Source organism: Streptomyces sp. NPDC107538 (assembly GCF_055657445.1).
The window spans coordinates 113,975-171,133 of the sequence record NZ_JBVKAY010000010.1; the positions used below are offsets into that span (position 1 = coordinate 113,975).

Consider the following 57,159-nt stretch of genomic DNA (forward strand, 5'->3'; position numbering starts at 1 on the left):
CGCTGGCCGGTGATCCGCCGCGGCTGCGCGAGGACCGGCTGACCCTGGAAGACCGCTCCCCGGCGGAGCGCCGCACGGTCGACGTCGAACTGCGCGAGGAGGAGATCGGAGACCTCGGGCCCGCCCCCGTGCTCGGCCTGCCCGGGGTGGACGACGGCGGCGAGGCGCGGGTGCTGAGGTCCCCCGCACCGGTCTCCGTCCCCGGGGACGGCCGCGCCCACCGGGTGCCCCTCTCGGTGTCCACCACGGCCGCGAGCAGCGAGTACGCCTGCTCGCCCGAGGTGTCGCCGCTGGTCACCCAGGTGGTGCGGTTCGACAACCGGTCCGGCCACGCGCTGCTCGCCGGGCCCGTGGATCTGGTCCGCGGCAGCGGGTTCAGCGGTCGCGGCACGCTGGACTTCACCGCCCCCGGCGCCCCCGTCGAGCTGGCTTTCGGCAGCCGCGACGACTTCCGGGTGGCCCGGCACGCCGAGGAGTCCCGCGAAACCGCGGGCCTCACCCAGCGGACCGTGGTCACCCGCACGGTCCGGCTCCACCTGTCCCGCTTCTCCGCCCCCGGGGAAGACGACGAGCGGCTCGTCGTCCTCCGGGAACGCATCCCGGTCTCCGAGGTCTCGGCGGTCGAGGTACGCCTCCGCAAGGACGCGTGCTCCCCGCCCCCCGCCGCGGTCGACGCCGAGGGCATCGTCCACTGGGAGCTCCCCCTCCCACCCGACGGCCACCGCACGGTCACCCTGACCTACGAACTCTCGGCGAACGCCAAGGTCACCGGGCTCTGAGCGGCTCGGGCCGTTCATCCTTCCGAGGCACGAGGTCACCCCAGAAAACTCAGACGCACCTGCCGGTTCGGGTTGTCGCGGTTCGTGTCCACCAGGCACACCGACTGCCAGGTCCCCAGTTCCAACTGCCCGGAGATGACGGGGAGGGTGGCGTGGGGTGGGACGAGGGCGGGCAGGACGTGGTCGCGGCCATGGCCGGGGGTGCCGTGGCGGTGGTGCCAGCGGTCGTCGGCGGGGAGGAGGGTCCGCAGGGCGGCGAGGAGGTCGTCGTCACTGCCGGCCCCGGTTTCGATGATCGCGATCCCGGCCGTGGCGTGCGGGACGAAGACATGGAGGAGACCGTCCCGGCCGGCCGCCGCCTCGCGGAGGAACGTCTCGCAGTCGCGGGTGAGGTCGACGACCCGCTCACGGGAGCCGGAAGCGACGTTCAGGACACGGGTGGTGAAGGCATCGGACATGCCCCCATCCTCGCGCAGCCACACGTGCTTCGGCGGAGGGGAAGATCCGTGCCCCCTCCACGGTTGGTAGAAGCGTGAACCAAACGGGTGAGGTCGAGGTGGTCGTCATCGGCGCGGGCCAGGCGGGTCTGGCCGGCGCCTATCACCTGCGCCGCAGCGGTTTCGAGCCGGAGCGCGACTTCGTGGTGCTGGACCACTCCCCCGGTCCGGGCGGCGCCTGGCAGTTCCGCTGGCCGTCGTTGACGTACGGCAAGGTGCACGGGATGCACGCGCTGCCGGGCATGGAACTGACGGGGGCCGATCCCGCGCGGCCGTCCTCCGAGGTCGTGAAGGAGTACTTCGACGCGTACGAGCGCGCCTTCGACCTGCGGGTACGGCGTCCGGTGGACGTCCACGCGGTGCGCGAGGGCGACGGCGGGCGACTGCTGGTGGAGACCTCGGACGGTACGTGGTCGGCGCGGGCGCTGATCAACGCGACGGGCACCTGGGACCGGCCGTTCTGGCCGCGCTATCCCGGTCAGGAGACCTTCCGGGGGCGGCAGTTGCACACCGCCCGGTACCCGGGGCCCGAGGAGTTCGCGGGGCTGCGGGTGGTCGTGGTGGGCGGGGGCGCGTCCGGGACGCAGCATCTGCTGGAGATCGCGCCGTACGCCGCCGCGACGACATGGGTGACGCGGCGACCGCCCGTGTTCCGCGAGGGGCCCTTCGACGAGGGCGCCGGACGGGCGGCCGTGGCCCTGGTGGAGGAGCGGGTGCGGCAGGGGCTGCCGCCGAGGAGTGTCGTGTCGGTGACCGGGCTGCCGCTCAACGACGCGATCCGGCAGGGCCTCGCGGACGGTGTCCTGGACCGGCTGCCCATGTTCGACCGGATCACGCCCGACGGCGTGGGGTGGGACGACGGCCGCCGGGTGGACGCCGATGTCATCCTCTGGGCGACCGGCTTCCGCGCCGCCGTCGACCATCTCGCCCCGCTACGGCTGCGGGAGCCGGGCGGCGGCATCCGGATCGACGGCACCCGCGCGGTGGCCGACCCGCGCGTCCATCTGGTCGGCTACGGCCCCTCGGCGAGCACCATCGGCGCCAACCGCGCCGGCCGCGCGGCGGTACGGGACATCCGACGGCTGCTGGCGAGCGAGCCGGCGGCCGCCGCCGCCTGACATTCCGGCCCGACCCGGCCCGACCTGGACCGACCTGGACCGGTTGAGAACGACCTGACCCGGCCCGGCCCGGCCCGAGGACCGGATGCGGTCGACGGCCCTGCGCCGAGGGCGGCTCAACCGGCCGTCGAGGGTGGCGCCGCGCTCGCCGACGCCTTCTTCCGGTGCTCGTTGAACTCGGCGACATTGCCCAGGTGTTCCTGGTAGTTCGCCGTGAAGCGGGTGTCGCCCGGCTTGACGGTGACGAAGTACAGCCAGTCGCCCTCCGCCGGATTGACGGCGGCCCGCATCGCCGGCTCGCCCGGGTTGGCGATCGGCGTGGGCGGCAGGCCCATGCGCCGGTACGAGTTGTAGGGGCTGTCGATCTTCGTGTCGTGGACGGTGGTGTCCAGCGTCGAGCGGTTCAGCGCGTAGTTGATGGTGGAGTCCATCTGCAGGGGCATCCCGCGCTCCAGGCGGTTGAAGACGACCCGGGACACCTTGCCCATGTCCTCCTCGGTGGCCGCCTCGGCCTGGATGATGCTGGCGATGGTGACCGCCTGATAGACGTTCATCGCGTTGCGCTGGGCCCCGGCCGTGACCTGACCGCCGTTGAACTTCTTGTTCGCGGTCTCGACCATGAACGTCAGCAGGGACTCGGGGGTCGACTTCTCCCGCAGCGGATACGTCGCCGGGAAGAGATAGCCCTCGGGGTTGCCCTCGGCGTCGTCCGGCAGCATCAGCTCGGCCTTGGCCAGGGACTTCTTGGTGGTTCCCCCGGGCAGGGCGAGGGCCTTGTCGACGGCTTCGTAGACCTGGCCGGCGCGCCAGCCCTCCGGGATCACCAGGGACGTCGGGCGCTCGGCCGCGCCGCCACCGCCCTCCACGCTCAGCAGCGGCACCGCCACGGCGGTGGCCGCCACGACGGCCCCGGCCGCGATGAGGGCGGCCCGGCCCCGACGCGTCAGTCGAATCGTGCTCCGTGGCGGAGTGTTCATCTGCATGCGGGCACGGTAACCCGCATATCACCTCAAACCCGGCATATCTTCATCTTGTCGGCTCCAGTTTCGGCGCCGCGACCACTTCACGGTCGGGCTTCACGCCGTCCGACTTCACGCCGTCCGGTTTCAGCCGGGCGTCCCGCCGCACCAGCGCCGCGTACCGGCCGCCGCGCTCCAGCAGTTCCTCGTGCGTACCGCGTTCCACCGCGCGTCCGGAGTCGAGGACGACGATCTGGTCGGCGTCCCGGACGGTGGAGAGCCGGTGGGCGATGGTGACCGTGGTGCAGTTGGCGGAGAGCGCGTCGATGGCCTGCTGCACCGCGTGCTCGGTGCGGGTGTCGAGGGCGCTGGTGGCCTCGTCGAGGATGAGGACCGGCGGGTCGCGCAGGATGGTGCGGGCGATGGCGAGCCGCTGCTTCTCACCGCCGGAGAAGCGGTGGCCGCGTTCGCCGACGACCGTGTCGTAGCCGTCCGGCAGCGCCGCGATGTGGTCGTGGATCTGCGCCGCCCGCGCCGCCTCGTGCAGTTCCTCGTCGGTGGCGTCCGGCTTGGCGAAACGCAGGTTGTCGGCGACCGAGGCGTGGAAGAGGTACGTCTCCTGGGAGACGACGCCGATGCCCCGGGCCAGGGTGTCGAAGTCCAGGTCGCGCACGTCGACGCCGTCGAGGGTGACCCGGCCGCCCGTGACGTCGTACAGCCTCGGCACCAGACTGCCGAGCGTGGACTTGCCGGCGCCGGTCGGCCCGACGACGGCGAGGCTGCCGCCGGCCGGGACGGTGAGGTCGATGCCGTCGAGGATCGGGCGTGCCGCGCCCTCGACACCTGGGCCACCGGCGTCGACGGGCCCACCGGGGGCGACGGGCCCAACGTGGTCGTCGCCGTCGTAGCGGAACTCGACGTTCTCGAAGCGGACTTCGCCCTTGATCCGGTCGAGGTGGACCGGACGCTCGGGCTCGGTGATGTCGATCGGCAGGTCGAGGTACTCGAAGATGCGCTGGAACAGGGCGAGCGAGGCCTGGATCTGCACGCCGGTGGAGAGCAGGCTCACGGTCGGCCGGAACAGGTTCTGCTGGAGCGAGACGAACGCGACCAGCGTGCCGACGGAGACCGAGGGGCCGCCGAGTTGCAGCGCGATACCGGCGGTCCAGTAGATGACGGCGGGCATGGCGGCCATGACGACGGTGATGATGGCCATGCGCCAGCGCCCGGCCATGTTGGCGCGGACCTCCAGGTCGACGAGCCCTTCGGACTCCTCGGCGAAGGACTTGGTGAGCGAGTCGGCGCGGCCCATCGTGCGGCCGAGCAGGATGCCGCTGACGGAGAGCGACTCGGTGACCGTCGCGGCCATCGCCGCCATCTGGTTCTGGCGCTGGGTGGTGATCTTCTTGCGCTCGTCGCCGACCCGGCGGCTTATCCACACGAACAGCGGCAGCAGAAGCAGGGTGACCACGGTGAGCCGCCAGTCCAGGGCGACCATGGCGACGACGGTGGCGACCACACTGGTGGTGTTGGAGACCAGCGAGGTGGCCGTCGAGGTGACGGTCGCCTGCATCCCGCCGATGTCGTTGGCGATGCGGGACTGGACCTCGCCGGTGCGGGTCCGGGTGAAGAAGGCGAGCGACATGCGCTGCAGCCGGCCGTAGACGGCGGTGCGCAGATCGTGCATGACGCGCTGGCCGACGGTCGTGGAGATCAGGGTCTGCAGGACACCGAAGATGCTGGTGAGCACCGCGCTCACGATCATGCCGAGCGCGAGCAGGCTCAGCAGACCGGTGCGTCCCTCGGGGATCGCGGTGTCGAGGATCTCCTTGAGGAGGAAGGGCGTGGCGACCGACGCGAGCGACGCGGCGCCGACGAGCAGGCCGACGATCGCGAGCCGGCCGCGATAGGGGCGGAAGAGCTTCAGGATGCGGCGGACCTGGCGGGGCTGTTCCGGCGAGACGGCGAACGACCCCCGGGCGGGTTCGTGGTCGGGATGCATGGGCTCCTACGGGAGGTGAGGCGGATGGGAATGGGCTTCGACGAGGCTTACGGAGCCTAGCTCATTGTTACCTATACTCACAATGAACATGGTCCTGATATTGTTCCCGGTATGACCACCCCCGACGCCGACGGGCTGCTCGCCGAGCAGTTGCTGCGCCTCACCCGCCGTGTGCACCGCATCCAGAAGCGCCACCTCCAGCAGAGCGGGCTGGAGATCACCCCGGCGCAGTCACGACTGCTGCGCGCCCTCGCGCACTACGAGACACCCCCGCGCATGGCCGATCTGGCGGAGCGGCTGGAGGTCGTGCCCCGGGCCGTGACGACCCTGGTCGACGCGCTGGAGGAGAGCGGGCGGGTGCGCCGGGTGCCCGACCCGACCAATCGGCGGGTGATCCGGATAGAGGTCACGGACGAGGGCCTCAAGGTCCTGCGCGAACTGCACCACGCACGCCGGTCGGCCGCCGAGGAGATCCTGGCACCACTGTCCGACGATCAGCGGGGGGTGCTCGGCGGGTTGCTGGACACGTTGATCGACGGGGCACCGGTGACGGGGCGGGGCTGCTGAGCGGCGCCGCCGAGCCGGAGGGCGTACCGCCGGGCACATGAAAGGGGCCCGACGCAGATCGCTGCGCCGGACCCCTCTCGGCTCCGGAACACCGGAGAACGAACTACGGAACGGTCAACTCACTTCAGGCACGGGCTGCTTCGACTCGTCCTTGGCGAGCACGGGAACCTCCGCCTTCGCGGGAGTCCCGGCAGGCTCGCCCGCTTCCTGGCCCGCTTCCTGGCCCGCTTCCTCGTCCTCCTCCACGAACTGGATCTCCCCGTCGAGCATCTTCTTCGCCCGTTCGGTGTCCAGCGCACCCTCCCACTTCGACACCGCGAAGACGGCGACGCAGTTGCCGAGAAGGTTGGTGGCGACGCGCATCGAGTCCATGATGCGGTCGACGCCGAGGAGGAGGGCGACCGCGCCGGCGGGGATGGCGCCGAGCGAGGCGGCGGTCGCCGACAGGGCCAGGAAGGCCGAGCCGGGGATACCGGCCATGCCCTTGCTGGTCAGCATCAGGACCAGGATGACGGTGACCTGCTGGCTGAGGCTCAGGTCCACGCCCACGGCCTGCGCGATGAACAGCGTGCCGATGGAGAGGTAGATGGACGCGCCGTCGAGGTTGAAGGAGTACCCGGTGGGCAGCACCAGCCCCACGGCGTCGTCACGGGCGCCGGCCTGCCGCAGCTTCTGCATCATGCGCGGCATGACGGACTCGCTGGAGGCGGTGCCCAGCGCGAGCAGCATCTCGGCCCGGGTGTAGCGGACGAACTTCCACAGGCTCAGGCCGGTCATCAGCTTCAGCGCGACGCCCAGCAGCACCAGGAAGACGAGGGCGACGGCGTAGCAGAGGATGATCAGCTTGGCGTAGGTCTTCATCACGCCGAGGCCGTACTCGCCGACCAGGTGGACCATCGCGCCGAACACGGCGAGGGGGGCCAGCTTCATGACGAAGCCGACGATCGCGAAGATGACCTCCTGCGCCTGCTCGATGGCGGGCAGGATCTTCGGCACCTTGGTGTGACCGAGGTGCAGCAGCGCGGCACCGACGAGGCAGGCGAGCACGAGCACCTGGAGCAGCGAGTTCTCGGCGAACGCGCCGATCGCGCTCTGCGGCAGCGCGTTCAGGATGAACTCGCCCGTCGTCGGCAGCTCACCGCCGGCGGTCTTCGCGTCGACCGCCGAGGTGTCGAGCTTCGAGGGGTCGACGTTCATGCCCGAGCCGGGGCCGAAGACGTTGGCGGCGACGAGGCCGATGAGCAGCGCGGCCGTCGAGGCGATCTCGAACCAGATCAGGGCCTTGAGCCCGATCCGCCCGAAGGCCTTGAGATTGCCGGCCTTGGCGATACCGACGACGACCACGCAGAACACCAGCGGCGAGATGACGGTCTTGATGAGGCGGATGAAACCGTCGCCGAGCGGCTGGAAGGTCGTGGCCGTGTCCGGCCACAACCTTCCGACGACGATTCCGAGCACAAGCGCGACTCCGACTTGTGCGAACAGTGAGGTACGCAGCATGCGTGCGACGCGTCGCGGCAGGGACGGTACGGACTGCGGCACGGGGCACTCCTCCGAAGGAACTTTCTGTCATGCGGAAAAGCGCTTCCGCGCCGATCACTATCGGGGAGTTGTCGCTCGCGGGGAAGACCGTCGTGTTTCGTCGCGGTAAATCATCGAACAGACGTCACATCACACGCATTCGACGTCAACAGCCCATTCGGTTCTCCGTCAGCACTCCCTGTACGGAGACGAGCGACCGGTCGTAGCACCGGCCCGAACCGTCGTACGTCCGGTAGCGCTCGCTCGTCGTGCCGACCGCGTGCCGCTGGTCACGCGGCACGTTCGCCGTGTACGTGGCGTCGCCCGTGTACGTGTCGTCGAGCCGGGACCACGCCGTGTGCCGTCCGCCGCGCGTCTCGGTGACCGTCGCCCGGTCGCCGAGCGTGAGCACGGTCCGCAGCCGGTCGCCCGCCCCGAGCGTCGTCGTTCCGTCCATCGTGTACGACCGCTGGACACGCGCCGTCCGGGCCGGTCCGCTCCCGCCGCCCCGGACGGTGACCGTCTCGTCGTCGCTCCACCGCGCGTCGAGCGCGTCGGGGTTCTCGCCGTCCGACCAGGTGTGCGTGGAGGTGTGGGCGAGGCTCCGGCGCACGGTGGTCGTCACCCGGCCGTGCGAGGTGTCGACGTAACCGGCGACCGTCAGCGCGTGGCCGCCCTCGGTGTCGAGCCGGTGTTCCGCACCCGGCGTGTACGCCGACGAGTTGGCGAGGTCGCCCGCCTGGACCTTGGTCAGCGCGCCGGTGACGTGTTCCCGTTTCGCGTCCTGCCAGACGAGGACGTTGACCGGGGCGCTCCAGCCCGTCTGCCCCTCGGGCACACCGACCACGGAGACCTCGATCCGGTGCGGGCGGCCGTCGTTGAGGAGGCCCGCGAAGGGGGTGAGGTCGTAGCGCAGGGGCTGGATGTCGAAGGCGCGGGGCCCGGGGACGACGTACCAGAGAAAGGGATTGGACCAGCCGCCGGTCCACACGTTCGGGAACGGCGCGGCGATTCCGGCCAGTTGTCCGTCCACCGAGATCTGCACCTCGCGGTACGGCCCCTTGTCCGCCTTGCAGGAGTACGGCGCCTCCTCGGGCACCGTCAGATACCAGTACTCCTCGCAGCCGCCGCCGGACCCGGTCGCGTACACCTCGGCGATGACGCGTTCGCTGTTGCGCGGGGTGGTGAGGGTGGTGCCGTCCTGGAGGGTGAGGACGCGGTCGGGGACGGTTCCGGCCGTCTTCGCGTCGGTCCTGCCCGCGTAGAAGGTGAGCGTGACCTTGACGTCGAGGACGCCGGTGTAGGTGTCGTCGACGACATTGCCGATGAGCATCTCGACCGGCTGGGCGCTGCGCAGGATGTCGCTGTAGCGCGTGACGTCCTTCTCCACGGACCACTCGATACCGTCGGGCGACGGCTGCGGGGTGGACGTCCGGAACACTTCCACACCGCCGATGTGGAGGTGGCCGAGGCGGTCGAACTGGCGGCCCTTCACCTTGCCGTCGAGCCGCAGGACGACCTTGCTCCACCCCTTCTTCCCGCACTCCGCCGGAGGTGCGTAGGTCCCCCGGTACGGCGTGAAGTCCCTGAACTGCGCCTCGGCGACCGTCACTTCGCACGATTTGGTGTTCTCGGGTCTACTGACGGGCGGGGCGGCGGTGATGGGATCGTGCCAGTCGCTGCCGAACTCGGCGGGGACGGTCGGGGGTTCGGCGGACGCGGTGGACGCGGTGGACGCGGTAGGCGCGGTGGCTGTCGTGTCGCGTGCGGGGGTGGCGCTCTGGGCGGGGATGGCGCTCTGGGCGGGGGTGGCTCCGAGGAGGGTGCTCGCCAGGAGGGTCGCCCCGGTGAGCATGGACATGATGATCCGGCTTCTCATGGCCGGAGTTCTACGGGGAGTCGGCGCCCCGCCGCAATGGGATCTCCGGCCACAAGCGGCCACATCCGTACCGGGTTCTCAGGACCGGGTGTCTCAGGCCTTCAACTCCGCCTTGTCCCCCATCACTATCACCGGGTGCTGCGCCGGGTCGAGGGTGCGCAGCAGGTACTCCATACCGGACTTGGAGAGGCTGACGCAGGCAGAGGTGCCGCTGCCGTGGTCCATGTGCAGCCAGATGCTGCCGCCCTTCGACTGCCCTTCGGGTCGCGTCGGGTCGATCGGGGACGTGCCCTTGACGCGGTTGTAGTCGATGGCGATGACATAGTCGAAGTCGTGCCAGTGCGACTTGGCCCAGTAGTGCGGCGCCTGGAACGACGCCGACGCGCTGTACGGCAGCTTGGCGCCCGGATCGGCGAGGACCCCGCCCGCGTCGCTGAGCGTGAACACACCGACGGGACTGCGCTTGTCGCCCTCCCGATGGTCGGTGGTCCACCCCTTCTTGCCGTTGTGCCCCTCCCAGCTGCGGGTCTTCTTCCAGGCCGAGCCGCTCTTCGTGTAGAGGACCACCGTGGCGTCGGCGTCGTCCTTCCCCTCGCCGTAGACGGCCACCACCTGGCGGGACGCGGCGGGGATCTGCTGCTGCAGACGATCGCCGACATCCGGGATGCGGGTCGGATCCACCGCCCCCGCCTCGGCACGGTCGGCCGTCCCTCCGGCCTTCGTGGCGTTCGGGTCGGCCTTGCCGGCGTCGCTCGTGTCACCCGAACCGCCGCACGCCGCCAGGGACATCACCAGCGCACCACTGACCACCGCCGCGAGTCCGACGCGCACCCCGCCTCTCGTCCGGTGCGTGCCGCTCACGCCGCTGGTTCGTCCCCGCATCGTCCCGCCTATTCGCATGCGGTCCATCGTCGCACCGCGCACCGGGCCCGGGCGCCCGCCGTCCCGCCCACCGGGCCTCCCAACGGTGGTCCAGGCCGAAACTTTGCCCGGCGCCGGAAAACCGTTTGCCTCCGACCACGCCGCGACGCGAACCTTTCACGGGCGGCCATCGGCCCTCCCCGCCCCTTTTCTCCCCACTTCTCCCCCCCCATCTCCCCCACCCTGACACGAGCCTCTGGGACGTCATGCAGATTCAAGACCTTCCGTATCAAGACCCGGGTGTGCCGGACGCCCGCTCGGGTCCCCGATTCCTGTGGTGGCTCGGCCGGAATCAGCTCGGCGGACAGTTCAAGGCGTTGGCCTGGGGGTTGTTGCACTTCACCTCCGTGGCCGGGCTGCCGTTCTGCGTCGGCTTCGCCATCCAGGCCGTGGTGGACCGCTCCGGCTCCCGGCTCGCCCTCGCGGGCGTGGTGCTGATGCTGTGCGGGTTCACCATCGCGCTGGGCGACACCTTCCTGCACCGCTCGGCGGTCACCAACTGGATCACGGCCGCCGCGCGCGTCCAGCAACTGCTGGCCCGCAAGACGGCCCAGCTCGGCTCGGCGCTGACCCGCCGGGTCGCGGCCGGTGAGGTCGTCGCGGTCTCCACGGGCGACGTCGAGAAGATCGGCTGGTTCGTCGAGGCCGTCTCCCGCTTCACCGCCGCCGCCCTGACCGTGGTGCTGGTCTGCGTCTCCCTCGTCGTCTACCAGCCCGCGCTCGGCATCGTCGTCGCCGTCGGTGTCCCCGTCCTCGCCCTGACCGTCCTGCCGCTGCTGCCGCGCGCGACCCGCCGGGCCGACCATCAGCGCGAGAAGGCGGGACGCGCGACCGAGCTGGCCTCCGACACCGTCGCCGGCCTGCGCGTGCTGCGCGGCATCGGCGGCGAGGACCTCTTCCTCGACCGCTACCGCCGGGCCTCCCAGGAGGTCCGTCACGCCGCCGTCCGCAGCGCCCGTATGTGGGCCCTCATCTCCGGTATCCAGGTCCTGCTGCCCGGACTGCTGATGATCGCGGTCGTCTGGCACGGCGTGGGTCTCGCCCGCGAGGGCCGGATCACCGTCGGTGAACTGGTCACCGTGTACAGCGCGGTCATGCTGCTGACGTATCCGCTCAGGCACTTCGAGGAGATCGCGATGGCGTACTCCTTCTCCCGGCCGTCCGCCAAGCGGGCCGCCCGGGTGCTGTCGCTGGAGCGGGCCACGGACATCGAGGGTTCCCGCGAGGCCGCCGTGCCCACCGGGGACGTGTACGACCCGGCGACCGGGCTGCTCGCGCCCGCCGGCTGTCTCACCGCCGTGGTGTGCGGCGACCCGGACGCCGCCGGACGCCTGGCGGAGCGGCTGGGCGGCCACGCCTCGGAGGAGGGCACTCCCGTGCTCCTCGACGGCGTACCGCTCGACGAACTGCCCCTCGACTCCGCCCGCACCGCCGTCCTCGTCCAGGACAAGGACCCGGTCCTGCTCTCCGGCACCCTGCGCGAACTCCTCGACGTCCCCGCCTCGGGCACGGTCACCGCCGAGCAGGCGTTGGCCGCCGCCCAGTGCGGCGACGTCCTGGAAGCCCTGGTCCAGGGGTCGCTGGACGCCGACGACCCGATGGACGCGCGGATCACCGAGCGCGGCCGGTCCCTGTCCGGTGGCCAGCGCCAGCGGCTCGCGCTCGCCCGGTCTCTGGTCACGGACCCGGGCGTCCTGGTCCTGGACGAGCCGACCTCCGCCGTGGACTCCCACACCGAGGCCCGGGTCGCCGACGGCATCCGGTCGCTGCGGGCGGGCCGTACGACCGTCGTGTTCACCTCCTCCCCCCTCCTCCTCGACCTCGCCGAACGCGTCGTCCTGGTGCACGAGGGCGAGGTCGCCGCGGTCGGCCTGCACCGCGACCTGCTGCACAAGGAACCCCGGTACCGGGCCGTCGTCACCCGCGAGACCGACGACGAGACCGACGACGAGACCGGCCCGACCGACGGGCCCGCCGAGAAGGGCGCCTTCACGGGCCGGCCGCAGGAACGCAGGACCACCCTCAGCGACGTGCTGGACGAACTGGAAGAGATCGAGGAGACCGCATGATCGGCGTGGCGCCACCGGCCTACGACCCGGCCGCTCCGAAGACGGCGAACACCCTGCCCGTCGGTGCCCCGGCGACCGTCCGTGCCTACGTGGCCGAGCTGTTCCGCAGGCACCGGCGGGCCTTCCTCCTGCTCATCACCGTCAACACGATCGCCGTCGTGGCCTCCATGGCGGGCCCCTACCTGCTCGGCGCCCTCGTCGAACGCGTCTCCGATGGGGCCCGCGAACTCCATCTGGAACTCACGGCGACCGTGTTCGTCGTCGCCCTCGTCATCCAGGCCGCGTTCGTCCGGGAGGTGCGACTGCGCGGCGCCATGCTCGGTGAGCGGATGCTGGCCGACCTCAGGGAGGACTTCCTCGTCCGGTCGGTCGGCCTGCCGCCTGGCGTCCTGGAGCGTGCCGGTACGGGTGACCTGCTGTCCCGCATCACCACGGACATCGACCGGCTCGCCAACGCCATGCGCGAGGCGGTGCCCCAGCTCGCCATCGGCGTGGTGTGGGTCGCGCTGCTCATCGGCGGACTCGCCGTGACCGCGCCCCCGCTCGCCCTCGCCGTGCTGCTGGCCCTGCCGCTGCTGGTGGTCGGCTGCCGCTGGTACTTCAAGCGCGCCCCCTCCGCCTACCGCTCGGAGTCCGCCGGGTACGCCGCCGTCGCCGCCGTGCTCGCGGAGACCGTGGACGCCGGCCGCACCGTCGAGGCCCACCGCCTCGGCGCACGCCGTATCGACCTCTCCGACCAGCGGGTCCGCGAATGGACCGCGTGGGAGCGGTACACCCTGTGGCTGCGCTCGGTGCTCTTCCCGGTCCTCAACCTCACCCACACCATGGTTCTCGGCTCGGTCCTGATCATCGGCGGGGTGTTCGTCCTCCAGGGCTGGCTCGGACTCGGCCAGCTGACCACGGGCGCGCTCATCGCCCAGATGCTCGTCGACCCGATCAACCTGATCCTGCGCTGGTACGACGAGCTGCAGGTCGCCGAGGTGTCGCTGGCCCGCCTCGTCGGTGTCCGGGACATCGAGCCGGACGCCGGCGACCCCGGCGTGGCCCCCGAGGGCCGCCATGTCCACGCCGACCAGGTGCGCTTCGGGTACCGCGAGGGCGTCGACGTCCTGCGCAAGGTGTCCCTGGAGGTCGCGCCCGGCACCCGGCTCGCCCTCGTCGGCCCGTCCGGCGCCGGCAAGTCCACCCTGGGCCGGCTCCTCGCCGGGATCTACGCGCCCCGCGACGGCCGCATCACCCTCGGTGGCGCCGAGCTGTCCCGGATGCCCGCCGAGGACGTCCGTTCCCATGTGGCGCTGGTCAACCAGGAACACCATGTGTTCGTCGGCTCCCTGCGCGACAACCTCCTCCTCGCCCGCACGGATGCCGAGGACGCCGAGCTGTGGGCGGCGCTGGGCGCGGTCGACGCCGACGTCTGGGCACGGGCGCTGGACGAGGGGCTGGACACCGAGGTGGGCTCCGGCGGGCTCGCGCTCACCCCGGCGCAGGCCCAGCAGATCGCACTGGCCCGGCTGGTCCTCGCCGACCCGCACACCCTGGTCCTGGACGAGGCGACCTCGCTCCTCGACCCGCGCGCGGCCCGTCATCTGGAACGCTCCCTCGCCCGTGTTCTCGACGGCCGCACCGTCGTCGCCATCGCCCACCGGCTGCACACCGCCCACGACGCCGACGTCATCGCCGTCGTCGAGAACGGCCGCATCAGCGAACTGGGCAGCCACGACCACCTGGTCGAGGCGGACGGCGCGTACGCGGCGCTGTGGAGGTCGTGGCACGGCTGACCGGGAAGGGCCGGCCCCCGGCCCGTGCCCGGCGGTCCTCGGACCTCTGCCGTTGCGCGGTGCCGAACGCGAGTGGAAGGCTGGTGGTGGGCACTGATTCGGGGGACGCCCGTGAGCCGCCTGGTTCACGGGGTTCGGGCCGTCGCCCAGCGGCCCGCGCGTCCACCCTCGCCGAGCGGTGGCACCGGGCCCGTCCCACCACTGGAGGTACCCGTGGACACAGTCGGCGGCTGGGGAGACGACGTCTACCAGCCAGACGGATCCGAGATCCAGGACGACGCGGGGCTGCTGGACGCCGAGGACACCCTGATCGCCGACGGCGTGGCCGACCCCCTCGACCGGGGCTGGTCCCCGCCGGAGCGCCCCTGGGCGGTGGAGCACTCCGGGGTGACCGCCGCGGAGCGGTTGCGCGGCGAGACCCTGGATCAGCGCCTCGCCGAAGAGATTCCGGACCTCGCCTACCCCGACGGGGACGGCATCGGCGACTCCCCGGACAGCGACGGCGAGCCCCTGGACAACGAGGTGGGTGATCTCCGCTCCGGCCGCCTCGTCGCCCCCGACGAGGGCGCGCACGAGGATGAGGAGAGCGGATTGATCGCCACCGACGTGGGCATCGACGGGGCCGCCGCCTCCGCCGAGGAGGCCGCCATGCACATCGTGGACGAGGACACCGCGTAGGGCCGGCCCGGTCCGGGGCCCGGGGCCGGTCACGTGCCTGGGGTAGGTCACGTGCCCGGGGCAGGTCAGACGGCCGCGGTGTGTCAGGTGCCCGCGACGTGCCAGGTGCCCGCAGCGCGTCAGGTGCCCGCGACGCGCCAGGCGCCCGCAGCGCGTCAGATGACGTTCAGCGCCGCCGCCGCGCCCACTCCGCCGAGCACCATGAACACCGGCATCAGCACCCGCAACTCCACCCAGCTGCCCGCCCGGAACCGCATCGCCTTCGGCGGCCCCAGCGGGTACCAGCGCTTGCGCCCGATCGGTATCGGCCACAGGATCGGGCAGCCCGACACGGTCAGCGAGTCCCCGATGTCGTGCACGAGCGCGCCGAGCACGATCGGCAGCCCCAGCCAGAGATACTCCTGGCCCGGCTGCGTGAACAGCCAGTCCGCCCCGTTGCCCGGCTTGTCCAGGACCCCCGCGAGGATCCAGGCGCTGGTCGCCGCCAGCAGCCACACCAGCACATCGCTGCTGGAACCCCGGGCCGCCCGCCACAGCAGACCCTCGATGGCCAGCACCATGTGCACGAAGAGGATGGCCAGCACCGCCCAGCGGCCCCCCGTGATGGCGAGGGCGGAGGCACCGGCACCGAGCAGGGCCGCCCACAGCCAGGTGTGGGTCAGTGTGCGGTGCCCGCCCGAGCGGCGCGGGTCGCCCTGCTTCTTCGTCGCCTTGTAGACGGCGTACGAGAGCTTGTCGACGATCTCGCAGACCCAGCGCGACAGCGGGCCAAAGGAGCGGGAGATCGTGGCGGCCTTGTGGTCCAGGTCGGGGGCGAGCGCGGCGCCCGCGCAGATCAGCGCACCGACCAGGAGGACCGGCCAGGGCATCGTGTGTCCGGCGGCGGCCGCCGCCGCTCCTACGCCGAGCCAGGCCGCGGCTCCCGACAGTGAGTGTGCTGGTCCCATCATGGCCGTGCCCCGTCCCATTCCGTCCGTGCCGCTGTCCAGGTGCCTTGTGCCGCTGTCCAGTTGTCCAGGTGCGCTGACGTTCCGTCGGCGCCACAGCGTAGCGTTCGCGATCTTCGGTCCGGCAGCCGATTCCCCCATCGGGTGCGCGGGCAGGCAAGATGGGGGCGTGACCCTCATCGATCAGCTGCCGCGGACCGCCGACCCCGACGCCCTCTACGAAGCCTTCGAGTCGTGGGCCCAGGAACGCGGTCTCACCCTCTATCCCCACCAGGAGGAGGCGCTCATCGAGGTGGTCTCCGGCGCGAACGTGATCGTGTCGACGCCCACCGGCTCCGGCAAGAGCATGATCGCGGCGGGCGCCCACTTCGCGGCCCTCGCCCGTGACGAGGTCACCTTCTACACCGCCCCGATCAAGGCGCTGGTCTCGGAGAAGTTCTTCGAGCTGTGCAAGATCTTCGGCACCGAGAACGTCGGCATGCTCACCGGCGACGCCTCGGTGAACGCCGACGCCCCCGTCATCTGCTGCACCGCCGAGGTCCTGGCCTCCATCGCGCTGCGCGACGGCAAGCACGCCGACGTCGGCCAGGTCGTGATGGACGAGTTCCACTTCTACGCGGAGGCCGACCGCGGCTGGGCGTGGCAGATCCCGATCCTGGAGCTGCCGCAGGCCCAGTTCATCCTGATGTCGGCGACCCTCGGCGACGTCTCGATGTTCGAGCAGGACCTCACCCGGCGCACCGGCCGCCCCACCTCGGTGGTCCGCTCGGCGACCCGTCCGGTGCCGCTCTCCTACGAGTACGTGCTGACCCCGCTGACGGAGACGCTCACCGAGCTGCTCGCCACCAAGCAGGCTCCCGTCTACATCGTGCACTTCACCCAGGCGCAGGCCGTGGAGCGGGCGCAGGCGCTGATGAGCATCAACATGTGCACGCGGGAGGAGAAGGACCAGATCGCCGAGCTGATCGGCAACTTCCGCTTCACCACCAAGTTCGGCCGCAACCTCTCCCGTTACGTGCGGCACGGCATCGGTGTCCACCACGCCGGCATGCTGCCCAAGTACCGGCGGCTGGTGGAGAAGCTGGCCCAGGCCGGTCTGCTGAAGGTCATCTGCGGCACGGACACCCTCGGTGTCGGTGTCAACGTCCCCATCCGTACGGTGCTGTTCACCGCGCTCACCAAGTACGACGGCAGCCGGGTGCGGACGCTGCGGGCCCGTGAGTTCCACCAGATCGCGGGCCGCGCCGGGCGGGCCGGTTTCGACACGGCGGGCTACGTGGTGGGGCAGGCGCCCGAGCACGTCATCGAGAACGAGAAGGCGCTCGCCAAGGCCGGTGACGACCCGAAGAAGCGCCGCAAGGTGGTCCGCAAGAAGGCGCCCGAGGGGTTCGTCGGCTGGACCGACAACACCTTCGAAAAGCTCATCGCCTCCGACCCGGAACCGCTGACCTCCCGTTTCCGGGTCACCCACACGATGCTGCTGTCGGTGATCGCCCGGCCGGGCAACGCGTTCGAGGCGATGCGTCATCTGCTGGAGGACAACCACGAGCCGCGTAAACAGCAGCTGCGGCACATCCGCCGTGCGATCGCGATCTACCGTTCGCTCCTCGACGGCGGCATCGTCGAGAAGCTCGACGAGCCCGACGCCGAGGGCCGTATCGTCCGCCTGACGGTCGACCTCCAGCAGGACTTCGCGCTCAACCAGCCGCTGTCCACGTTCGCGCTGGCCGCGTTCGAACTGCTGGACCCGGAGTCCCCGTCGTACGCCCTCGACATGGTGTCCGTGGTCGAGTCGACGCTGGACGATCCGCGGCAGATCCTCGCCGCCCAGCAGAACAAGGCGCGCGGTGAGGCCGTGGCCGCGATGAAGGCGGACGGGGTCGAGTACGAGGAGCGCATGGAACGGCTCCAGGACGTCAGCTACCCCAAGCCGCTGGAGGAGCTGCTCTTCCACGCGTACAACACCTACCGCAAGAGCCATCCGTGGGTCGGCGACCATCCGCTGTCGCCCAAGTCCGTGATCCGGGACATGTACGAACGGGCCATGTCCTTCACGGAGTTGACCTCGTACTACGAGCTGGCCCGCACCGAGGGCATCGTGCTGCGCTACCTGGCCGGTGCCTTCAAGGCCCTCGATCACACCGTCCCCGACGACCTGAAGTCGGACGATCTGGAGGATCTGATCGCCTGGCTCGGCGAGATGGTGCGCCAGGTGGACTCCAGCCTCCTCGACGAGTGGGAGCAGTTGGCCAACCCCGAGGAGATGACGGCCGAGGAGGCCCAGGAGCGGGCCGACCAGGTCAAGCCGGTCACCGCCAACGCGCGTGCCTTCCGGGTCCTCGTCCGCAACGCCCTGTTCCGCCGTGTCGAACTCGCCGCCCTCGACCAGATCGGCGAGCTGGGCGAGATGGACGCCGAGTCCGGCTGGGACGCCGAGCGGTGGGGCGAGGCGATGGACAAGTACTGGGACGAGTACGAGGACCTCGGTACCGGCCCCGACGCTCGTGGCCCCCGGTTGCTGATGATCGAGGAGGAGCCGCAGAACGGGCTGTGGCGCGTCCGGCAGACCTTCGCCGACCCGAACGGCGATCATGACTGGGGCATCAGCGCGGAGATCGACCTGGCGGCCTCCGACGCCGAGGGACGCGCCGTCGTCAAGGTCACCGACGTCGGCCAGCTGTGAGCACAGGAGAGGCCAGCACATGACGACCAACCCCGCCGAGCGGCTCGTCGACCTGCTCGACCTGGAGCAGATCGAGGTCAACATCTTCCGCGGCCGCAGCCCGCAGGAGTCCCTGCAGCGGGTCTTCGGCGGCCAGGTCGCCGGCCAGGCGCTGGTCGCCGCCGGGCGCACCACGGAGGGCGACCGGCCGGTGCACTCGCTGCACGCGTACTTCCTGCGCCCGGGCCGTCCGGGCGTGCCGATCGTGTACCAGGTCGAACGGGTCCGCGACGGGCGGTCGTTCACCACGCGCCGGGTCACCGCCGTGCAGCAGGGCCGCACGATCTTCAATCTGACCGCCTCCTTTCACAAGCCTGAAGAGGGGAGCTTCGAGCATCAGCTGCCGCCGACCCGGAAGGTGCCGGACCCCGAGTCGCTGCCGACGGTGTCGCAGGAGATCATCGAGCATCTGGGCGCGCTTCCCGAGCAGTTGGAGCGCATGGCCCGGCGTCAGCCCTTCGACATCCGGTATGTCGACCGGCTGCGCTGGACCCCCGAGGAGGTCGAGCACGCCGAGCCACGCAGCGCGGTGTGGATGCGGGCCGTGGGACCGCTGGGGGACGACCCGCTCGTGCACACCTGCGCGTTGACGTACGCCAGCGACATGACGCTGCTGGACGCCGTCCGTATCCCGGTCGAGCCCCTGTGGGGACCGCGTGGCTTCGACATGGCGTCGCTGGACCACGCCATGTGGTTCCACCGGCCGTTCCGCGCGGACGAGTGGTTCCTGTACGACCAGGAGTCCCCGATCGCGGTGGGCGGTCGCGGACTGGCCCGCGGTCGCATCTACGACCTGGAGGGGCGTCTGCTCGTGTCGGTCGTCCAGGAGGGGCTGTTCCGCAAGCTCGGGGCCTGACCGTCGGTCAGGGGTTTTCGCGCCGGAGCCAGCCCAGCAGGCCGCGTCGTCCCTCGGGTGCCGTGCCGGCCGCCGGCGGTGCCTTCTTGGGGCGCCGTCGGCCCGGGGGTGAGGGCGGCGCCGGTCGCGCCGCCTCGGCTCGGGTCCCCGGCCGCTCGACGGCGGTCGCTGTCGGCAGGGTGCGCCGGGGCCGCGGGGCGAGCCGGTGGGCGCGGGCCTCGGCGAGGGACTGCCGGAGGTTCGTCCGCAGCCATTCGATCTCATCGGGGTCGTCCGCCGTCATGATCCGCGCGGTGATCCGTGCGGCGGGGGCGTCGGGCGGGCCGTGGTCGGCCCGCACGGGCAGGTGGCGGTTCAGGTGGGCGCGCTCGTAGGGGTCCTGGACGATCTCGGCGACCTGGATCGGGTCGAGCAGCGAGGCCGGGGCGGCGACCCGCTGCCAGGGGTCGTCGGCCTGTCGCAGCAGGAGTCCGAGTCGGCGTCCCCGCCAGTTCCGGGGGCGCAGGTCCAGCCCGGCTTCCAGTCGGCGCCTCAGCTCTGCCGGAGCACGGCCGGTCAGCCAGGGTGCGTTCTGCTCGTCGGCGGCGAACTGCCGTAGCTCGGCGGCCAGATAGAGCCAGACCACGGCGCGATAGCGGTTCAGGTAGAACGTGACGGGCGTGACCACGCCCAGCCGTGCGAGCCGCATGAACCGTGAGACCGGCACGCCCAGGATCTCGGCGCTGTCCGCGGAGCCCAAGGCCTCGACGCGTTCGCGCAGTGCCTCCGGGAAGCGCTCCTCGGCGCGGAGCCGGTCGATCTCCGCCTGGGCGACCCGACGGCCTCCTCCGCCGTCGTCGACCACTGTCCGCAGGCAGCCCAGTTGGACGGCGAGGTCGAGTTCGCTTCGTTTCAGGCCCAGTTCCCGGGCGGCACGGCCGAGTGCGAGCGTGCGGCCGGTCACCCCGGCGGGCACCGGGGCCGCGCCGCTCGGGGTGGTGAGCGTGCCGGGACGGGTGGTCGTACGGCGGGTGGCGGATCGTGTGACGGTGTTGCCGGACATGGTGGTTCTCCCCCGTGTGGTGCGGTGCTCGCGCCGGACTCGCGCTCGCCTCGGGAAAAACCGTAGCCCGTTCGCCGGAAATCGTGGCGGGCCTGTGGATAACTCTGCCCGCGACCGGAAGAACAGCAGGTCAGCGGTCCATCGCTGCCGAGCGTTCGGGCCGGCGGACATCGACCCCGAGGTGTTCGCCGACGCGATTCACCAGCAGCGTCATCTCGTAGGCGATCTGACCGATGTCCGCCTCCGCGGCGCTGAGCACACACAGACAGCTGCCCGGTCCGGCCGCGGTGACGAAGAGCACCGCGTCGTCGAACTCGATCATCGTCTGCCGTACGTCACCGGCGCCGAAGTGGCGGCCCGAGCCCTTGGCCAGGCTGTGCAGTCCCGACGAGACCGCGGCGAGGTGTTCGGAGTCCTCGCGCCGCAGACCCGTACTCGCCGCGGTGACGAGTCCGTCGTTGGACAGCACCAAGGCGTGCCGTATGGGTTCCACGCGCTCGGTCAGGTCGTCCAGCAGCCAGCCGAGTCCCGCGTTCTGCGCCATCGCTCGTACTCCCCGTGTGTCGTTCTCCCTGGCAAGGAGGATCCGACGATTCAGCCTTCCCCACTGCTGCCGCCGGAGCAAGCAGGAGGGGGACATGGCAAGGAAGATGACCGACAAGGAATGGCGGGCCTTCTTCGCGAAGGGCGACAACGGGGGCTTCCCCACCCGAAACAACGCTGTCAACGGACGGAAACCGGCCAGGGAGAGGCAGGTTGACGCCGATTCAGCCCACGGAGTCGAGCAGTCGGGCGGTGTGCATCCGTCCGGCGTATTCGACGAGCCGTATGAGCACTTCCTTCCCGGAGTCGCGGTCCCGGGCGTCGCAGAGGACCACAGGGGTGCCCTGGTCGAGGTCGAGCGCACGGGAGACGTCGGGAGCGCCGTACGCGCGGGCGCCGGAGAAGCAATTGACGGCGACCACGAACGGGATGTGGCGGTGCTCGAAGTAGTCGACGGCCGGGAAGCAGTCCTGCAGGCGCCTGGTGTCCGCGAGGACGACAGCGCCTAACGCCCCTTGCGCCAACTCGTCCCACAGGAACCAGAACCGGTCCTGGCCCGGGGTGCCGAACAGGTAGAGCGAGAGCCCGGACCTGATGGTGATGCGCCCGAAGTCCATGGCGACGGTGGTGGTGACCTTCTGGTCCACCCCGTCGGTGTCGTCCACGGACTGGCCCACCTCGCTCAGGAGTTCCTCGGTGCGCAGCGGCCTGATCTCGCTGACGGCGCCGACCAGCGTGGTCTTGCCCACGCCGAATCCACCGGCGACGAGGATCTTCAGTGCCAGGGCGCCCGTGTCGCCCTCTGTCTCATCGGAGTGCTCGGAGACCATCGATCACTTCTCTCGGGAGTGTCGGCCGCGGTCGACAGGGGTTCGGCGGTGAGAAGTCAGCATCATGGCAACTGCCACTCGTCCGTGTGGCGTTGGACCGGTTTTTCATGTCGCTGACTGCTTTGCGTACATTCGGTGCCGGATTGGATGCACAAGTCGATACGGTCGGCCCCCTGTGCTGGTTCATCTACAGCGCCCTCAGCCCCTCGATCACCTCGCGCAGGATCCGTTCGTCCGGCAGGTGCGCGGGCGGAACGGGGCGGCTGACGGTGACGCGGCCCCCCTCCAGGAGGTCGCCGAGGAGTACCCGCACCACGCCGACGGGCAGGTCGGCACCGGCGGCGAGTTCGGCGACCGACTGGGTCTCGGTCCGGCACAGGTCGACGAGCGCGCGGTGTTCCGGGCCGAGCGAGGTGTCGTCGTCGGCCCCGGGGGCGCCGGTGTCGAGGGAGACGAGTGCGATCAGGTCGAAGCGGGCGCCGCCCGGGCCGGGCCTGGTGCGTCCGCCCGTCATCGCGTAGGGGCGGACGAGGGGCCCGGCCTCGTTGTCGTACCACCGGCTGCCCGGCGGCTCGTGCGAAGCGCCTGTGCTGCCCTCGGTCATGAGCACGGCCCGTCCCTGGTTCATCCGGCCGCGGGCGGGCGCGCGCCGCTGCGGGTCGGGGTGAACAAGTGCTCTCCGACGCGCTTCACCAGCCGCGCCATCTCGTAGGCGACCAGTCCGATGTCGGCCGTGACGGAGGTGAGGAGGGCGAGGCAGGAGCCGTCTCCGGCGGCGGCGACGAAGAGGAAGCCGTCGTCCATCTCCACCATGGTCTGGCGGACGCCGCCGGCCCCGAAGTGGCGGCCCGTGCCCTTGGCGAGGCTGTGGAAGCCGGAGGCGACGGCGGCGAGGTGCTCGGCGTCCTCGCGGGTGAGGTCGCTGGAGGCGCCGACCGCGAGCCCGTCGTTGGACAGCACCACGGCGTGCCGTACCTCGTGCACGCGCAGTACCAAGTCGTCCAGCAGCCAGTCGAGTTCACCGGACCGGTCGGTGGCCCTGGTGCTCGGGTCCTGGATCATGCGGGGTCTCCTTCGCTGCTGTCGCTGCCCGTCGCGGGGCCGGGGGTGGCGCCTTGGCCGGGTGCCCTGCCGCCGCCTCGGGTCCAGCCGTCGCGGTAGGCCGTCATGCGGTCGCGTACGAGTTCCGGGGTGCGTTCGTCGTCCGTCGGGGTGGTGGCGGCCTGGGCGGGTTGCCCGGTGCGCTGTTCGCGCAGCTGCGGGGCGAGGTGCGCCTGGCGTACGCGGCGCGGCAGTTCGTCGGGGTGTTCGGGTTCGGGCCGGTGGCGGTGGGGCCGCAGGGTGGTGACGCCGGCCGGCGGCTCGGACGGGCCGTCCGCCGCGGTCCGCCCGTGCCCGGTGGAGACGACGGGGGCCATGAGGGCGCGCCGGTCGGCGGCCTGTGCGACGGGTTCCTGGTGCGGGGCGGCGGCCACGCGCGCGTACTCGCGTTCCTCGTTCGGTGGAGACGCCTCGGCGGTGGCGCGGGGGGAACGTTCCGGCACGCCGCTGTGCAGCAGGGCGGTGGGGAGGAGGACCACTGCGGTGGTGCCGCCGTAGGGCGAGGTCCGCAGGTGGACCTTGATGCCGTGACGGGCGGAGAGCCGGCTCACCACGAACAGGCCGAGGCGATCACTGTCGAACAGATCCAGGGCCTCGGACTGTTCGATGCGGCGGTTGGCCTCGGTGAGGGTCTCCTTGCCCATGCCGAGCCCCCGGTCCTCGACCTCCACGGCGTATCCGTTGCCGACCGGTTCACCGGTGATCCGCACACGCGTGTGGGGCGGCGAGAACTGGGCCGCGTTCTCCACCAGTTCCGCCAGGAGGTGCGTGAGGTCGGCGACCGCCGTACCGACGATCTTCGCCTCGGGGAGCTGCCGTACCTCCACGCGCGCGTAGTCCTCGATCTCGGAGACGGCCGCGCGGACCACGTTCGTCAGGGAGACGGGCATGCGCCACGCCCGGCCCGGCGCGGCTCCGGAGAGGATGATCAGGCTCTCCGCGTGGCGGCGCATCCGCGTGGTGAGGTGGTCGAGGCGGAAGAGGTCGCTGAGTTCGTCGGGGTCGTCGGAGCGGCGTTCCATGCTGTCGAGCAGGCTCAGTTGGCGGTGCACGAGGACCTGGCTGCGGCGGGCGAGGTTCACGAAGACACCGGAGATGCCGCCGGCGAGTTCGGCGCGTTCGACGGCCGCGCGGAGGGCCGCCCGGTGCACGGTGGCGAGGGCCTCGGCGACCTGACCGGTCTCGTCCTCTGCGGGCGGTCCGGGCGGGGCCTCGGTGTCGACGTCGATCTCCTCCCCGGCCCGCAGTCTCCGCATGGCGTGGGGCAGTTTGCGGCGGGCGATCTCCAGGGCGCCGTTGCGCAGGCTCACCAGCTCGACGACCAGGCCGCGTCCGATGCGGACGGAGATGACGAGCGAGGCGACGACCGCGGCGAGACCGAGGAGCACGGCCGCGCCCGCCGGGGTGAGCAGGGCGCGGGTGAACGGGTCGGCCCGGTCGGCTGCCTGGTGTCCGGCGGCGGCCTCGATGCCGCGCATGTCGTCCCGTACGCGCGCGTGGGCGGACGTCCAGGCCGCCTCGGGAGCGGCGCGGAGCGCCTGGGCCCCGGGGTGGCTCGCGAGCACCTCGTCCTCGACGGCGCGCAGGTCGGCGTAGGCGCTCAGGCCGGCGAGTTCCTGCCAGGCGGCACGTTCGGGGCCGCGCAGATCCGCGCCGGCGGCCTCGGTCAGGGTGCGGCGGGTGTCGACGGCGCCGGTGAACAGGCGCAGCCGCTCGCGGTCGAGGGTTCCGGCCAGCCGGGCGCCGGCCAGGAGCGTGTCCTCCTGGGCCAGGGCCTCGCCCGCGCGGGAGAACTCCAGCAGCACGCGCGCGTCGGAGCCGGCGCCGGCGTCCTGGACGCCGGTGAGCGCGCCTCCCACGCCGAAGGCCGTGGAGACGGTCGTGGTGTACCGCTCGTAGGTCTCGGTCCAGCCGCTGCGGCGGTCGAGCACCGAGGTCCGCAGCGCGCGCAGTTGTTCGGCGCCGGTCACGAAGGCGGTGAGGCGTTCGGCCACCGCCGGGGGCAGGTCGGTGCCGTCGGCGATGGTGTGCCGGTCGCCGAGGCGCAGTGCGTCGACCGCCTGTTCGGTGCGCTGCGACAGCCTGCGCAGGGCGCGCTCCCGTTCCGCGGAGGGGGCGGTGGCGTACCGTACGGCGGCCACGCGCTCGGCCTGGAGCGCTTCGACGGCGTCGGCGACCGGGCCGCGCACCGAGGCGTCGACGCGCTGTGTCTGCCGGAAGCGGGCGACGTCCTGGGCGGTGGTGACGGTGGCGTACGCCCACAGGGCGAGCAGGGAGACGACGGGCACCATCAGCAGGCAGACGATCTTGGCGCGGACGGTGCGGGGGCGCAGGTGCCGTCGCCCCGCGCGCGTGGGCGCACCGAACGTCGGGGCGCCGGTCTCGTCGGGGTCGAGGCGTTCGTCGGCCGGGGGTCCCGCGTGGGCGCGGCGGCCGCGTATCGCGGGCTGGGGCGGCGCCTCGGCGCCGGCTGTCGGGGTCCTGCGGGGTGTACGCATGGCCTCCTCGATCGGAGTGGTTCGGAGGGCGGGCCTCGAAGGACGCCGCGCGCGGCTGGTCGGCAGACCTCGAGAAGCGCCGCGCGGCTAGTGGGCGGCGGCGTTCTCGACGGGCCGCTGGGCCGACGCGGACGCCTCGCGCTCCCCGGCCGTGGGCGACAGTGCGACGAACGCCGAGGTGAGGAAGAGGTAGGACCCGAGGCCGACGGCGAGGGGGAAGATGAACTGCATCGCCGTGGCCCCGGGCAGCACCGCCCCGGACGGGGCGACCTCCACACGGACCGCCCACATCGCGGTGTAGTGCATGCTGCTCACCGCTCCGCCCATGACCAGGGAGGCGGCGGTGACCGCGAGGGGCGACTCGATGTTGAGTGCCGCCCAGAGGGCGGCGGTCGCCGCGACCACGGCGATCACGACGGAGAGCGCGACGAGCGCCGGGTCGTAGCTCACGTCGCCGTGCAGCCGCACGGCCGCCATGCCCAGGTAGTGCATGCTGGCGACGCCCAGACCGGTGGTGAGCCCGCCGATCAGCAGCGCACGGGCGCGGCTCGGGCTGTAGCCGACGGCGAAGACCCCGGCGCAGACCACGATCATGGCGACGAGGAGGCTCAGGACGGTCAGCGGCACGTCGTAGCGGATCTCGGTGCCGCTGACGCCGAAGCCGAGCATCGCCACGAAGTGCATGGTCCAGATGCCGGTGCCGATGGCCGAGGCCGCGGTGACGAGCCAGTTGCGGCGGGACCTGCCGGTGGTGCCGAGCGCGCGGACCGTACAGCGAAGTCCGAGCGCGGCGCCGATGGCGGCCATGACGTACGACAGCACGGGGGTCAGCCAGCCGAAGGTGGCGTGGTCCAGGTGTCCCATGGCTCCGGGACGCTAGTGGGAGCACAGGAGCACACAGGGGGCGCATTTCGAAAGGTGCTGGAATGTGGCGCATATATGCACTGGAACGATCGCCTGCCGCCCGAACATGCGCGTCGACCCGTCCGCCGTTGCGGTGAGGGATCATGCGGAGCATGAGCGACGACCACACACACGTCCTGGAGTTCTTCACGGCGCGGGCCGCGCACTGGGACGCCCGGTTCCCCGACGACGGGCCCGCCCACGCCGCCGCGGTCGCCGAACTCGGTCTGGGCGCGGGCGACCGGGTGCTCGACGCGGGGTGCGGCACGGGGCGGGCCCTGACGCCGTTGCGCGCCGCCGTGGGGCCCTCCGGGGTGGTGCTGGGAGCCGATCTGACTCCCGCCATGCTGGAGGCGGCCGTACGGGCCGGGCGGGACGGCGACGGGCAGTTGCTGGTCGCCGACGTGGCCGCGCTGCCGTTGCGGACGGAGTCGCTCGACGCGGTGTTCGCCGCAGGCCTCGTCGCACACCTCCCGAACCCCACCGAGAACCTGCGGGAGCTGGCGCGGGTGGTCCGGCCGGGCGGCACACTGGCGCTCTTCCACCCCATCGGCCGGGCCGCGCTCGCCGCGCGCCAGGGGCGGCACCTCACCCCGCAGGACCTGCGCGCCGAGGCGAACCTCGGTCCGCTGCTGGCCGGTGCGGGCTGGCACATGACGTCGTACGCCGACGAGGACGCCCGCTTCCTCGCGCTCGCCGCGCGCGTCGGCTGATCCCCGGCACCGGCAGGGGCACGTCACCCGAGTCCTGAATGTGCCGTTCGCCGCGCTTCACCCCGCACTCCCCCTTCTGTGGCCGCACCTCCGTCTCTACGTTGAGGAGAACGAGCTGTGACACCGACACGGGGGTAGGTAGCCCATATGTTCGGCAACGTTCGCAAGTCCTTCGGCAGATTCCTCGACTCGTTGCGCACGGAGACCACCTCGCAGGAGGCCAAGCGCACACACAACCTGTTCGAGGCGGCCGCCGTCTACATCTCGGCGTGCGCCGAGGACGACCAGGAGCAGATCGACGAGGCGGTGACCTGGGTGTCGCCCGAGGCGCTGTCGTTCGGGGTCAGCGAGCTGGCGTGCCGGGCGGTCATCGCCCTCGCACGGGAGCGGGACGAGTCGCCGCAGACGGTCGCGCGGTCACTTCTGGGGCTGCCCGCCGCCTGAACGAGTGAGGGGCACCGGTCGATTCGCCCTGTCCGCCCGGACACCCGCAGCTCCGCACGGGGTTCACGCTCGTGACAAGGGCCCGCCGGGCGCATTAGGGTGCGCCGACGGACGAGCGAGAGCAATGGGAGGCCGGCATGGCCGGGACGGACGACGACGCCGTCACCGCCGGGGACGACGACGCGCTGTATGTGCTGACGGCGGTACTGCTCACGCCCGCGAACTTCCCCAGTGTGCTGGGCGACGACTATCCGGAGGCCTGCGCGGCCCTCGGCCTCGCTCCGCTCGCCGACGGGTACGGCATCGTCCTGGGACAGGACGGCGAGGGCGCCCGGTGGACGGTGGCGGTGGACGACGTGTCGCTGGTCGCCGTGGCCATCGCATCGTGGGACTGCGGTATGGAGTACGACCTGTCGCCCGACGAGGACTCGGTCGTGGCCGCGCTGCCGGGCTGGCCGCTCGCGGTCGCCGTCGCGGCCCCGGGGGTGCCCGCTCCGCACGACCCCGATCCCGAGGTCTCGGACCTGCCACCGCTGAGCCCGCCGGACACCGGCATCTGGGGGCCCGCCCAGCGGCGCCTGGGCGCCGACGAGATCGCGCTGCAGTGGGCGATGTGGCGGGAGCAGATCGACGACGCCGCCTTCGCCGGGCAGGGCGACTCCGGCCTGCCCGCGGCCGGTGACGCCGCGGAGGCCGGGAGGGCCACCGGCTCCGGCCAGGACGAGGGCACTCCCCGTACGGGCATCCGCCGCGTGCTCGCGGAGGCACGCGCGTACGTGGACTCCCCGCCGCCCCTGGGCCGGGTCCGCTCCTCGTTCGCGCCGGGCGGCGCCCGGACCCTGCGTGCCGACGGTCCCGGCTGGTCGATGGTGGCCAGGACCGACGACATCGCGTTCGTCCTTCTCGACGAGGAACCCGGCGAGGTGCTGCCGGTGGGCCGGGGACCGGAACTGCCCGGCCTCCTGGAGTCCCTCGACAAGATCGCCGTACGCCCGAACTGATCCCTCGCCCCGAGCCGTATGTGCCCCACCGGCCCGCACTCGCGGGCCGGTGGCGGTTCAGCGGCCGAGCTCCTTGCGGCCGGCCCGACGCAGCCTGCGCCGCTGCGAGGGGTCCAGTGCGAGGTACGCGGCCGTGGGGATCCCCAGGACTATCAGGAGATTGGCCCAGAAGGGGAACGGCAGCAGGATCAGCAGGACGATCCCGATGGCCGCACCCCCCGCGGCGATCTTCGTGCTCTTCGACATCTCCGTCGCCTCCTTCGCGGCCACTGCCGCTCTCTGTCCTGAAAAACGGGAGCGGACCGCCCGCAGTTCCGGACCACGACCCTGACGCGTCCCTGAGTCGAACCCCCGTACAACCCTGAGATGCCCCCGCCACCGAGCGGGAAAAGTGACCCACATCACTTCGCAGCATGCCACCCGGATGTTTGAAGTGAGGTAACCTCGGCGATTCTGGCTACGGTAGTCAAATTTGAGGAGTCTAGCATCCCAGTGCCGACGAACCCCGTGGCAACCCCCTCCGACCCCGTGGCGGTCCCTTCCGAAGTCTCCCGGCTCGCCGATTGCCGTGCCGTCTTCCTGGCCGCGGACCCCGCACGCGTCGGCCGCGTCGCCTTCTGGCGGGAAGATGGTGCGTCACCTCCTGTGGTCACGCACGGCCTGCCCGGGAAGCTGACGGTCGTACTGCCCGGCGAAGCGGGCGTCGAGCCCGTGACGGTGTCCGCCGTATCGCTGCCGGTGCACGCCGCGCTTCCGGTGCTCACACGCGCGCGTACGACCACGGGCGCCCACCGGTCGACGGCGTTCTGGGGCGCGGCCGCCGTGCTGGCGCTCCGGTTCGCCGCGCGCGGGCTGCTGCTGCCCGGCGTGACCGCGAGCGGCCACGACGCCTGGCGGGCCGGGCCGCTGCGGGCGGAGGACCTGGACCGGGTCAGGGAACTGGCCGCCGCGATGCCGCCCGAGGCACACGCGGTGCCGGTGGACCACGACGAGCCGTTGCGGCTGCCCGATCCGGAGCGGCTGCTGCGCGACTTCCTCGACGCCGTCATGGACGCGTTGCCCCGCTCCCCCGCCGCGGGCGTCGCTGCGGGCGGGCAGGCCTTCGCGGTAAGGGAACCGCAGTACGTGCCCGAGCAGCGGGCCTGGGCCGCCGATGTCGCCGCCGGACACGACGCGGGCGTCCGTGTGTCGCTGCGGATCGAGATTCCCGGGCTCGCCTCCGTCCGGGCCGACGGGGAGGACGGGACGAAGCTGCGGTTCCGTGCCGTCCCCCAGGTGCACAGCGTGAGCGACCCCACGCTCGTCGCGGACGCGGCCACCGTGTGGGCCGGTGCCGAGGCGTTCGGCCCACGCGCGCGAATGGACGCCCTGGTGGCGCTGCGCCGCGCGGCCCGCGCCTGGGCCCCGCTCACCCCGCTGCTCTCTGCGGCCGTGCCGGACGCCGTGGAACTCGCCGACGACGAGGTCACCGAGCTGCTCGGCGAGGGTGCCCGGCTGCTGGCGGCGGCCGGCGTCGACGTCCACTGGCCGAAGGAACTGGCCCGCAAGCTGACCGCCCGCGCGGTGATCGGCCCACCCGACGACGACCAGGGCCCCGGCGGAGAACAGGGCCCCGGCAGAGCCCCGTCGGACACTCCCTCCTACCTCTCCTCGGACTCGCTGCTCGCCTTCGACTGGTGGTTCGCCCTGGGCGACCAGCGGCTCACCCGGCAGGAGCTGGACCTGCTCGCGGAGGCGAACCGGCCCATGGTGCGGCTGCGCGACCAGTGGGTGCTGGTGGACCCGGAGGAGATCCGCCACGCCCGTGCGCAGCGGGACCGCAAGGTGTCGCCGGTGGACGCGCTCAGCGCCGCGCTGACGGGCTCGACGGAGGTCGGCGGCCGGACGGTCGAGGTGCGGCCGACGGGGTGGCTGGCGACGCTGCGGGAGCGCCTGTCGGACCCCGAGGGACAGGAGCCGGTCGGTCAACCGGCCGCGCTCGCCGCGACCCTGCGGGACTATCAGCTGCGCGGCCTCGACTGGCTGGCCCGGATGACCTCCCTGGGGCTCGGCGGCTGTCTCGCCGACGACATGGGCCTCGGCAAGACGATCACCCTGATCGCCCTGCATCTGCACCGGCAGACGGACGCCGCGTCGGCGGGCCCCACCCTCGTCGTCTGTCCGGCCTCGCTGATGGGCAACTGGCAGCGGGAGATCGAGAAGTTCGCGCCGGGTGTGCCGGTGCGCCGCTTCCACGGGTCCCGGCGCGGCCTCGACGTCCTCGCCGACGGGGAGTTCGTCCTGACCACGTACGGCACGATGCGGCTCGACGCGCCGCGGCTCGGGGACGTGCCCTGGGGCCTGGTCGTGGCGGACGAGGCGCAGCACGTGAAAAACCCCTACTCGGCCACGGCCAAGGAACTCCGGACGATCGGCGCACGCGCGCGCGTGGCGCTCACCGGCACTCCGGTGGAGAACAACCTGTCCGAACTGTGGGCGATCCTCGACTGGACCACTCCGGGTCTCCTGGGCGGGCTCGGCACCTTCCGCACCAGGTACGCACAGGCGGTCGAGGGCAGCCGCGACCCGGTCGCGGCGGAGCGGCTGTCCCGTCTCGTACGGCCGTTCCTGCTGCGCCGCCGCAAGTCGGACCCGGGCATCGCACCGGAGCTCCCGCCGAAGACCGAGACCGACCGTGCCGTGTCGCTCACCAGGGAACAGGTCGGGCTCTACGAGGCGTTGGTCCGCGAGACCATGGCGGAGATCGCCGCCGCCGACGGCATGGAACGGCGCGGACTGATCGTGAAGCTGCTGACCGGGCTCAAGCAGATCTGCAACCACCCCGCCCAGTTCCTCAAGGAGGAACGGCCCCGGATCACGGGCAGATCGGGCAAGTTGGAACTGCTGGACGAACTGCTGGACACCATCCTCGCCGAGGGCGCGAGCGTTCTGGTGTTCACCCAGTACGTCCGGATGGCACGGCTTCTGGAACGCCACCTGGCCGCACGCGGCGTGCCCACCCGGTTCCTGCACGGCGGAACACCGGTCCCCGAGCGGGAGGCGATGGTCGAACGCTTCCAGGAGGGCGAAGTGCCCGTCTTCCTGCTGTCGTTGAAGGCCGCCGGCACGGGGCTGAACCTGACCCGTGCCGAGCATGTCGTGCACTACGACCGCTGGTGGAACCCGGCCGTCGAGGCACAGGCCACGGACCGTGCGTACCGCATCGGTCAGACACGGCCGGTGCAGGTGCACCGGCTGATCGCGGAGGGCACGATCGAGGACCGCATCGCGGACATGCTGCTGCGCAAGCGGGAGCTGGCCGACGCGGTGCTGGGCGCGGGCGACACGGCGCTCACCGAGTTGTCCGACGCCGACCTGGCGGACCTGGTGGAACTTCGAGGGGGCGCGTGATGACGGACCGCACAGGACACGACGAGGAACGTACGTTCGCGACGGCGGCGCCCGCACAGGGGCGGGGCTTCGCGCGGACGTGGTGGGGCCGGGCCTGGCTGAAGGCGCTGGAGGACGCGGCTCTGGACGGACAGCAGGTGAAGGCGGGGCGCAGGCTCGCGCGCGCGGGGGCCGTCGGCGCGGTGTCGGTGCGCCCCGGGCGCGTCACCGCTGTCGTCCAGGACCGCGACGGCACCGCCCACCGTGCCGATGTGCTGCTCCAGGAGTTGTCCGGAGACCACTGGAACCGCTTCCTGGACATGACGGTCGAGCGGGCAGGGCACATCGCCGCCCTGCTGGACCGTGAGATGCCCACGCATCTGGTCGAGGACGCCGCGACCTACGGAGTCGAGCTGTTGCCCGGCCTCGGCGATCTGGAGGCGCGCTGCGACTGCGGCGCCTGGGACCACTGCGGGCACACCGCGGCCCTCTGCTACCAGGTGGCCCGGCTCCTGGACGAGGACCCTTTCGTGCTGCTGCTGATGCGGGGCCGCACCGAGCGCGCCCTCCTGGACGAACTCCAGGTCCGCAGTGTCGCGCCCGCGGCGGAGGCGGAGTCGACGCCGGAAGGCCCCCAGGACGGCCGCCAGGGGGGTCTGGACGCCGCCGAGGCGTTCGCGGCGGGCGAGATCCTTCCCCCGCTCCGCGAGCCGCCCCTGCCGCCGGTGGAGCCCGGTCTGCCGGCCTCCCTGGACACCGAGGTCCCGCCCGCGCCCGGGGTGGACCCGAGCGCGCTGGAGTTCCTGGCGGCACAGACGGCCCGGGAGGCGCATCGGATGCTGGCCGAAGCTCTCCGTCCGGGGCACGAGCGGCAGCCGCTGGACGAGGAGTTGACGTTCGATCAGGACGCGGTGCGATTGGCCTCGGGCGATCCGGAGCCCGGCATCGGGGCACGACTGGGGCAGGGTTCCGAGCGGGGCCGGGAGGGGCTGGCCCTCGCCGTCCGAGCCTGGCGGTACGGCGGGGTGGCCGCTCTCGCCGTACTCGACGAGGAGTGGCACGTGCGGGCGGAGATGCTCGCCCGCGCGCGTGCCGCTCTGGAGACGGCCTGGGACGCGGACGAGCGGCCGGCACTGCGCGCCGCGCACAACCGTTGGACGGTGGTCGGCGGCTCGGCCCAGCTGCGATTGGGGCGGGACGGCCGCTGGTGGCCCTATCGCAAGGAGCGGGGCCGCTGGGCGCCCGCGGGCCCGGCGGCCCACGACCCGGCGACGGCCCTGGCTTCGGTCGGCGCCGAGCCCGGCGTCTGAGGTCTACGGCCGGGCGGCCTTCCTCACCCGGTGTCGCCGGCCGGGGCCGGAAAGAGCGAGTCCAGGTCGCTGGGAAAGCCGCTGGGGAGTTCGCTCGGGAAGCCGCTGGGCAGGTCGCTGGGGAAGCCCGAGGGCAGCGTCGGAAGGTCGCTGGGCAACCGGGAAGGGAGACTCAGCGACGGGGTGGGCGAGGGACTCGTGGCGCCGCTCGTCCCGCCCGACGGCGTCTCGTCCGGCGATCCCCCGTCGCCGGTGGTCACCAGCACCACGGCGAGGACGGCCCCGAGGACGACGAGCACGGCGAGCGCGATGAGGGCGACGTTGCGGCGCCCGCCCGGAGGTGGTCCACCGGGCGGCGGATCGGGTGGCTGCCAGCCCCCGCCCTGACCCGGGGGCTGGTAGCCACCGCCTCCCCCGGTCGGATCGCCCGGAGGAGGGCCATAACCCCCTGGAGGGGGACCGAACCCCGAGCCGTTCGACGGCGGTGTGCCGTCCGGGAGCCGGGGCGGCTGGGACGGTGGCGGCGGCATGCCCATACCGTCCAGAGTCGCCGTGAAACGGCCAGGGCGCGAGCCCCGCGCGGGAGTTGATACGGACTCATGCCATGGATCGCACGATTCCGGAGAACTCCGCGCAGGGATCGATCGGAAGAGGCGAAAGAGTCGGCCGGGACGGATCTCGGCCGGACGGGGGAAGCCCCCACCGCCCTCGGGCGGAAAGGGCCTCCCACGCGCGCGTGATCAGCCGCGCGCGCCCAGCAGGTGGTCCATCGCCAGCTGGTCGAGCTGCTCGAAGGCCATGCCGCGAGCGGCGGCGACCTCGGCGTCGAACTCCTCGAAGGCCGTACGGTCCGCGAGCAGGGCCTCCAGGCCGTCGGCGGCCGTGGGCTGGGCCAGCTGGTCCAGCCGTGCCGCGCGCAGCGCCTCCTGGACCGCCGGGTCCGCACGGAAGGCGGCCGCGCGCTCCTTGAGGATGAGGTAGTTCCGCATGCAGCCCGCGGCCGACGCCCAGACGCCGTCGAAGTCCTCGGTGCGCGGCGGCTTGAAGTCGAAGTGCTTCGGGCCCGCGTAACCGGCACTCTCCAGCAGGTCGACCAGCCAGAACGCCGAGCGCAGGTCGCCCGCGCCGAAGCGGAGGTCCTGGTCGTACTTGATGCCGGACTGGCCGTTGAGGTCGATGTGGAAGAGCTTGCCCGCCCACAGGGCCTGGGCGATGCCGTGCGGGAAGTTCAGCCCGGCCATCTGCTCGTGGCCGACCTCGGGGTTGACGCCGTACAGCTCCGGGCGCTCCAGGCGCTCGATGAAGGCCAGGGCGTGGCCGACCGTGGGGAGCAGGATGTCGCCCCGCGGCTCGTTCGGCTTGGGCTCGATCGCGAACTTCAGGTCGTAGCCCTGCGAGGTCACGTACTCGCCGAGGAGGTCGAAGGCCTCCTTCATGCGGTCGAGGGCGTCCCGGACGTCCTTGGCGGCGCCGGACTCGGCACCCTCCCGGCCGCCCCAGGCGACGTAGATCTTGGCGCCCAGCTCGACCGCCAGGTCGATGTTGCGGATCGTCTTGCGCAGCGCGTACCGACGGACGTCGCGGTCGTTGGCGGTGAACGCGCCGTCCTTGAAGACGGGGTGCGTGAAGAGGTTGGTGGTGGCCATCGGCACGGTCATGCCGGTCGCGTCCAGGGCGGCACGGAACCGCTTGACGTGCTCCTCGCGCTCGCTGTCCGAGGACCCGAAGGGGATCAGGTCGTCGTCGTGGAAGGTCACCCCGTAGGCGCCGAGCTCCGCCAGACGCTGCACCGACTCGACCGGGTCGAGGGCGCGCCGGGTGGCGTCGCCGAACGGGTCCCTTCCCTGCCAGCCGACGGTCCACAGGCCGAAGGTGAACCTGTCGTCGGGGGTGGGCTGGTAGTTCATGCCGCGGCTCCTTGCGCTCCGACTATTTCGTCATGGCGATTTACAAATTAGTATGCGGACGCGTCTCTGGGAAGACAAGATGTCGCCCGACGGAGACGTCGGCCGCGCCAGCGGCAGCCACGAGCCGTGTGAGAGGAAGAGCCCGATGTCAGCAGCCGAGGGTCCGCTCGTCGTCGGTGTGGACTCGTCCACACAGTCCACCAAGGCCCTGGTCGTCGACGCGTCGACCGGACGGGTGGTGGCGAGCGGGCAGGCGTCGCACACCGTGTCCTCCGGTGCCGGGCGGGAGAGCGATCCCCGCCAGTGGTGGGACGCGCTGTGCGAGGCCCTGCACCAGTGCGGGGAGGCGGCACGCGAGGCCTCGGCGGTCTCGATCGGCGGCCAGCAGCACGGACTCGTCACGCTCGACGCCCGGGGCGAGCCGGTCCGCCCGGCGCTGTTGTGGAACGACGTGCGCTCGGCGCCGCAGGCCGCCCGTCTGGTGGAGGAGCTGGGCGGCCCGAAGGCGTGGGCGGAGCGCGCCGGCAGTGTGCCGGGCCCGTCCTTCACCGTCACGAAGTGGGCCTGGCTGGCCGAGAACGAGCCCGAGGCCGTCCGCGCCACGGCAGCCGTACGGCTGCCGCACGACTACCTGACCGAGCGCCTCACCGGTCAGGGCACGACCGACCGCGGCGACGCCTCCGGCACCGGGTGGTGGGCGTCGGCCACCGAGGCGTACGACACGGATGTCCTCTCCCATGTGGGGCTGGACCCGGCGCTGCTGCCCCGTGTGGTCCGGCCGGGCGAGGTCGCCGGGACCGTGCGGGACGCCCACGAGCTGCCGTTCGCCAAGGGAACCCTGGTCGCCGCCGGTACGGGGGACAACGCGGCCGCCGCCCTGGGACTCGGCCTGCGTCCCGGCACCCCGGTGCTCAGCCTCGGCACCTCCGGCACGGTGTACGCGGTCTCCCGGCACCGCCCCGCGGACCCGACCGGCACGGTGGCGGGCTTCGCCGACGCGCACGGGGACTGGCTGCCGCTGGCCTGCACCCTGAACTGCACCCAGGCCGTCGACCGGGTCGCCGCCCTGCTGGGCCTGGACCGCGAGGCCGTGGAGCCCGGCACGAGCGTCACCCTCCTCCCCTATCTGGACGGCGAGCGCACCCCGGCCCTGCCGCATGCCTCGGGCCTGCTGCACGGACTGCGTCACGACACGACCGGCGGACAGCTGCTCCAGGCCGCGTACGACGGCGCCGTCCACTCGCTGCTCGGTGCCCTCGATCTGGTGCTCGACGCGGACGCGGACACCTCGGCGCCGCTGCTGCTCATCGGCGGGGGCGCGCGGGGCACGGCCTGGCAGGAGACCGTGCGCCGGCTGTCGGGACGGGCCGTGCAGGTCCCCGAGGCGAAGGAACTGGTCGCGCTGGGCGCCGCCGCGCAGGCCGCCGGGCTGCTCACCGGCGAGGACCCGGCCGCGGTCGCCCGCCGCTGGGACACCACCCGGGGGCCGGTGCTGGAGGCCGTGGAACGGGACGAGGAGACACTCACCAGAATCTCGGAGGTACTGGCCGACGCGGCACCGCTGCTGGAGCGCGGACCGGGCGGAAACTGAGGCGGGGCGGCCGAACCGGGGCAGCCGACCGCAGGCGGCCGGGGCTGCGGATCGGGCAGCGGATCCGGCCAGGGTGTCCGACGTGGGAAAATCCGATTGCGGCATGATCTACACGGGTCATGGGACGCAGTCACGGGTCCGGGACACGGGTCAGGGGACACGGGTCAGGGGACACGCGTCGCGGACACGGGACGCCCACCAAGAAGCTCACCAGGACACATCGACGGAAGCCGAGGGAGGCATGACCGCACCACTGCACGAGTCCCACGCGGGCGGCTCCGGCCGTCGTGTGCCCGACAACCAGCAGGGCATGCGCCGCCGCAACCTCTCCCGGGTCATGCACAGCGTCAACGCCGAGGGGCCGCTGTCCCGGGCCGCCGTCGCCTCGCACATCGGCCTGACCCGGGCCGCCGTGTCGACGCTGGTGGACGAGCTGATCCGCTCCGGGCTCCTGGAGGAACTGGGCCCCGAGCGGCCCGGCCGGGTCGGGCGGCCCGGTTCGGCGCTCGCCCTCAGCGGGCGCGGACCCGCCGGGATCGGCGCGGAGATCGGTGTCGACCATCTCGCGGTCTGCGCCGTGGACCTGCGCGGTGAGGTACGGGCCAGGGCGGTGCGGCAGGGCACCAACCGCGGCCGGGCGCCCGAGCCGGTCATCGACGAGTTGACCGAACTCGTCCGGCAGGTCGTCGCGCAGGCGGAGGGCGAGGGCCTGTGGCCGGCGGGGCTGGCGGTCGCCGTGCCCGGACTGGTGGCCGGGGACGCCCGGACCGTGGTCCGCGCCCCGAACCTCGACTGGCACGACACCGACCTGGGCGCCCTGTTGCCGGGCGGTCTGCCGGTGGCCGTGGACAACGAGGCCAACTTCGGTGGTCTCGCCGAACTCTGGCTCGGCGAGGGCACCCCGTCCGACTTCCTGCACGTCTCGGCGGAGATCGGCATCGGCGGCGCGGTCGTCGTGGACGGCCGGTTGCTCCGCGGCACCCGGGGTTTCGCGGGCGAGCTGGGGCATGTCCCCGTGCGCCCCGAGGGCCCCGACTGCGCCTGCGGGGGCCGCGGCTGCCTGGAGCAGTACGCCGGTGAGGAGGCCGTACTGCGGGCGGCCGGGCTGGAACCGGGAGAGCACCGTGTCGAGTTCCTCGCCGAGCGGGCCGCCGCCGGTGACAAGGATGTGCACCGGGCCCTGCGCGGCGCCGGTACGGCACTCGGCATCGCGCTGACCGGCGCCGTCAATCTGCTGGACCCGGAGACCGTGGTGCTGGGCGGCGCCCTGGCCGCGCTCGCGCCCTGGCTGCTGCCTTCGCTGGAGCGGGAGTTGGCGCGGCGGACGGCCGGTCCGGCCTGTGCCGTGACCGTGTCCCGCCTGGGCTCCGAGGGACCGCTGCTGGGTGCGGCTCACTCGGTGGTGCGGAGTGTGCTGGACGATCCGGCGACGGCGGGGGTGCGGTCGTAACGCGGTCGGCGCGCCCCACCCCGCCCCGTCGCCCCCGCCCCGTCGTCCCACCCCGCCCCGTCGTCCCACCCCGCCCCGTCGACTCGCCATTTACGGGCCTGTCGGGTGGCCGCCTCCCTCGTGTGAGTGACGAAGTTATCCACAACTCGCCGGTTTTCCACCGCTTTCCACACGCTCGGGCGGCTCCGGCCCAAGTCGCCGTACCGTGATCACGCGAGGCGCAGCCATTCGACCCGCGGACGCGTCTTCGACCACACACCCTGAGAGGCGGACACAGATGGAGCGAGCCAGGCCGTTGCCGAGCAGGCGGCTGCTGCTACAGGGCACCGCCCTCGCCGCGATCCCCTACGCGTTGCTCCCGAGCCCCCGGGCCGACGCCAAGTCACCGCCCCTCGACCACAGGCCCGCGCGCTGGGATCCGGCGAGCCCGGCCAACTACACCGCGGCCGACCGCCCGGCCGGCCGGCCGATCGATCTGGTGATCATTCATGTGACGCAGACGACGTACAAGAACACCCTGCCCGTCTTCTGGAACCCGGCGAAGCAGGTCTCCGCGCACTATGTGCTCCGGTCGGCCGACGGGCGGGTCACCCAGTGTGTGCGTGAGCGTGACATCGCCTGGCACGCGGGCAACTGGGACTACAACGCGCGGAGCATAGGTATCGAGCACGAGGGCTGGGTGGACCGGCCCGAGTACTTCACCGACGCCATGTACGAGCAGTCGGCGGCCCTCACCTCGGCGGTCTGTGACAGATACGGCATACCGAAGGACCGCACCCACATCATCGGCCACCACGAGGTGCCGGGCACCGACCACACCGACCCTGGGCCGCACTGGGACTGGGACCGGTACATACGCCTGGTGAACACCGGCTGAGGTTGTCGCGGGCGCGCGGCTTGTCGGGGTGTGGGTCCTGCGGTGACGATGGTTCCAGCCGTGAGCGCTTTTCCGGGAGGCCGAGTTGACCGATCCATGGGTGGCTCTGGGGCCGGGAGCCGACCCCGTCGAGCGGGTTCGGGTGCTGCGCCGCGCCCATGAGGCGTTCACGCAGCAGGGCACGGTGGCGCGGCCGGTGCGTTCCGTGGTCGCGGACTCGTGGCGGCGCTCGGCGAGGGCGGGTGTCGGACCGGAGGGCACCGCGCGGGTGGAGCTGACGGACGGCGACCTCGGTTCCTATCGCGCGGAGCACCCGCTGGCCCGGGTGATGCCGCTGGTCCGGGAGTTGCTGGGCACGTTCGCGTCGGACGGCGAGCATCTGCTGGCCGTGTGCGACGCGCAGGGCAGACTGCTGTGGGTGGAGGGGGACGCGGCGACCAGACGGCGGGCGGACCGGATGAACTTCGTGCCGGGGGCGCGTTGGGCGGAGTCCGCGGTCGGGACGAACGCGCCGGGTACGGCGGTCGCCGTGGACCGGCCGGTGCAGGTGTTCGCGGCCGAGCACTTCATACGGCGGGTGCAGCCGTGGACGTGCGCGGCGGCGCCGGTGCACGATCCGCGCACCGGGCGGGTGCTCGGCGCGATCGACATCACCGGCGGCGACGGTCTGGCGCATCCGCACAGCCTCGGCTTCGTCCAGGCGGTGGCCCGGGCGGCCGAGTCCCAGCTCGCCCTGCTCAGCCCGCCCGGGGCCGCGGCCGACGCGCTCGACCTGGCGGCTCTGGGCCGTGACGAGGCCCAACTCGTCGTCGGGGGAAGGAAGATCAGGCTGAGCCGCCGGCACAGCGAGATCCTGGTGCTGCTCGCCCGGCACCCGGAGGGACTCTCCGGCGACGAACTGCTCTGCGCGCTGTACGAGGACGAGTCGGTGACACCGGTGACGCTGCGGGCCGAGCTGGCCCGGTTGCGCCGGCTGCTCGGGCCGGGGCTGCTGGGGTCGCGGCCGTACCGGCTGACGGTTCCGGTCGAGTCCGATGTCGCGGTCGTGGAACGGTGGTTGGAGACGGGTGCGGTGACGGCTGCCGCGTCGGCGTACGCGGGTCCGCTGCTGCCGGGTTCCCGGGCTCCGGCCGTCGTACGGCTGCGGCTCCGGCTCGCCGACGGGTTGCGCAGCGCCCTGATAGCCCGCCGCGACCCCGATCTCCTGGCGGACTGGGCGCACACTCCCTGGGGCGAGGACGACCTGGAGGTGTGGCGAGCGCTCGCGACCGTACGCCCCGCTCCGGCCGTACGGTCACGGCTGCGCGAGCTGGAGGCGGAGCTGTCGGCGCCACCGGGGTGGGGGCGCCTTCGGAGTCCGTGACGGTGCCCCTGGGGCCGCCGACAGCGGAGGGCGCCCGACCCGGGGTCCTCCCCGGTCCGGGCGCGCGCCGTTGTCCGCGTCTGCGTCTGCGTCTGCGTCTGCGTCTAGAAGAAGCCGAGCTTCTTCGGCGAGTACGACACGAGGAGGTTCTTGGTCTGTTGGTAGTGGTCCAGCATCATCTTGTGGGTCTCGCGGCCGATGCCCGAGCCCTTGTAGCCGCCGAACGCGGCGTGGGCCGGGTAGGCGTGGTAGCAGTTGGTCCAGACGCGGCCCGCCTGGATGGAACGGCCCGCGCGGTAGGCGGTGTTGGTGTCCCGCGTCCAGACGCCGGCGCCCAGACCGTACAGCGTGTCGTTGGCGATCTTGATGGCGTCGTCGAAGTCGTTGAACGAGGTCACGGAGACGACGGGTCCGAAGATCTCCTCCTGGAAGATCCGCATCCGGTTGTCGCCCTCGAAGATCGTCGGCTGGACGTAGTAGCCGCCCTTCAACTCGCCGTCGTGCTCGATGCGTTCACCGCCGGTGAGGATCTTCGCGCCCTCCTGGCGGCCGATGTCCAGGTAGGAGAGGATCTTCTCCAGCTGGTCGTTGGAGGCCTGGGCGCCGATCATGGTGTCGGTGTCCAGCGGGTGCCCGGTCTTGATCTGCTCGGTGCGGGCGACGGCCGCCTCCATGAACTCGGCGTAGTTGCCGCGCTGCACCAGCGCCCGCGACGGACAGGTGCACACCTCGCCCTGATTGAGCGCGAACATGGTGAAGCCTTCGAGGGCCTTGTCACGGAAGTCGTCGTTCGCCGACCACACGTCGTCGAAGAAGATGTTGGGCGACTTGCCGCCGAGTTCGAGGGTCACCGGCGTGATGTTCTCCGAGGCGTACTGCATGATCAGCCGCCCGGTCGTCGTCTCGCCGGTGAACGCCACTTTCGCGACCCGCGGGCTCGACGCCAGCGGCTTGCCGGCCTCCACCCCGAAGCCGTTGACGATGTTCACCACGCCCGGCGGCAGCAGGTCCGCCACCAGGCTCATCCAGACATGGATGGACGCCGGGGTCTGCTCGGCCGGCTTGAGCACGACCGCGTTGCCCGCCGCCAGCGCGGGCGCCAGCTTCCAGGTCGCCATGAGGATCGGGAAGTTCCACGGGATGATCTGGGCGACCACGCCCAACGGCTCGTGGAAGTGGTAAGCGACCGTGTCGTCGTCCAGTTCGGCCAGCGAACCCTCCTGCGCGCGGATCGCCCCCGCGAAGTACCGGAAGTGGTCGATGGCGAGCGGGATGTCGGCGGCCAGGGTCTCCCGTACCGGCTTGCCGTTCTCCCAGCTCTCCGCGACCGCCAGCTTCTCCAGATTCGCCTCCATCCGGTCGGCGATCTTCCGCAGGACGTCGGAGCGCTCGGTCACGGACGTACGCCCCCAGCCGGGCGCGGCCGCGTGCGCCGCGTCCAGCGCGCGCTCCACGTCCTCGCTCGTACCGCGCGCGATCTCCGTGAACGGCAGCCCGTTCACCGGACTCGGGTTCTCGAAGTACAGCCCGCGCGCCGGCGGCACGTACTCGCCTCCGATGAAGTGGTCGTAACGCGCCTCGTAGGAGACGACCGCGCCGTCCGTGCCGGGCGCTGCGAAACGGGTCATGAATACCTGCCTCCCCAGAAGCGCCACCCGCCGTTGGGCGGCTCTCGCAGGCAGGCTAGAAACCGGAATGTTGCAACGACGTTGCGCCCGCGCCCGTGGTGGTCAGCCGGTCTCCTCCAGGGTGGCCGGGTCTCCCACCCGGACCTTCCCGGCTTCCAGAACGTCCAGGTACACACCGAGGCACGCCGGCCGGCCCAGGGCGAACACCGGAACCCGGAACTCTCCGGTAGTCGAAGAACGTACCGGCGGCGACGTCGCCCGTCGTGATCGTCTCGCCGGTGACATCGACGGAGGCCGAGGCCCCTACGGCCTCCGGGGCAGCGCCCTCGTAGTCCGGCACGGCACGTTCGAGCCTGCTGTGTTCCGGCGCTTCCGCCGAGAGGAACACCTGACGGCCCAGCGGCTTCGACAGCCGTCCGTCCAGGTCGGGGTCGTCCACCGGGAGGGCCGTGCCGTCCGGCAGCACGGCCCGGACCGCTGCGGAGGCGTCCGTGCGGCTCCGGCAGCGCAGCAACTCGCCCCACTTCCGGGGGTGTTTCGCACTGCCCACCGCGCCCGACCCGTCGAGCACGGCGTAGGGCCGGTCACTCACACCGAACTACCCCCTACCCGCCTCCCCCTTGGCAGGGCGGTCGGTCTCGGGGTCTGTGGGAGTCTCGCAGGTGATTTCGTCGCGGGGGGTGTAGTGGGTGTGGAACGGCTCCCGCTTCACTTCCCTGCCGTCGTTGTAGAAGACCCGCTCCACGGTGACGTCGAAGCCCTCCAGCGGGGTCTGGGGTACGCACTTCTCGTCGGTGTTCACCTTCTTCGCCGGGGGCTCGACGTGGGTGCGGGGGCCCTTCACCGACTTGACGTCGTCGTAGTGCTTGGTGCCGATGAAGGTGACGGTCACCGAGGTGTCGGTGGACTCGGCCTGGATGTACATGGCCTTGCCGGAGTCGTTGGTGAACCTGAGGTCGAGGCTGCCCCAGGCGACCGTCGCCTCGCGGCCCTCGGGGTAGCGCTCGATGTAGAAGGAGTGGGCGCCGTGTTCGACGGGCTTGACCCCGGCGAAGAACATCGCGTTGTACACGGTCGTGGCCAGGGCGGAGACCCCGCCACCGGCCGCCTTGGTGAACTGGTCGTCGAGGATCATGATGCCCTCGACGAAGCCGTTGGCCTCGGTGCGCTCCCCCACGGTCCGGTTGAAGCTCCAGGTCTTGTCGGGCATGACGACGGAGCCGTTGATGAGCTGCGCGGCCCGCCCGATGTTCTTCGTGCGGTAGGCGGCCGGTTCGAAGTTGACGGTGAAGGAGGACATCTTCTCCGTCAGTCCCAGGCGCGCCGCGTTCTCGCGGGTCACCTCGGGCTGGATCCGTCGCACGGCCACGTCCCCGGTGCGGGCGGCGTCCGTCTTGGTGAGCAGCGGGAGTACGGCCTCGCTCAGTGCCGTGTCGGTGACCTGGACGCCGGTCCGGGCGTCGCCGGTCACCACGGCCCGGTCGCCGTCCAGCCGGAGTGCGGCGTTCTCGGCCGTGGTGGTGATGTCGGCCAGGGGACGGGCCACCGCGGGGGCGGAGCGCAGGCCCTTGCCGTCCAGCTTCGGGGTCAGTCTGCCGGAGGCGTCCGGCCGCATGGTCAGGTGGTCGCCCACCACGTCCGGGCCGACCGTGAACCGTCTGCCGTCGGCGGTGAGGGTGACGGGGGCCGACATGGCCGGCCGCGCGAACTCGCGCACCGCCCGCCGTACCTCCTCGGCCGCCACCTTCGGCTCGGCCTCGCGGGTGGGCAGGGCCGTGACCGTGTCCGCGGCGGTGTGCAGGAAGGAGGTCCGGAGGGTGTCGACCGCGGCGTCCACGTCCAGTGCGTAGCCCTTGCGCGGCGCGACCTGCTCGACGTGGCCGTCCTCGAAGGTCACGGCCCCCTCACGGACCTTCTGGTCGAGGTCGCTCGCCAGTTTTCCGAGCACGGTGTGGGCCTTGTCCTCGTCGACGGTGACGACCGGCTCGATGGCACCGCCCGAGCGGAAGAACGCGCCGAGCACGCCGGCCGGATCGGAGGAGGTGCGCGTCGCCCGGTCGACGGTCCGCTCGGCGTCGAAGGCGAGTCCGGCCTGCCGCGGGTCGACGGTCGCGTCGCGGTCGCCGACCTTCACGGTCAGCTCCCGCGAGCCGGCCGCCGCCAGGCGCTCGTCCAGCTTCCGGATGGCTTCGGTGCGGCTGAGGCCCCCGATGTCCACCCCGCGCACGGTCGTCCCCGCTTCGATCTCACCGCCCGTGACGAGCAGCCCCGTCAGATAGAGGCCGCCGAGGCCGACGGTCAGCGCACCGCCCGTCAGGGCAAGGGGTCGCACGGAGGCTATTCGAGGGCGCATGGGTCTCCCGGGCCGGGGATCGGTGGGCGGTGCGTTCGACGACGCGGCGCCGCACGGGCGGGGTGAGCACCTCAAGCTACCCATAACGGGCGAGATGGTCATATGTCGCAGATCACTTCAGCTCCGGGAGTGCCATCGGGCACTTCGCCACGTGACCGACGGTGACCGTCGGTGACATCGAGCCGCCCCTGCGCGAAACGCGCGAAACGCGAGGAAGGCGAGGAACGCGAGGAACGCGAGGAACGCGAGAAGGGCACCTGGCCGGGGGATACCCGGGCCAGGCGCCCTTCACGGCCTACCGGTGGGGGTCAGCCGGTCACGGGCTGGAGTTTGGCGCGGAAGTGCCGCAGGATCGGCGACTGCTCGAAGATGCGGTAGCCGTGGACGGAGTCCGCGTTCTTGGCGATCTTCTCCAGGGTCCTTCCGACGTGGTCGTAGTGGCTGCGGGTGTAGACGCGGCGCGGGAGGGCGAGCCGGACCAGTTCGTAGGGCGCGCTCTTGACCGGGTTGCCGTCCTCGTCCTCCTCGCCGAGATACAGGGAACCGAGTTCGGCCGATCGGATCCCGCCTTCGAGGTAGAGGCGGCAGGCGAGGGCGTGACCCGGGTAGTGGTGGGGCGGTATGTGCGGGAGCAGACGGCCCGCGTTCAGGTAGAGGGCGTGCAGGCCCGGGGGTTCGAGGATGTCGACGCCCGCCGAGCGGACGCGGTCGGCGAGGTGGGAGGCGACGTCGGCCCGCTCCGCGAGATACGCGGGCTCGGTGACCTCAAGCAGACCGGTGGCCATCATGTCGAGGTCGCGGCCCGCGAGTCCGCCGTAGGTGGCGAAGCCCTCGGTGGCGATGAGGAGCCGTTCGCACTTCTCGGCGAGTTCGGGGTCGTTGAGGCCGATGAAGCCGCCGATGTGGACGATGCCGTCCTTCTTGGCGCTCATGACACAGCCGTCGGCGAGACGGAACGCTTCTTCGGCGACCTGGCGCGGGGTGCGGTCGCGGTAGGCCGCCTCGTGGCGGGTCACGAGCCAGGCGTTCTCGGCGAACCGGGCGGCGTCCAGGATCATCGGGACGCCGTGACGGCGGCAGATCTCAGCGGTCTGTTTCAGGTTCTCCATGGAGACGGGCTGGCCGCCGCCGCCGTTGTTGGTGATCGTCATGATCACCACGCGCACACGGGAACCGTCCGGCCCTTCGAGCGTGGCGCGGAGTCTGTCCAGGTCGATGTTGCCCTTGAAGGGCAGTTCGCTGTCGAGATCCCGGGCCTCGGCGCACGGGATGTCATGCGCCTGACATCCGGAAAGCTCCACGTTCGCCCGCGTGGTGTCGAAGTGGGTGTTGGCCAGGACGATGCCGCCCGGTTCGAGGAGCGTGTTGAACAGGATGCGCTCGGCGGCGCGTCCCTGATGGGCCGGCAAGATGTGCTTGTAGCCGGTCAGTTCGGTCACGGTCTCGTGGAAGCGGTAGAAGGAGCGCGAGCCCGCGTAGGACTCGTCGCCCTCCATGCCCGCCGCGAGTTGCGCGGCCGAGATGGCGCCGGTGCCCGAGTCGCTGAGCAGATCGATGGTCACCTCCTCGGCGCGCAGGTCGAAGAGGTTGTAGTGCACCCGCTCCAGCGCGGCCTCGCGCTGTTCCCGGGTGGTGAGCGCGATGGGCTCGACGACCTTGATGCGGTAGGGCTCCATACAGATCCTTGCTCCTGACGTACTGCGGATCGTTCCGCCGCCGGTCGGCGGGATGTTCGATGAGGTGGAGGTGGAGGTGGTCGGCGGGGTGTTCGGGGGCCTGACCTCGTAGGCCTCCGACGAGAGGTACGTGGTCACCCGGGGCGGCCGGTCGAGTTCGTGGACCAGTGCCACGTACGCGATGAGCCCGACGCCGTCCCGCGGTGGCCGTGAGGTGACGGCCGCCAGTGACCGGCCCAGTGAACCGGTGGCCAGCCCGTGGCGGCCGAGGACGGTCCGGGCCCGCCGGAGCGCCTCCTCGTCGTCCCGGGCGTAGTCCCTGACCGGGACGTGGAGGGTGAACCCGGTGGGACCACCGGTGGTCCGGGTGAAGGAGTGACAGGTGAGGACGGGGCGCCGGTCGAACCGGGCCGCAGGGTCCGGTGGGTGTCCCGCCGCACCGTCGAAGCCGCCCACGGTCCGGAGGAACTCCTCCAACAGCGCGCTGTCGGGGCGGTTCTCCGTCCGGCACAGATCCCCGGCGGCCGTCACCGGGAGCCCGTGGTGCGTGGCGTAGATCTTCACCCGGGGCGCCGCCCAGTCGCCCAGGTCGAGTGCGAAGAACGGATAGGCGTCGGCCGGCGGCAGCGCGTCGAAGGCGTGCCGGTGGCCGAGCCGGTCCAGTGCCTCCCGGATCGTTTCGGCGGCTCTCGAAGCGCCGGCCGCGGCCGGGTTCAGATACACCTTGATCTTGGGGACACCGCCGGGGCGCAGCTCCAGCGCGATCCACAGGGCCAGCGGGCCCTGGGGGTCCGGAGGGAAGAACAGGTCCTCCAGGGCGTCGAGTCGATCGGTGGCGAAGCCCCAGCGCCGGGCCATCGACCGTACGGCCTCCAGTCCCGCGAGGCCGTTCTCCCGGAGACCGCCGGTACCGCATCCCGGTTCCAGCAGCACCCGCACCGCCGGTGGCGCGTCCGGGGTGAAGGAGAGCGAGAACTCCACCGGGGTGGAGTCGTCCGAGAGGAAGGTCCTTGAGGGGGGCGGCAGTTCGAGGGGCCGCTCGGCCACCGCGCCCAGGGAGTCGGTCAGTAGACGCGCGTAGGTCTCGGCGTCGGAGCGGGTGAGTCCCGACTCCTGGCAGAGCCGCAGCAGTTGGCCGCTGACGAGGTCGCCGAGCGTCCGGTCCTCCCGGGTCCTCCCGGTGCCGGACCCGGTGGCGCTCACCGGTGCTCCCGCCGCTGCTCGCGGTGCGAGGGCGGGACGGGGGGCGGGGCCGGGGGCGAAGAGCCTTCACAGCGGACACCCAGCGTGCGAGAGGACACAGAAAGATACCCGCCGACCTCGGCGGGTATCTCGTCTCGCGGCGACTGATGGCGGGTCACGCCCCTCGTGGCCTCCGCGTGGGGTAAGGCGGTGTGTCGTCGGGAGCGGCGGGAAATGTCCGGATGTCGAGCAGAAGCGGCGCCGGTGGATATGTGGTCCACGACACCTCCCTTTGTTCGTTGGTCACCACGAATGCCGCCGCGTTACTACCCCTTTGGTTGAATACTCATGCAGTGCGTTCTGTTACAGGCTGTTGCGTGCGTCACCCCTTCAACCAGGACAGGAAGGAGCCCCACACACCTCGCTCCGTCTTGCGGCCCGCCGGGGCGCTCTCGCCGCGTCCGGACGGCTCCGTGGTGCGGGGCACGTTCGGCCGCTGGACGACCTGCGGGGTGAAGCGGCAGGGCAGCGCGGCCAGCGCGCGGTGGAAGGGGCCCGGACGCCAGGTCAGGCTGTCCTCGGGCACCGCGAGTTCGATGTCGTGCAGCCGGTTGAGTAGGTTCTCGATGGCCACCATGGTGACGAGCCGGGCGAGTTCCTTGGAGGGGCAGGCGTGCGGGCCGGCGCTCCAGGACAGGTGGGCGCGTCCGCCGCCGGCCCGGCGGGCGGCAGCCAGTGCCGGGTCGGTGTTCGCGGCCGTCATGCTGACCAGGACCAGGTCACCGGCCCGCAGCTTCGTCCCGCCGAACTCCATGTCGGCCGCGGGGTAGTGCGGCGCGTAGTTCGCCATGGGCGGGTTGTCCCACAGCGTGTCGTCGATGGCCTCCTCGATCAGGCCGCCGTCGGCGTACCGGTCCTCCAGGAGCAGCCGGTGCAGGGTGTTGCCGATGAGGTTGCGCAGCGGTTCGGCGCCCGCGCCGAGGAGCAGGATCAGCTGGTGGACGAGTTCCTCGTCGGTCAGCCGTGCCTCGTGCCGCATCAGGTACGAGGTGACGTCGTCGGCGGGCCGGGCCCGCTTGAGCGCCACCAGCTCGAACACGGCCTGGCCGAGCACCGCGTTGGCCTTCTCGGCGTTGACGCCCTCGAAGACTCCGGAGATGCCGAAGACGACCCGGTCGCCGACGTCCGCCGGGCAGCCGAAGAGCTCGTTGAAGACGAGCAGCGGCAGCTGCTTGACGTAGTCGTTCATCAGGTCGACCGAACCGCGGGCCGCGACCTGGGCGATGAGGTAGTCGGAGGCCCGCTTGGTCATGTCGCTCAGTCGGCGGGAGTCGACCTTGGCGAGGCTGTCGGTGATGGCCTGGCGCAGCCGCGCGTGCTCGGCGCCGTCGGTGAACATGGCGTTGGGCCGGTAGCCCAGCATGGGGACGACGGGGCTGTCCGGGCCGACCTTGCCCTCGGCGACGTCGCGCCAACGGCGGGCGTCCTTGCGGAAGTTGCCGGAGTCCTGGAGCAGCTTCAGGGCGGTGGCGTGGTCGGTGACGAGGGTCGCGTCCACACCGGGCGCGATCTCGACCGGGGCGGTGGGGCCGTAGTGCCGCATGTGGGCGTAGTAGGCCTGCGGGTCGGCGGCGAACTCGGAGCCGTACAGCGGGACTCGGAGTCCGCTGTCGTGGGCCGGGCAGCCGGGTGGTGGGGCGGGAAAGGCGGAATCCGATGTCATGTCTGCTCTGCTCCTAACGGGCGCGGTCCATCAAGTAGCGGACGAGCGTGATCAGTGCTTCGGCCGACGACCGTTCGTCCCGCGCGTCGCAGGTCACGATGGGGGTGTCGTCCAGCAGATCAAGCGCTTCGCGCAGCGCCCTCGCGTCACGTATCGACGTACCGTCGAAATGGTTGACCGCGATCGCGTAGTCGAGCCCGTACTGCTCGATCAGGTCGATCACGGCGAACGAGTCGGCCAGGCGCTCGGGGTCGACCAGCACGAGCGCCCCGAGGGCGCCGCGTGCCATGTCCTCCCACATCTGTACGAAGCGCTGCTGGCCGGGGGTGCCGAAGAGGTACAGGACGACGCGGTCGCTGACGGTGAGGCGGCCGAAGTCCATGGCGACCGTGGTGGTGGTCTTGCCCTGGACGCCCTTGAGGTCGTCGATCGCCTCGCCGGCCTGCGTCATCGTCTCCTCGGTGGAGAGCGGCGAGATCTCGGAGATCGACCCGATGAACGTGGTCTTGCCCACCGCGAAGTGCCCGACGACCAGGATCTTCACGGCGGTCTGCGTCTCTCCGCCGGGGACGTACGCCCGCTCATCCAAACTTGGACTGGAGACCATTGAGCACCTCCTCGAGAATCTTCAGGTTGGCGACGGGCGCACGCGTCTCCGGTGAGCGGGTGACGAGATAGCCGGCCTCGGAGAGGGCGGCCAGCAGGATCTTCACCACGCCCACCGGCAGTTGGATGTGTCCGGCGATCTCGGCGACGGAGAGATAGCCGCCGACGCACATCCGCAGCAGGTTCTGTTCCTCGGGTGAGAGGCGGGCGGGCCGCTGCTGCTGATCGGCCACGGCCGTGACCAGCGTGATCAGGGAGAACTGACTCTCGCCGGGCAGGCTGCGGCCACCGGTGATGACGTACGGCCGCACTAATTCGGCGGCTTCGTGCTCCTGCTTGTCGGAATCGGTCATGGCCCTACCACGCTGCTCTCCCGGGGTGGAGCGGTCATGACCTTGCCCAGCTGGCCGACGAGTTGCTGCATCCGGAAGGTGATGTCCGCCATGTCGACGTCGGAGGAGGCCGACACCGCGAGGTAGGCGCCGTCACCGGCCGAGATGAGGAAGATCCAGCCACCGTCGAACTCGACCAGCGTCTGCTGCCAGCGCAGGTCCGACCGGGAGCAGAAGAACGCCAGCGACCGGCTGAGGGACTGCATCCCGCTCATCGCGGCGGCGGCCTTGTCCGCGTCGTCCTTGTCCACGTCCTTCGAACGGGCCCTCAGCAGCCCGTCGGAGGAGACGAGGACGGCGTGGAGCGCTCCGGGGATCTCCAGGGCGCTGTCGAGCATCCAGGAAAGATCGTTCATGGGACGTCGTGTCCTTCGCTGCTTGCGTCACGGGCACCGCCCGGACGCTCCCCCGCCTCGGGATGGGTGGCGCGGCCCGCGTCCGTGCCCTGCTTGAAGGCGGCCATGATCGCGGCCGTGTCCTCGCTGCGCCGCTTGGGTGCGGGCGCGGCGGAGGGGCCGGTCGAGACCAGGGCCATCGGGCGCTTGCGGCGCCGCTTGGGCAGACCGTCCTCGGTGGTGCCGACGGGCAGCGAGGGCTCGGCGTCGGTCGCGTGCGGCAACAGGCCCGTCTCCACGGCCGCCGGCTCCTGCCGGGACGGGATGGGTTCCGTCGACGCCTCGGGCCGCTTGGGCTCCGGCATGCTGGTGAGCAGTTCGTCGGGCAGCAGCACGACCGCCCGCACACCTCCGTAGGGGGAGGTGGAGTCCACCGACACCGTGAAGCCGAACCGCTCGCAGAGGACACCGATCACCGCGAAGCCGAACTGCGGCGGGTTGCCGAGGCCGGAGACGCCCGTGGCCCGCTCGCTCGTGAGCAGCTTCTCGGCCCTGGCCTTCTCCTCCTCGTTCATCCCGACGCCGGCGTCGTCGACGATGATGCAGACGCCCTTGGGTACGGAACGGACGTTGATCTCGACGACGGTGTCCGGGCTGGAGTAGCTGGTCGCGTTGTCGAGGAGTTCCGCGAGGGCCAGTGCCACCGGTTCGACGGCCCGGCTGGTGACGCCGAAGTCGACCTTGGACAGGATGTGGGCCCGCTGGAAGTGGCGGATCCTGCCCTGGGCGCTGCGGACCACGTCGTAGACCGAGGCCACGTCACGGTGCCGGCCGAGCCAGCCCTCGCACAGCACGGCGATGGACTGGGCACGCCGGCCGAACTGCGCGTTCATGTGGTCGATCTCCAGGAGGTCCTGGAGCATGACGGAATCGCCGTACTTGCGCTGCAGCCCCGAGATGATGCGCTGCTGCTCCGCGGCGAGACCCTGGAGGGTCCGCATGGCGGACTTCAGGGCGGTCCTCGTCTCCCCCTCGGCCTCCTGCTGGGCCGAGCGAACGGACTCCGAGTATTGGCTCTCCAACTCACCGTAGTGGTTTCGAAGCCCTGCGATCTCCTGCCGTAATCTGCGCGCCGCCCGTCGCTGACGAACAATGAGGGCGACGGCGACAAGGGTTACGACAAGGAGTGCCCAGAGCGCCGGATTTTGTATGTATTGCGTCATGAGACCCTCTTCAGGCGGCTGAAAGCCAGCTACTGAATTCCTGTCAATTCACACATACCGAAGGTCAGCCATTCCAGGGTTGCCACGAGGAATTCACCAAAGACGATGGATGCCTCTTTTGCACCCATCCGTCCACTCGGTAAGTGCGGTGATCGTATCATCACTCAACCGGATGACGGGTCGTCAACAGGGGTGGTCATCGCGACAGTTGAGCCGAACCGGAACATCCCGTACGCGGCCGCCGGCCATGGCCGAATCCGACCGACCGACAGGTATCCGCCACCGGCCCGGCTGTCCGCGCTCATCGGCCCTGATTCCAGCCACAGTTGGCGGTCCGAACCGTCGCGCGTCGGCGTTCCGCGAGCCATGATGGGCCGTAAGCGGAACTTCGGGGGGAGAACGCTGTGGGAGGGGACCACCGACCCTGCTCCGGACTCGGGGCAGGGCATTCGTGCGCGCACGCACCACTGACGGTCGACGCACCACTGACGGTCGACGTCGGCCCGCACGGCTCGCTCAGCTGATTTCGCTCCACGGGCAAGACGAACCAGCGGCGGCGCGCCGACGCTCCGCCGCGTCCACACCACGGAGACTGGCATGTCACACCAAGCGCACGGAGCCGTCAACAGGCGTCAGTTCCTCACCCGGTTCGCGGCCGGGACCATCGCCGTCGTCGCCGGCTTCGACCTCGTCACCCGGCAGTGGGTGACCGAGGCCGCGGCTGCGGACAGCACGTCCTTCGCCACGGCGCCCTCGCTCGACGGCACCCTCGTCTTCGACGCGGAGTCCCTCACGGCGAACGCGCACGACCAGGGCAACATCGTGTTCAGAAGACCCTGCGCGGTGCTCCGGCCCGGTTCGGTCCAGGACATCAGAAAGATGGTCGGCTTCTGCGCCGACCACGGCATCGAGGTCGCACCCGCCGGCGCGCACCACGCGATGTACGGCCAGCCGCTCGTCGGCGGCGGCCTCGTCATCGAGATGCGGTCGCTGGACACCATCCACGCGATCGGCGCGGACGGCGCCGACGTCGACGCGGGCGTGCTGTGGAAGGACCTCGTCGTCGCCGCGTACGAGCAGGGCCTCACCCCGGCGTCCATCACGAGCTACCTGGGGACCACGGTCGGCGGAACCCTGTCCATCGGCGGCATCGGCATGATGTCCGCCTATCGTGTCGGCGCCCAGGTCGACCATGCCCGCCGGCTCCAGGTCGTCACGGGCGAGGGCCGCGTGAAGTGGTGCTCCGACAGCCAGAACAGCGACCTGTTCGAGGCGGCGCTCGCCGGACTCGGACAGTGCGGTGTCATCACCCGCGCGACCGTCGACCTGGTCCCGGCCAAGCAGCTGGCCCGCACCTACCGGATCGGGTACACGGACATCCCCACGTTCTTCCAGGACATCCGCGTCCTGGCGAACCGGGGCGAGTTCGACTCGCTCGGCAGCATCCCCCAGCCGGGCACCGCACAGCCCCTGACCCTGTGGGCCACCGTCTTCCACAACCCCGGCGAGACGCCCGACGGTTCACACCTGCTCCGCGGGCTCAGCCCGGCGGCGGGCTCGGCGGCCTACGAGGACGCCACCTATCTCGACTACATCTCCCTCGTCACGAACATGTACGACTCCTTCGCGGCGAACCTGGACTGGGACGCGAAGGTCAAGCCCTGGTCGGACCTGTTCCTGCCGGACGGCGCGGTCGAGGAGTACGTCGAGTCGGTGTTCTCGTCGCTGACCGCCGAGGACCTCGGACCGACCGGCTTCGGACTGGTCTTCCCGATGCTGCGGTCCAGCTACGGCCGACCACTGCTCAGGCTGCCCGACGACACCACCGGCCCCTGGGTCTGGCTCGTCAGCGTGCTGACCGACTCGGCGGCATCCGGCCCCGACCCCGACTTCGCGGCCCGTATGACGGCCCGCAACTACCGCTACTACCAGGAGGCCGCCGCGGTCGGCGGCGTCCGCTACCCGCACGGCCCGTGCCCCTTCACGGCAGCCGACTGGCAGGCGCACTACGGCTCCATGTGGCCGCGGTTCCGCTCCTGGAAGACCCAGTACGACCCGTGCGGCATCCTGACGCCTGGGCCGGGCATCTTCTGATCCACCGGCCCCAGGGCCGGGCATCTTCCGACCCGCCGGTCCCCGCGCCACGCCGCAGGTCCGCGGCCCGGGGGCACACGGCTTCACTCTTTCGGTCCCTCTCTCCGGCCGGACCCACCCGGCCGGAGAGGGGTGCGGAAGGCGGCCGATGGCAGGTGGGGCAGGAGGGGCACGAGACGCCGGGAGCGGCGGCTCCCCGGAACCTCCGCACCGATGCTGCGGATCCACCGGGTCCCCCGGCCGGTTCGCGCCTATCGTGGAACGGCACACCGACGCTCGGCGCCAAGGCAGGCTGGACATGAGGGAACCGCATATCGACTATGCGGAGGTGTTCCGGGCGCTGCCCGGCATGGTGGCGCTGCTCACGCCCGAGCTGGTCTATGTCGACGCCAACGACGACTTCGCGCGGCTGGCCGGGCGCAGCCGCGAGCAGCTGCTGGGCCGGTACATCTTCGACGTCTTCCCCGAGAACCCGAACGAACCGGCCGCGGCCGGCATGCGGGAGACCCGGGAGTCGATGCTGCGCGCGGTGGCCACCGGCGAGCGCGACACGATGGCTCTCCTCCGCTACGACATCGAGGACCCGCAGCGCCCCGGCCTCTGGCAGGAGCACTACTGGAGCCCGGTGAACGCCCCCGTCCTCGGCCCGGACGGCAAGGTCGCCCTGATCATCCACCGGGTGGAGGAGGTCACCGAACTCATCCGCGCCCGGGGCGGCCCTGGCGCGGACACCGAGAGCGGCTCGGAGAGCGAGAGCAGGGCCCGGGTGCTGGAGGCCGAGCTGTACACCCGCGCCCGGGAACTGCAGGAGGTCAACGAACGGCTGCGCACCGCCCACGCCCATGAGCGCGAGGTGGCCCTGGCGCTGCAGGCGGCGATGCTGCCCCCGCCCGGCCCGACCGGACCGCACGACGCGGCGGTGCGGTACCGCCCGGCCATCGGCGCGCTGAACGTGTGCGGCGACTGGTACGACCTGGTCGGTCTGCCCGGCGAGGGTCTCGCGGTGGCCGTGGGCGACGTCGTGGGCCACGGGCTGGCAGCGGCCTGTGCCATGGGGCAGCTGCGCAGCGCACTCAGCGGGGCGACCCGTGTCGCGGACGGTCCGGCCCAGGCCCTGGAGGCCCTCGACCGCTACGCCCGCTCTGTGGAGGGCGCCGAGTCGACCACCTGTGTGACGACCTTCATCGACTGGGACAGCCACACCATCACCTACAGCTGCGCGGGCCATCCGCCGCCCGCGCTGGTGCACCCCGACGGCACCGTCACCTTCCTCGACGGCGCCACCGACCCGCCGCTCGCCGCCCGCCCCGTCGAGGTGGCCCGCCCGCAGGCCCGGACGCCCTTCGCCGAGGACTCCACCCTGGTGCTGTACACGGACGGTCTGATCGAGCGCCGTACCGAGGGCATCGACACCGGTCTGGAGCGCCTCGCGGACTCCCTCGCCCACCACCGCAAGCAGGACCCCGAGAGCCTGGCCGACGCCCTCCTCGCCGATCTGCTGCCGCCCGCCGGGAACACCGACGACACCGCGCTGATCGTCCTGCGGCTGTGACCTGCGGGGCCCGCCGGCCGGTGCGGGCCCGTACGGGACTCACTTGCCCCAGATCTTCCGGTACCCCTCCTCGTAGCCCGACGGGTCCCAGCTCGTCGCGCCGTCGCTGTTGTCGGCCGTGCTGATGTGGACGGGGGCCACATAGCCGCTGGCGGGGCGGTCGGAGAAGGCGCGGTTGAACTCGTCGATGATCTGCCAGCCCTGCAGGGCGAGCGGTTCGGGGACGGTGGCCGCCTGGTACTGGTCGCTGTTGACGCGCTGGAAGGCGGAGGGGTCGCCGTCCCCGGCACCGATGTTGAAGGGCGGTCCGGCGCCGTCCTCCCCTGCCGCGCGGAAGGCGGGCGCGGCGTCGGCGAAGTACAGGTCGTTGATGGCGACGGAGTGTGTCCAGCGGCTCCGGAAGCGGGAGAGCAGCGAGGAGACCTCGCGGGGGGTGCGGCTGCTCGCGTCGGAGATCGGGATGTTCTCGTACGACAGGAGGTTCACGCCCGCGCAGGTGGCGAGTTCCTTTCTGATCAGGTCGGACTTGTTCTTGGCGAAGGGGATCGAGGCGTCGGTGAAGATCACGACGCCGGCGGCGCCGGCCGAGGTCGAGATGACCCATTGGGCGCTGATCCTGGCCACGTCCTCGACCTGGGTGGTGACGTTGGTGAAGAGGGCGGGGCGCCTGCTGGGGCCGGGGGCGGCGACCGCGTGCCAGCCGATGAGGGGGATGTCCGCCCGCTCGGCGCGGGCGAGTTGCTGCGAGACCGCGCCCGGGTCGAAGCCGCCGATGACGATGCCCGAGGGCCGCAGGGTCACGGCCTCGCTCATCGCCGCCTGGATACCGGCGGGGGTGCCGCCGCCGTCGATCACCCGGACGTTCCAGCCGATGACCCGCGCGGCCTCCCGGACGCCCTCGGCGGCGCCCGCGACGCCGGGGTTGGTCATGGTCTGGGCGACGTAGACGATGGTCCGGCCGGTCACGGCCTCGGGGCCGGTGGTGGGGCCGTTCCAGGGGACGTCGGTCCGCTGGGCCCGGCCGACGGCGGCCCTGGCCTCGGCGTAGGTCTCGGGGCAGCCGCTCGTGCCCGTGCCGGTGGGGTCCGGGTCGCTCGACGACCCGCGTTCGCAGCCGGCGAGCAGGGCGGTGGTCAGGGTCAGGGCCAGGGTCAGCTGCAGCAGGGCGGTCGCCGCGCACCGGGCCGGGGACGCGCCGGAGTGGGCCTTGCGGGGGTGGTGCACGGATGGCTCCTCGCGGAGGGACGAGCGGGAGAACGCGGCCGGGACACGGCTGTGGTGCACCCGGTCGAGGTCATGTCGAGGTCATGTCGAGGTCATGCGGTGGCTCCCGCCGATAGGTGCGGGTCACGCGCTGGCTCCCGCCGGTGGCGGCCGGTCGGGCGGTGGCTCCGACGGTCCGGTGGGCGTGTCACGGGCCGAGAAGGCGCCGGTGTGCATACGGCGGCGGGCGGCCCAGCCTGCCAGGCCCACGGCGAGGAGCAGGGTGCCGCCGTGGAACAGGGGCACGGTCCAGAAGTCGGCGCCCAGCTGGGCGATGCCGGTGAGGCCGACGGCGAGGACGGCCACGGCGACGAGCGTGCCCAGGGCGTTGGGGCGGCCGGGTTTGATGGCGGTGGAGCCGAGGAGGGCGCCGACGAAGGCGGGCAGCAGATAGTCGAGGCCGACGCTCGGATTGCCGATCTGCTGCTGGGCGGCGAGCAGCACCCCGGCGAAGCCGACGATCAGGCCCGACGCGGCGAACGCGCAGACCGTGTATCTGCGGACGGGGATGCCGACCAGGTCGGCGGCGCGCGGGTTCGAGCCGACGACGTACAGGCAGCGGCCGATCGGCAGCCGTTCCAGCACCAGCCAGAGGGCGACGGCGAGCGCCAGGACGTAGAAGGCGGGGACCGGCAGGCCGAGGAACGTGGAGGTGTAGAGGTCGGTGAAGGCGGGCGGCAGGCCCTGCGGGCCGGGGACGATCCGGCCGCCGTCGGTGATCCAGCCGGTCATGGCGAACATCATGCTGCCGGTGCCGAGGGTGGCGATGAAGGAGTCGATCCGGCCGAACTCCACGACGACCCCGTTGAGGACGCCGACGACCAGGCCGCCGGCGATCACCACGAGACAGGCGAACGGCCAGGGCCAGCCCTCCTCGACGACGAGGTACAGCACCAT

General features: G+C 71.7%; 47 protein-coding genes (2 of these 47 only partly in view). 19 read left to right on the top strand and 28 right to left on the bottom strand.

Going from position 1 to position 57,159, the window contains the following annotated elements:
* Window positions 1-779, top strand: partial view of a DUF4139 domain-containing protein gene (locus ACZ7MG_RS30865; protein WP_471387375.1) — the 3' end only. Its footprint begins 784 nt before the window's first position; 779 of the gene's 1,563 nt are visible here — the last part of the coding sequence; the start codon falls outside the window, past its left edge; the stop codon is at window positions 777-779.
* 35 nt (window positions 780-814) lie between these two features.
* On the opposite strand, the gene ACZ7MG_RS30870 is transcribed toward ACZ7MG_RS30865, so the two are convergent.
* Complete coding sequence (locus ACZ7MG_RS30870; RefSeq protein ID WP_471386827.1) at window positions 815-1,237, bottom strand: secondary thiamine-phosphate synthase enzyme YjbQ; 423 nt, start codon at window positions 1,235-1,237, stop codon at window positions 815-817.
* 74 nt (window positions 1,238-1,311) lie between these two features.
* Here ACZ7MG_RS30870 and ACZ7MG_RS30875 point away from each other — a divergent pair, with 74 nt between their 5' ends.
* A complete protein-coding gene (locus tag ACZ7MG_RS30875; protein ID WP_471386824.1) occupies window positions 1,312-2,394 on the top strand; it encodes an NAD(P)-binding domain-containing protein in 1,083 nt (360 codons plus the stop codon).
* Between the two features lie 116 nt (window positions 2,395-2,510).
* On the opposite strand, the gene mltG is transcribed toward ACZ7MG_RS30875, so the two are convergent.
* On the bottom strand, window positions 2,511-3,377 hold the full coding sequence (gene mltG / locus ACZ7MG_RS30880; protein WP_471386821.1) for an endolytic transglycosylase MltG: 867 nt from the start codon (window positions 3,375-3,377) through the stop codon (window positions 2,511-2,513).
* A gap of 43 nt (window positions 3,378-3,420) precedes the next feature.
* On the bottom strand, window positions 3,421-5,355 hold the full coding sequence (locus ACZ7MG_RS30885; RefSeq protein ID WP_471386818.1) for an ABC transporter ATP-binding protein: 1,935 nt from the start codon (window positions 5,353-5,355) through the stop codon (window positions 3,421-3,423).
* Window positions 5,356-5,466: 111 nt separating this feature from the next.
* On the opposite strand from ACZ7MG_RS30885, the gene ACZ7MG_RS30890 reads away from it, so the two are divergent.
* Window positions 5,467-5,922: a MarR family winged helix-turn-helix transcriptional regulator gene (locus ACZ7MG_RS30890; protein WP_471386815.1), complete on the top strand. Its 456-nt coding sequence runs from the start codon at window positions 5,467-5,469 to the stop codon at window positions 5,920-5,922.
* Window positions 5,923-6,036: 114 nt separating this feature from the next.
* On the opposite strand, the gene ACZ7MG_RS30895 is transcribed toward ACZ7MG_RS30890, so the two are convergent.
* The 3 genes from ACZ7MG_RS30895 to ACZ7MG_RS30905 all read right to left on the bottom strand — a co-directional run bounded on the left by ACZ7MG_RS30895 (window position 6,037) and on the right by ACZ7MG_RS30905 (window position 10,111).
* On the bottom strand, window positions 6,037-7,464 hold the full coding sequence (locus ACZ7MG_RS30895) for a cation:dicarboxylate symporter family transporter (protein ID WP_471386812.1): 1,428 nt from the start codon (window positions 7,462-7,464) through the stop codon (window positions 6,037-6,039).
* Window positions 7,465-7,609: 145 nt separating this feature from the next.
* Entirely contained in the window at window positions 7,610-9,322 is a 1,713-nt protein-coding gene (locus ACZ7MG_RS30900) for a peptide-N4-asparagine amidase (RefSeq protein WP_471386808.1), read from the bottom strand.
* A gap of 93 nt (window positions 9,323-9,415) precedes the next feature.
* Window positions 9,416-10,111, bottom strand: coding sequence for a hypothetical protein (locus ACZ7MG_RS30905; protein WP_471387372.1), 696 nt, complete (start codon window positions 10,109-10,111; stop codon window positions 9,416-9,418).
* A gap of 338 nt (window positions 10,112-10,449) precedes the next feature.
* Here ACZ7MG_RS30905 and ACZ7MG_RS30910 point away from each other — a divergent pair, with 338 nt between their 5' ends.
* From ACZ7MG_RS30910 to ACZ7MG_RS30920, 3 genes are all read left to right on the top strand, one after another.
* Window positions 10,450-12,312: an ABC transporter transmembrane domain-containing protein gene (locus tag ACZ7MG_RS30910; protein ID WP_471386805.1), complete on the top strand. Its 1,863-nt coding sequence runs from the start codon at window positions 10,450-10,452 to the stop codon at window positions 12,310-12,312.
* The gene (locus ACZ7MG_RS30915) at window positions 12,309-14,090 is read left to right on the top strand and encodes an ABC transporter ATP-binding protein (protein ID WP_471386803.1); all 1,782 of its coding nucleotides are present in this window, start codon (window positions 12,309-12,311) and stop codon (window positions 14,088-14,090) included. Before ACZ7MG_RS30910 ends, ACZ7MG_RS30915 begins: the two co-directional genes overlap by 4 nt.
* 213 nt (window positions 14,091-14,303) lie before the next feature.
* Window positions 14,304-14,768 (top strand): DUF5709 domain-containing protein, encoded by a 465-nt coding sequence (locus tag ACZ7MG_RS30920; protein WP_471386800.1) that lies wholly within the window; start codon window positions 14,304-14,306, stop codon window positions 14,766-14,768.
* A 155-nt stretch (window positions 14,769-14,923) separates the two neighbouring features.
* Here ACZ7MG_RS30920 and ACZ7MG_RS30925 read toward each other — a convergent pair whose 3' ends face one another.
* The gene (locus ACZ7MG_RS30925) at window positions 14,924-15,718 is read right to left on the bottom strand and encodes a metal-dependent hydrolase (protein ID WP_471386798.1); all 795 of its coding nucleotides are present in this window, start codon (window positions 15,716-15,718) and stop codon (window positions 14,924-14,926) included.
* Between the two features lie 166 nt (window positions 15,719-15,884).
* On the opposite strand from ACZ7MG_RS30925, the gene ACZ7MG_RS30930 reads away from it, so the two are divergent.
* Entirely contained in the window at window positions 15,885-18,398 is a 2,514-nt protein-coding gene (locus tag ACZ7MG_RS30930; protein WP_471386795.1) for a DEAD/DEAH box helicase, read from the top strand.
* A gap of 19 nt (window positions 18,399-18,417) precedes the next feature.
* Window positions 18,418-19,293: an acyl-CoA thioesterase gene (locus tag ACZ7MG_RS30935; RefSeq protein ID WP_471386792.1), complete on the top strand. Its 876-nt coding sequence runs from the start codon at window positions 18,418-18,420 to the stop codon at window positions 19,291-19,293.
* Window positions 19,294-19,300: 7 nt separating this feature from the next.
* Here the strand turns inward: ACZ7MG_RS30935 and ACZ7MG_RS30940 are convergent, their stop codons facing one another.
* From ACZ7MG_RS30940 to ACZ7MG_RS30970, 7 genes are all read right to left on the bottom strand, one after another.
* Complete coding sequence (locus tag ACZ7MG_RS30940; RefSeq protein ID WP_471386790.1) at window positions 19,301-20,335, bottom strand: DUF6397 family protein; 1,035 nt, start codon at window positions 20,333-20,335, stop codon at window positions 19,301-19,303.
* A gap of 130 nt (window positions 20,336-20,465) precedes the next feature.
* Window positions 20,466-20,879: a roadblock/LC7 domain-containing protein gene (locus tag ACZ7MG_RS30945; RefSeq protein ID WP_471386787.1), complete on the bottom strand. Its 414-nt coding sequence runs from the start codon at window positions 20,877-20,879 to the stop codon at window positions 20,466-20,468.
* Window positions 20,880-21,102: 223 nt separating this feature from the next.
* Window positions 21,103-21,708, bottom strand: coding sequence for a GTP-binding protein (locus ACZ7MG_RS30950; RefSeq protein ID WP_471386784.1), 606 nt, complete (start codon window positions 21,706-21,708; stop codon window positions 21,103-21,105).
* Window positions 21,709-21,895: 187 nt separating this feature from the next.
* A complete protein-coding gene (locus tag ACZ7MG_RS30955) occupies window positions 21,896-22,312 on the bottom strand; it encodes a DUF742 domain-containing protein (protein WP_471386781.1) in 417 nt (138 codons plus the stop codon).
* 20 nt (window positions 22,313-22,332) lie between these two features.
* Window positions 22,333-22,770 carry a roadblock/LC7 domain-containing protein gene (locus ACZ7MG_RS30960; protein ID WP_471386778.1) on the bottom strand — a complete coding sequence of 146 codons (438 nt, stop codon included), beginning with the start codon at window positions 22,768-22,770 and terminating at the stop codon, window positions 22,333-22,335.
* A complete protein-coding gene (locus tag ACZ7MG_RS30965) occupies window positions 22,767-25,307 on the bottom strand; it encodes a sensor histidine kinase (RefSeq protein ID WP_471386775.1) in 2,541 nt (846 codons plus the stop codon). Before ACZ7MG_RS30965 ends, ACZ7MG_RS30960 begins: the two co-directional genes overlap by 4 nt.
* Before the next feature lie 87 nt (window positions 25,308-25,394).
* Entirely contained in the window at window positions 25,395-26,171 is a 777-nt protein-coding gene (locus tag ACZ7MG_RS30970) for an MHYT domain-containing protein (protein ID WP_471386773.1), read from the bottom strand.
* Between the two features lie 143 nt (window positions 26,172-26,314).
* Here ACZ7MG_RS30970 and ACZ7MG_RS30975 point away from each other — a divergent pair, with 143 nt between their 5' ends.
* The 3 genes from ACZ7MG_RS30975 (at window position 26,315) to ACZ7MG_RS30985 (ending at window position 28,368) form a co-directional block, all read left to right on the top strand.
* The gene (locus tag ACZ7MG_RS30975; protein WP_471386771.1) at window positions 26,315-26,923 is read left to right on the top strand and encodes a class I SAM-dependent methyltransferase; all 609 of its coding nucleotides are present in this window, start codon (window positions 26,315-26,317) and stop codon (window positions 26,921-26,923) included.
* Window positions 26,924-27,070: 147 nt separating this feature from the next.
* Complete coding sequence (locus ACZ7MG_RS30980; protein WP_471386768.1) at window positions 27,071-27,367, top strand: hypothetical protein; 297 nt, start codon at window positions 27,071-27,073, stop codon at window positions 27,365-27,367.
* Between the two features lie 137 nt (window positions 27,368-27,504).
* Complete coding sequence (locus ACZ7MG_RS30985) at window positions 27,505-28,368, top strand: hypothetical protein (protein WP_471386765.1); 864 nt, start codon at window positions 27,505-27,507, stop codon at window positions 28,366-28,368.
* Between the two features lie 57 nt (window positions 28,369-28,425).
* On the opposite strand, the gene ACZ7MG_RS30990 is transcribed toward ACZ7MG_RS30985, so the two are convergent.
* Window positions 28,426-28,638, bottom strand: a complete 213-nt coding sequence (locus ACZ7MG_RS30990; protein WP_319236786.1) for a hypothetical protein — start codon at window positions 28,636-28,638, stop codon at window positions 28,426-28,428.
* Window positions 28,639-28,875: 237 nt separating this feature from the next.
* Between ACZ7MG_RS30990 and ACZ7MG_RS30995 the strand changes: the two genes are divergently transcribed.
* Both ACZ7MG_RS30995 and ACZ7MG_RS31000 read left to right on the top strand, forming a co-directional pair.
* The gene (locus ACZ7MG_RS30995; RefSeq protein WP_471387369.1) at window positions 28,876-31,758 is read left to right on the top strand and encodes a DEAD/DEAH box helicase; all 2,883 of its coding nucleotides are present in this window, start codon (window positions 28,876-28,878) and stop codon (window positions 31,756-31,758) included.
* The gene (locus ACZ7MG_RS31000) at window positions 31,758-33,047 is read left to right on the top strand and encodes an SWF or SNF family helicase (RefSeq protein WP_471386762.1); all 1,290 of its coding nucleotides are present in this window, start codon (window positions 31,758-31,760) and stop codon (window positions 33,045-33,047) included. The genes ACZ7MG_RS30995 and ACZ7MG_RS31000 overlap by 1 nt, the downstream gene beginning before the upstream one ends.
* Window positions 33,048-33,070: 23 nt before the next feature.
* On the opposite strand, the gene ACZ7MG_RS31005 is transcribed toward ACZ7MG_RS31000, so the two are convergent.
* The gene (locus tag ACZ7MG_RS31005) at window positions 33,071-33,577 is read right to left on the bottom strand and encodes a hypothetical protein (protein WP_471386760.1); all 507 of its coding nucleotides are present in this window, start codon (window positions 33,575-33,577) and stop codon (window positions 33,071-33,073) included.
* 210 nt (window positions 33,578-33,787) lie between these two features.
* A complete protein-coding gene (gene xylA, locus ACZ7MG_RS31010; protein ID WP_471386758.1) occupies window positions 33,788-34,954 on the bottom strand; it encodes a xylose isomerase in 1,167 nt (388 codons plus the stop codon).
* A 145-nt stretch (window positions 34,955-35,099) separates the two neighbouring features.
* Between xylA and xylB the strand changes: the two genes are divergently transcribed.
* From xylB to ACZ7MG_RS31030, 4 genes are all read left to right on the top strand, one after another.
* The gene (xylB, locus tag ACZ7MG_RS31015) at window positions 35,100-36,545 is read left to right on the top strand and encodes a xylulokinase (protein WP_471386755.1); all 1,446 of its coding nucleotides are present in this window, start codon (window positions 35,100-35,102) and stop codon (window positions 36,543-36,545) included.
* 241 nt (window positions 36,546-36,786) lie between these two features.
* Window positions 36,787-37,995, top strand: a complete 1,209-nt coding sequence (locus ACZ7MG_RS31020; RefSeq protein WP_471386752.1) for an ROK family protein — start codon at window positions 36,787-36,789, stop codon at window positions 37,993-37,995.
* Window positions 37,996-38,272: 277 nt separating this feature from the next.
* Window positions 38,273-38,872, top strand: coding sequence for an N-acetylmuramoyl-L-alanine amidase (locus ACZ7MG_RS31025; protein WP_471386750.1), 600 nt, complete (start codon window positions 38,273-38,275; stop codon window positions 38,870-38,872).
* 85 nt (window positions 38,873-38,957) lie between these two features.
* Window positions 38,958-40,235: a GAF domain-containing protein gene (locus ACZ7MG_RS31030; RefSeq protein WP_471386747.1), complete on the top strand. Its 1,278-nt coding sequence runs from the start codon at window positions 38,958-38,960 to the stop codon at window positions 40,233-40,235.
* Window positions 40,236-40,339: 104 nt separating this feature from the next.
* Here the strand turns inward: ACZ7MG_RS31030 and exaC are convergent, their stop codons facing one another.
* From exaC to ACZ7MG_RS31075, 9 genes are all read right to left on the bottom strand, one after another.
* Window positions 40,340-41,863, bottom strand: a complete 1,524-nt coding sequence (gene exaC / locus ACZ7MG_RS31035; RefSeq protein ID WP_216587129.1) for an acetaldehyde dehydrogenase ExaC — start codon at window positions 41,861-41,863, stop codon at window positions 40,340-40,342.
* Window positions 41,864-41,918: 55 nt separating this feature from the next.
* Entirely contained in the window at window positions 41,919-42,455 is a 537-nt protein-coding gene (locus tag ACZ7MG_RS31040) for a hypothetical protein (protein ID WP_471386744.1), read from the bottom strand.
* A 6-nt stretch (window positions 42,456-42,461) separates the two neighbouring features.
* Window positions 42,462-44,216, bottom strand: coding sequence for a VanW family protein (locus ACZ7MG_RS31045; RefSeq protein ID WP_471386741.1), 1,755 nt, complete (start codon window positions 44,214-44,216; stop codon window positions 42,462-42,464).
* A 308-nt stretch (window positions 44,217-44,524) separates the two neighbouring features.
* Window positions 44,525-47,095 (bottom strand): tryptophanase, encoded by a 2,571-nt coding sequence (locus ACZ7MG_RS31050; protein WP_471386738.1) that lies wholly within the window; start codon window positions 47,093-47,095, stop codon window positions 44,525-44,527.
* A gap of 361 nt (window positions 47,096-47,456) precedes the next feature.
* A complete protein-coding gene (locus ACZ7MG_RS31055; RefSeq protein WP_471386735.1) occupies window positions 47,457-48,797 on the bottom strand; it encodes a cytochrome P450 in 1,341 nt (446 codons plus the stop codon).
* Between the two features lie 13 nt (window positions 48,798-48,810).
* Window positions 48,811-49,404 carry a GTP-binding protein gene (locus ACZ7MG_RS31060; RefSeq protein WP_013005331.1) on the bottom strand — a complete coding sequence of 198 codons (594 nt, stop codon included), beginning with the start codon at window positions 49,402-49,404 and terminating at the stop codon, window positions 48,811-48,813.
* Window positions 49,379-49,756: a DUF742 domain-containing protein gene (locus ACZ7MG_RS31065; RefSeq protein ID WP_471386731.1), complete on the bottom strand. Its 378-nt coding sequence runs from the start codon at window positions 49,754-49,756 to the stop codon at window positions 49,379-49,381. Before ACZ7MG_RS31065 ends, ACZ7MG_RS31060 begins: the two co-directional genes overlap by 26 nt.
* Window positions 49,753-50,151, bottom strand: coding sequence for a roadblock/LC7 domain-containing protein (locus ACZ7MG_RS31070; protein ID WP_471386728.1), 399 nt, complete (start codon window positions 50,149-50,151; stop codon window positions 49,753-49,755). The genes ACZ7MG_RS31065 and ACZ7MG_RS31070 overlap by 4 nt, the downstream gene beginning before the upstream one ends.
* Window positions 50,148-51,353 (bottom strand): sensor histidine kinase, encoded by a 1,206-nt coding sequence (locus ACZ7MG_RS31075; protein ID WP_471386725.1) that lies wholly within the window; start codon window positions 51,351-51,353, stop codon window positions 50,148-50,150. Before ACZ7MG_RS31075 ends, ACZ7MG_RS31070 begins: the two co-directional genes overlap by 4 nt.
* Window positions 51,354-51,950: 597 nt before the next feature.
* Between ACZ7MG_RS31075 and ACZ7MG_RS31080 the strand changes: the two genes are divergently transcribed.
* Window positions 51,951-53,447 (top strand): FAD-binding protein, encoded by a 1,497-nt coding sequence (locus ACZ7MG_RS31080; protein ID WP_471386722.1) that lies wholly within the window; start codon window positions 51,951-51,953, stop codon window positions 53,445-53,447.
* Window positions 53,448-53,745: 298 nt separating this feature from the next.
* On the top strand, window positions 53,746-54,999 hold the full coding sequence (locus ACZ7MG_RS31085; protein ID WP_471386719.1) for a PP2C family protein-serine/threonine phosphatase: 1,254 nt from the start codon (window positions 53,746-53,748) through the stop codon (window positions 54,997-54,999).
* 39 nt (window positions 55,000-55,038) lie between these two features.
* On the opposite strand, the gene ACZ7MG_RS31090 is transcribed toward ACZ7MG_RS31085, so the two are convergent.
* Window positions 55,039-56,223 carry a substrate-binding domain-containing protein gene (locus tag ACZ7MG_RS31090; RefSeq protein ID WP_471386716.1) on the bottom strand — a complete coding sequence of 395 codons (1,185 nt, stop codon included), beginning with the start codon at window positions 56,221-56,223 and terminating at the stop codon, window positions 55,039-55,041.
* A gap of 123 nt (window positions 56,224-56,346) precedes the next feature.
* Window positions 56,347-57,159, bottom strand: partial view of an ABC transporter permease gene (locus tag ACZ7MG_RS31095; protein WP_471386713.1) — the 3' portion only. The gene runs 288 nt beyond the window's last position; 813 of the gene's 1,101 nt are visible here — the last part of the coding sequence; its start codon lies beyond the right edge, outside the window; its stop codon occupies window positions 56,347-56,349.

Excerpts from the sequence above, each read along its gene's own strand:
- ACZ7MG_RS31025 (WP_471386750.1), top strand. The coding sequence starts at position 38,273 with ATGGAGCGAGCCAGGCCGTTGCCGAGCAGGCGGCTGCTGCTACAGGGC.
- mltG (WP_471386821.1), bottom strand. The coding sequence starts at position 3,377 with ATGCAGATGAACACTCCGCCACGGAGCACGATTCGACTGACGCGTCGG.
- ACZ7MG_RS31075 (WP_471386725.1), bottom strand. The coding sequence starts at position 51,353 with ATGACGCAATACATACAAAATCCGGCGCTCTGGGCACTCCTTGTCGTA.
- ACZ7MG_RS30935 (WP_471386792.1), top strand. The coding sequence starts at position 18,418 with ATGACGACCAACCCCGCCGAGCGGCTCGTCGACCTGCTCGACCTGGAG.
- ACZ7MG_RS31005 (WP_471386760.1), bottom strand. The coding sequence starts at position 33,577 with ATGCCGCCGCCACCGTCCCAGCCGCCCCGGCTCCCGGACGGCACACCG.
- ACZ7MG_RS31055 (WP_471386735.1), bottom strand. The coding sequence starts at position 48,797 with ATGACATCGGATTCCGCCTTTCCCGCCCCACCACCCGGCTGCCCGGCC.
- ACZ7MG_RS30870 (WP_471386827.1), bottom strand. The coding sequence starts at position 1,237 with ATGTCCGATGCCTTCACCACCCGTGTCCTGAACGTCGCTTCCGGCTCC.
- exaC (WP_216587129.1), bottom strand. The coding sequence starts at position 41,863 with ATGACCCGTTTCGCAGCGCCCGGCACGGACGGCGCGGTCGTCTCCTAC.
- ACZ7MG_RS30980 (WP_471386768.1), top strand. The coding sequence starts at position 27,071 with ATGTTCGGCAACGTTCGCAAGTCCTTCGGCAGATTCCTCGACTCGTTG.
- ACZ7MG_RS30950 (WP_471386784.1), bottom strand. The coding sequence starts at position 21,708 with ATGGTCTCCGAGCACTCCGATGAGACAGAGGGCGACACGGGCGCCCTG.
- ACZ7MG_RS30960 (WP_471386778.1), bottom strand. The coding sequence starts at position 22,770 with ATGATCCAGGACCCGAGCACCAGGGCCACCGACCGGTCCGGTGAACTC.
- ACZ7MG_RS31060 (WP_013005331.1), bottom strand. The coding sequence starts at position 49,404 with ATGGTCTCCAGTCCAAGTTTGGATGAGCGGGCGTACGTCCCCGGCGGA.
- ACZ7MG_RS30965 (WP_471386775.1), bottom strand. The coding sequence starts at position 25,307 with ATGCGTACACCCCGCAGGACCCCGACAGCCGGCGCCGAGGCGCCGCCC.
- ACZ7MG_RS30975 (WP_471386771.1), top strand. The coding sequence starts at position 26,315 with ATGCGGAGCATGAGCGACGACCACACACACGTCCTGGAGTTCTTCACG.
- ACZ7MG_RS31000 (WP_471386762.1), top strand. The coding sequence starts at position 31,758 with ATGACGGACCGCACAGGACACGACGAGGAACGTACGTTCGCGACGGCG.
- ACZ7MG_RS30910 (WP_471386805.1), top strand. The coding sequence starts at position 10,450 with ATGCAGATTCAAGACCTTCCGTATCAAGACCCGGGTGTGCCGGACGCC.
- ACZ7MG_RS30925 (WP_471386798.1), bottom strand. The coding sequence starts at position 15,718 with ATGATGGGACCAGCACACTCACTGTCGGGAGCCGCGGCCTGGCTCGGC.
- ACZ7MG_RS30885 (WP_471386818.1), bottom strand. The coding sequence starts at position 5,355 with ATGCATCCCGACCACGAACCCGCCCGGGGGTCGTTCGCCGTCTCGCCG.
- ACZ7MG_RS31020 (WP_471386752.1), top strand. The coding sequence starts at position 36,787 with ATGACCGCACCACTGCACGAGTCCCACGCGGGCGGCTCCGGCCGTCGT.
- ACZ7MG_RS30915 (WP_471386803.1), top strand. The coding sequence starts at position 12,309 with ATGATCGGCGTGGCGCCACCGGCCTACGACCCGGCCGCTCCGAAGACG.
- ACZ7MG_RS31085 (WP_471386719.1), top strand. The coding sequence starts at position 53,746 with ATGAGGGAACCGCATATCGACTATGCGGAGGTGTTCCGGGCGCTGCCC.
- ACZ7MG_RS30890 (WP_471386815.1), top strand. The coding sequence starts at position 5,467 with ATGACCACCCCCGACGCCGACGGGCTGCTCGCCGAGCAGTTGCTGCGC.
- ACZ7MG_RS31080 (WP_471386722.1), top strand. The coding sequence starts at position 51,951 with ATGTCACACCAAGCGCACGGAGCCGTCAACAGGCGTCAGTTCCTCACC.
- xylA (WP_471386758.1), bottom strand. The coding sequence starts at position 34,954 with ATGAACTACCAGCCCACCCCCGACGACAGGTTCACCTTCGGCCTGTGG.
- ACZ7MG_RS30955 (WP_471386781.1), bottom strand. The coding sequence starts at position 22,312 with ATGACCGAGGGCAGCACAGGCGCTTCGCACGAGCCGCCGGGCAGCCGG.
- ACZ7MG_RS30900 (WP_471386808.1), bottom strand. The coding sequence starts at position 9,322 with ATGAGAAGCCGGATCATCATGTCCATGCTCACCGGGGCGACCCTCCTG.
- ACZ7MG_RS30940 (WP_471386790.1), bottom strand. The coding sequence starts at position 20,335 with ATGTCCGGCAACACCGTCACACGATCCGCCACCCGCCGTACGACCACC.
- ACZ7MG_RS30970 (WP_471386773.1), bottom strand. The coding sequence starts at position 26,171 with ATGGGACACCTGGACCACGCCACCTTCGGCTGGCTGACCCCCGTGCTG.
- ACZ7MG_RS30945 (WP_471386787.1), bottom strand. The coding sequence starts at position 20,879 with ATGGCGCAGAACGCGGGACTCGGCTGGCTGCTGGACGACCTGACCGAG.
- ACZ7MG_RS31070 (WP_471386728.1), bottom strand. The coding sequence starts at position 50,151 with ATGAACGATCTTTCCTGGATGCTCGACAGCGCCCTGGAGATCCCCGGA.
- ACZ7MG_RS31045 (WP_471386741.1), bottom strand. The coding sequence starts at position 44,216 with ATGCGCCCTCGAATAGCCTCCGTGCGACCCCTTGCCCTGACGGGCGGT.
- ACZ7MG_RS30985 (WP_471386765.1), top strand. The coding sequence starts at position 27,505 with ATGGCCGGGACGGACGACGACGCCGTCACCGCCGGGGACGACGACGCG.
- ACZ7MG_RS30905 (WP_471387372.1), bottom strand. The coding sequence starts at position 10,111 with ATGTCCCTGGCGGCGTGCGGCGGTTCGGGTGACACGAGCGACGCCGGC.
- xylB (WP_471386755.1), top strand. The coding sequence starts at position 35,100 with ATGTCAGCAGCCGAGGGTCCGCTCGTCGTCGGTGTGGACTCGTCCACA.
- ACZ7MG_RS31065 (WP_471386731.1), bottom strand. The coding sequence starts at position 49,756 with ATGACCGATTCCGACAAGCAGGAGCACGAAGCCGCCGAATTAGTGCGG.